This window comes from Microbacterium istanbulense, from assembly GCF_037204145.1.
Lineage (GTDB): Bacteria > Actinomycetota > Actinomycetes > Actinomycetales > Microbacteriaceae > Microbacterium > Microbacterium istanbulense.
Map to the genome: position 1 here is coordinate 56585 of NZ_JBBDGN010000008.1, position 53857 is coordinate 110441.

The following is a 53857-nucleotide window of genomic DNA, read 5'->3' on the forward strand; positions in this document are numbered from 1 at the left end:
CGCGCGGGGTAGCTCGCCGTGAATCCGGCCCGGTGCACCTCCATCCGCCCGGACTCGAGCGGCTGACGGAGGGCATCCAGGGCGACGCGGGCGAATTCTGGTGCCTCATCGAGAAAGAGCACGCCGCGGTGCGCGCGCACGATCGCGCCAGGCCGGGCGGCCCGCGAACCACCCCCGACCATGGCGACGGCGGAGGCGCTGTGGTGCGGCGCCTCGAACGGAGGCAGCGAGTCGAGGGCGAGCACCGGCTCGCCGGTGAGCGAACGAATGGCCGCGACTTCCAGGGCCGCTTCCTCATCGAGTTGCGGCAGGATGCCAGGGAGCCGGCGTGCCAGCATCGTCTTCCCCGCACCCGGCGGACCACTCAGCAGCAGATGGTGCCCGCCCGCCGCGGCGACCGTCAGGGCAGTCACGGCGTCGTCCTGCCCGACGACGTCAGCGAGATCGAGTTCTTCCGCATCCGGTCGCTCCGGCAGCGGAAGCAGCACGGCCTCGAGCTCACGCTCCTCGACGTCCGCCCCATGCCGCGCGGCGACCTCACCGAGCGAGACCGCACCGTGCACGTCGATGCCCGGCACCAGGCGCGCCTCGGCTAGGTTCGCGATCGGCACGACCACGCGGTCGAACCCGGCTCGTGCCGCGGCGAACACGGCCGGCAATACGCCGGCGACCGGCCGCAGCCTGCCATCCAGTCCGAGCTCGCCGATGTGCACGGTCGATCCGACCGTGCGATGAGGCAGCACACCGCCGGCCGCAAGGGCGGCCACGGCGATGCCCACGTCGAATCCCGAGCCGTGCTTGGGCAGGCTCGCCGGCGACAGGTTGACGGTTAGCCGCCTGCGCGGCAGGTCCAGGCCGGTGTTCGTGCAGGCATTCCACACACGCTGGACGGCCTCGCCCAGCGACTTGTCCGGCAGGCCGATGATCCGGAAGTCAGGGGTCTGCGGCGAGACATCGGCCTCGATCTCGACGAGATGTCCGTCCACGCCGGTCAACGCGACCGCCCAGGTGCGCGCCGTCCTCACCGCAGGTCCTCGAGGTGTTCGAGTGTTGCGGTGGCGGGGTCGTCGCCGATCAGCCCGATCGCCTGAAGCCGCAGTGATCCCTGCTGCGCAGCGTCCCGATGCGCGTGCGCCCACGCGTAGGCCAAGCACCACAGCCGATGCCTTTTGCGGTCGTCGATGGCCTCGAACGGATGCCCAAAGCGCACACTGCGCCTCGTCTTCACCTCGACCACCGCGATCACCCGTCCTCGACGGGCGACGATGTCGATCTCGCCCTGCGGGCATCGCCAATTGCGGTCGAGAATCTCGTAGCCGAGCGCGCTCAGGTGCGCCGCGGCGCGCTCTTCACCGGCTCGGCCCAGGTCGTCTTTCGCTGCCATGCCTCACAGCGTGGCGCGGCACGATAGCGGCTGCGGTGCCGAGGTCGGCGATATCTACGGTCTCCGTGGAGAGTCGCCCCACACCGTCAGGCTGTGGAGAGCGGACGGATCACTTGCCGTCGAGCGACAGCTCGTCGGGGATCTCGAACTCGCGGCGCTGGAGCTCCTCGACGTTGACGTCCTTGAAGGTCAATACCCGAACGGCCTTGACGAATCGGTCGGCGCGATAGATGTCCCACACCCAGACATCCTTCATCGAGATCTCGAAGTAGAAGTCGTGTTCGGTGTCCTGTCGCACGACGTTGACATCGTTGGCCAGGTAGAACCGACGCTCCGTCTCGACGACGTACTGGAACTGCGACACCACGTCGCGGTACTCGCGGAAGAGCGCGAGCTCGAGTTCGCGGTCGTAGTCGTCGAAGGCGTCGTCATCCATGATGACTCCATCTTATGAGCAGTCGCGGCCGCCCGTGGTCGCCTGGGCGGCTCAGAACAACGTCGGGGCGTCTGCGATCGCCCACGAGGCGCGATGGAACGGTGAGAGCCCGTGCGTGCGGATGGCCTCACGGTGCTCGGCGCTCGCGTAGCCCTTGTTCCGATCCCAGCGGTAGGCGGGATGGCTCTCATGGAACTGCGCCATCTGCGCATCGCGGGCGACTTTCGCGATCACCGAGGCCGCCGACACCGATGCACAGTCGCGGTCGCCCTTGATGACGGTGCGCACGGTCAGTCGGCTGCGATGGACGAGCGAGAGGTAGTCATGGTTGCCGTCGAGGATGACCAGAGTGCGCGCGGCATCCACCGCTCCCCCGCTGACGGCGTCGACGGCACGGGATGCCGCACGACCGAGCGCCATGATGATGCCGACGTCGTCGATCTCCGCGGCCGTCGCCCATCCGACAGCCGATGCCTGCACCCACCCGGCAGCGTGGGCGGCCATGTCAGCCCTGCGCCTTTCCGGGATGAGTTTCGAGTCACGCAGCCCAGCGGGCACGCGACGCCGCGACCCGGCGGCATCCATCACCGCCGCGCCGACGGCCACCGGGCCCGCGAGAGCGCCACGGCCCACTTCATCAAGGGCGATGATCAGATCGAACTCGTCCTTCAGCAGCGACCGTTCCAGCCGCAGCGTGGGCTCGACGACGGTCATTCCGGCTCCGGCACCGCACGGTAGACATCGTCGTGGGTGTCGATCAGTCCGAGCCGGTCGAACGGCCATGTCGTCAGGAACGCACGCCCGACGACGTTCTCCAGCGGCACGAATCCGCCGCTCGGCAGATCTTGATGCGCACGCGAGTCCTGCGAACGGTCACGGTTGTCACCCATGACCCAGATCGACCCCTCCGGCACGGTGACATCGAAGTCGCTGTTGGATGCCGCGGTGTCACCCTTGGGCAGGTTGAGGTAGGACAACTCGTCGATCGGCGCACCGTTGATGGTGATCTGGCCGAGAGCGTTGCAGCACACCACGTGGTCACCTGGCATGCCGATCACCCGCTTGACGAGATGATCCTGTGCGTCGGAGGTCGAGATGCCGACGAACGTCAGCACCCAATCGACCGCCTCGACCAGCGCCGGGCGTGCCGGACTCTGCGGCTGCGGCGGCAGCCATCCGCCGGGGTCCTGGAAGACGACGACATCACCCCGGTCGTAGCCGGCCCAGCGCGGGGTGAGCTCGTCGACGAGGATGCGGTCGTTGACCAGCAGTGTCCGCTCCATCGACCCGGAGGGGATGTAGAACGAGCGGACGATGAAGGTCTTCACCACGAATGAGACCAGCGCCGCGATGAGGATGATGACGAGCACATCCCGGAAGAAGACGAGGATGCTGCGCCGACGCTTCAGCGGCCGTGGCGCGGGTGTTGCTTCGCTCGTCATGACCGTCCTCTGCATCGGGTGAGCCGTTTGATGACGGCAGTATCAAGGGTCGCACATCCGTGCGGAAACGAACGCACCCCGAGACGCTGCGTCCCGGGGTGCGTTGAGGTGAATACGCGTCAGTTGTCGCGCTTCTCCTTGGAGCGCGGGACTCCGCATGAGGGCAAGGACGAAGGACTGTCGGTCAGGTCGCATGCCAACTTGTGCCAACAACTTCTGCACTTTCCCGCTCCTGATGCGTATAAGCACATGAAGGAGCACAACATGAGAGACACCAAGCCAAGGACGCGAGTCCTCCCCTCTGGACGCAGGCAGGTTCGCGTTTGGGATGCGGAGCAGAGCAAGTACGTATCCCTGGGTACCTACGCCACCGAGGACGAAGCCACGATGGCGGCACTCAAGTTCCAAGCAGGAGTGTTCGAGGAGCCGCAGAAGAGCGCGCCCAAGCCACCGCCTCAGGGACGCGAGAAGTTCGGCCGGTTCGCCTTGGAGGTCATCGAGTCCAAGAAGCACGTTTGGGCACCGAGCACCTATCACGCGCATGTGCGGAACCTGGACAAGCATCTGAAGACCTTCCGCGGCACTCCCCTGGGTGACATCACTTACTCATCGGTAGTGAAGTGGTGGAAGAAGATGGACGGCCAGCCCATCGCGCGCAAGCAGAGCTACGCCACTATGCGGATGGTCATGAGTCGTGCCGTCCGCTTGGGAAGGATCAGCACATCGCCGTGCATGATCGAGGGCGCAACCAAGGATTTCAGCACGAAGCGTCCTACCTTCCACGCGGAGGATGTCCGGATGATGATCCTGATGACTGGTGATCTTCAGATGGAGGTTGCTCTCCTCACGATGCTGGGAACCGGAATCCGCATCGGGGAACTCCTCGCGCTGGACTGGCAAGACATCGATCTGAGCAAGGGCAAGATCACCGTGCGCCGTCACCTGACGCCGTACGGGCTTGAGGAAGGCACCAAGCACCATGCAGACGGGAAGCGCGTCCTGATGATGCCTCAGGAGGTCACAGACGCCCTTCTACGGCTCGCAAAGAGTACTGTCCCGATTCCCGATCACCCGGTGTTCGTCAACGCTTGGGGAAGGCGGATGACGTACAAGGCGTTCAGCTACACCTTCAAGCCGCTTCGGGCTTCGTGCGCGCTCGATGCACTGAGACCTCACGACATCCGGCACATCCATCTGAGCGAGTATGCCCGCCACTCAACACTGCGCGAGGTCATGGACCGGGCAGGACACACGGACGTGTCTTCCAGTCTTCGTTATCAGCACGCCGACGAAGAGCGGGAACGGCAGATCGTGGACAGCCTGAAGCTGTAGCAGCCCTCCCTCGGACTAGGCCCTCTATTGCCGAAGCACCAATCCCTGACATAGGATCACCACGAACCGGATGCCAGGGGGGTACCGCTAATGACCAAGAACAAAAGCAAGCTGACTCGTTCACTGATCATCGTGTCGATGGCTGCTACGCTATGGGGTGGAGTGGCGTCGGCTCCCGCCTTCGCAGCTACTGGACCGTGGGCTGGTGCGACAGATGCCGCGACTTCAGGGCCATTGATCGATCAGCAATGCGTGGAAGCAATAGAGAAGGCCGCAGTTCAGCTCTCTGATGACGTCTGCGTCTACAAGGAAACTCTCGAAACATCAGCACCTGAGGTCGTTTCAGTAGCTAGCCTTCAGTCGGCCCGCGGATCGATGAGCACAGCCGACTTCAATTCCTTGGTTGCTGCAGCGGCAGCAGGAACTGTGCAAACAAAGACGTTCACGCGTACCTACGACAACGTCGTTGTCGCGTGGAGGCAGACTGGACGCTTCTACTATGACGGTACACGCGCCTGGGTTACGGCCTCGTACCGGGGCTACCAGGGTTACCAGACATGCAAGGTTGATCGCACTATTGGATATGCCATCTCCATCAAGAAGTGCGATGAAAGTGGCTCCACGTCAACGCGCAACCTTCGCGCCATTTTCACATCGAATCTCATCGCGGACAAGGTTCCGATCGGTTGGGACACTGAATGGCACACGTACGTAAACTCGACCGGAAAAGTTTGGTGGTAACCCGAGTTGGAACAAGCATTTAGCGGGCCGCATCTCTGGGTGCTGCTTGTCGCCGTTCTTTATCTGATACTCGTAATCGCCTCAGTCGTCAGAGCGATTCGCCTAGATCGCCTCTCGGTGCTCGCAAAGGTAATCTGGAGCGTCCTTCTAGTAGTGTTTCCGATCGGCGGCCTCGTTGTATTCTGGGCTGCTAACCCGCCAAAGCTGAAGAAGCATCACAAGGCCCCACGGTCGGCCGACTCGTAGCAGGGTCAGCGCTCTTCTCAGTGAGTGGGCCTCCCGATTAAGACAGATCCTGGGGCCCACTCACGGAGGCTGCAAGACTAGCTGATATTCCGTCCGAGGCCGTAGCTCATCCCGGTCTTCAGGCGCTCGCCGTCGCCTTGGTGATCCGGTAAACCGTGGCGACGGATATACCCAGCGTACGGGCGATCTCGGGCACGCTCTCGCCGCTGTCCCGGAGGGTCTGCGCCTTCCGAGCCTTTGCACTGTCGGTCACCTTCGGGCGTCCACCCTTGCGCCCCTGAGCCTTCGCGGCGGCGAGTCCTGCCGTCGTCCGCTCTGCGATGATGTTGCGCTCCATCTCAGCGAAGATCGATGCCATCTGGAGCATCGCCCTACCCATCGGCGTCGATGAGTTCAGGCCGTCCGCGATGGACTCGATGTAGATGCCGCGCTCTGTGAGGTCTGCGAGCAACTGAGCGATGTGCAGAGCAGAGCGCCCAAGGCGGTCGAGCCGGTAGACCACGATGGAATCCCCCGGCTGAAGGTCTGCGAGGAGGGCGTCAAGTGCAGGGCGTGAGGTCTTGGCACCGGAGACGCCGTGATCGACGTACCGATTCCGCTTGAGCACTCCAGCCGTGTCCAGTGCCTCATGCTGGAGGGCTTCATCCTGCTTGCCCGTCGAGACGCGGAGATAGCCAAGCTTGGTGCCGGTCGTCTTGTTCATAGCTACAGGTTCTCATAAACCCGTACGTTTTCGCAACTCAATATCGTGTGAGTTCTGAGGTTGGATTTTGGAGCGAGCTTGCTTGGATTCTCGGCACCCGCTCGCGCTCGCCGCATCTCTCATCTGAGCATCGTTTTAGAGAGACAGCGATGCCCTCCCTAGACGTGAGAAGAAGGGAGGGCATCGTGTGCCGCGCGTAGGCACCATACGCGGCGGAGGTTCCCCTAGGTGGAGTCCAATCGACCTAGAGGAGGTCTAGGGGTCAGCGGTGCCTCTGTGCTTCGTTGTGCTCTGCTATCAGACGGTCGATGCGGGCGCGCTCGTCGCCGTGCACACGTTCGACAAGCTCGCGTTCCATCTCAGGAGTCCACTCAGTAGGCCGGTAGCGCTCAGCCTCTAGTGCCGGATTGGTGCGGCGGTTGTGCTCGGATTCCGCGATCAAGGCGCGCATCTCGCGCTCGGTGCCATTCAGGCGGATGTCGTCAGTCGTCATTTTCATGTTCCCAATCCGCCCAACGCGTGAGATGGGTCAGTACGGTTTCAAAGCTCGTGTTGATGTCGCGCGTCGTCCAAAATCGCCCTGGGAGGTCGTCAAACGCGATCTGTAGTTCGACGGCAAGCATCGTGATTCTGTCCCTCTGTGCGCGGGTAGTGCGTGCTGTTCTCGTCGCCATGGTCAGTACTCCGTACTCGTCTGAGAGCTTCGGTTCTGCTCGGGATACTTGGCCTTAATCTCCCTCAGAGCGGCTGAGCGTTCGGCAGGATCAGAAATCTTCCGTGCTTCCTCTGTTGCCTTCAGCCACTGGTAGTAACGCGCCCCGTACTCGTCATCGTCGCCAAGCTCGATGCCCTCCGAGTGGTCACCGAGTACGAACATCTGCTTGCCCCATCGGGCTTCCTGCTGTTCCTCGGTGAGGTCTAGCCACGAATCACCGTTGCGATTGACCGTCTCGGAGCGCTCAACCTCTACAACCTCACCGCGTAGGGCTGTCCTGCCAGACGTGGCGAAGTAGGCGTTCGGATTCGATGGGCCGGGAAGGGTAAGGCCAGTAGCTAGTACGGTGATCGTCACTCGCTCGGGGGTCTTTGTAGTCATGGGTTAGTTCCTCTTCTGCGCCTTCAGCGCGTCTCGTAGCTCTCCCAGCTCGGGATAGTCGGCCAACACGTCGAGCACTTCGGTGGGGAAGCTCTCGCACAGCTTCTGAATGCTTCTGACAAGCGGGGTGACAGCCTGAGCTAGTCGGGCTGTCGTGGTGTCATCGATGGCTAGCCGGGTGAGCCGGTCGAGCACGGCTAGCTCGGCGGTGATAGCTCGTGCCCTGACTGCCGGGGAGCTAGTAGCGTCTGCCAGCTTGCGAGTTGTACGGGCTGAATCCGACAGGTCGGCTAGTCGCCCGATTACCTCTGAGGGATCGGTGCCGTCATCCTCTGCAATCTGCGCTAGGAGATTCTGGCGGGAGATTCTGTAACGAGAAATTGCACTCTCGCTCACTCCATATCGTCGTGCGATATCGGCACCGCTGACACCCTGACTGATTAGCTCGATAATGCGCGCGCTGTGCTCGTGGCGCTCGATGCTTGATGGTGTTGCCATGGTCGTACTTCCTAATGTTTAAGCGGGAACCTGAGCTTCTGCATGAGGGAAGGAGTATGCCCTCCTCAGGTTCCCCTCCTAATCAGACGCAACTAAGGATGTCCGAAAAACTTTGCGTCCTTATTGGTTACTATCGCGCGGAGAGCCGACTGATGCGCCAGTATGCGGGACATTCTGCTGGGAATGTGCTGTGAGCGCTAAACCATTTTCAAGAATCAGGCTCGGCCAATTCGAGCAGCGCTCGGAGCATTGGCGAAGGTGTCCAAGCTCGTTGCTCGGCCAGCTCGGTCAACATTTCATCAACTGTCAAAGATCGATCACCAAGCCTTCCAAGAAGGCATCCACGTCGAATTCTTCTTCTTGATCCATGGTTGCCGCGCCGTCGCGTGCCGAAGGCTGAGCGACGACAGGCGCGGGCGAGGATCTATCCGAGCCTTGTTCGATCTTTGGATCTTGTGTTCTTATCATTGCCTGGTGAGGCACAGTCTGTACCTGGTGAGGCACAGTCTGTACCTGGTGAGGCACAGTCTGTACCTGGTGAGGCACAGTCTCGCTCCTCAGCCTCTCGGGCAAATAGTCTTGGTCTGCAAGTTCGAGCACCCTGACCACGGTTGCCGACTTCCGAAAGTTGTAGTTTTCGGATGGCTTCCCGTTCCGACGCTGAAGATCGCGTACTTCGATGGCTCCCACCATTTTCAAGAATTCGAGGACGCGGCGCACTGTGTCTGTTCCCGTACGCGAAATCCTTGCAATGGCGCGCTGGCTAAGGCGTGAGCCGGTTCCCGTCTCATAGTCGATGTGCTGGGCGAGCGCCATGCCAACGCCCCAGAAGGCATATCCGGGGATTTTGTACTCTTTCAGCACGGCATCCGGGAAGTATTCGAGGAACTTCCGGAACTCAGGTGCCGTCAGTGCGCTGGGGTCTACCGGCGTCTTTGGGGTTGGCTTGTATCCCATTTTCTTCGGTGCGGAGAATGATGGAAAACGCAACCCGACCCGGCTCACACTGTGAACGGTTTCCGACATCCGCTACAAGGCTTATACGCCTCTGAGCTACTATCGTCCAAAGTCGAGACCACTTATTTTTCGGCTTGGGCTTCGCGTGCTTTGCGCTCCCGGTACGCCCTCGCATGGTCTGTAGCGGCTTTGCGGCACGCATCGCACCGACACTTGTAATTCGTGTAAGTCGAGAGGGTGCCATGCGTCAGCGGCTTGGGTTCCGGTTCGTCCCTGAGGAAGACCACAAGGCGCTCCCGGCTGATGCGCAACGTTCGCTCGATCTCGGCGTAGGTGGCACCCTGAGCGCGTAGCCGTCGAGCATCATCGCGGACAGCTTCAGGATCGTCCTTCGCGCGGTGGTGGTCCTTGATGGCTCGGGCGTCCTCTGCGATCTGAATCGCTATGCCGGTATCGGTCAAGAATCCGACCTTCGCGGCGGCGAGGAGGTCAGCGTACTTCTCCCTAAGCTGTGCGTTCTCTACCTCTCGCCGGTCGGCGGCTTCTTGCAGGATCGACGGGAGGTCATTGACCTTGGCGCGGTGGATTCGTGTTCGGAGGTCGCGAGAGGCCGCAGGGCTGAGATAGAGCGCATCTAGGGATGCTCGGGCTTCGGTGCGTGCGGCGCGTGGGTCTGTGTCGGTAGGAGTCACCTATCTACCTATCGCGCGAAACCGAAACCACTTCATCCGGGTTCAGACAACCAAGGCCGGACATGCAAGAAGACCCACCCCCCATTGCTGGGAAGTGGGTCTTCTGTGCGAAGGCGTCAGGTTGGCTTCGTGCCAACTTGTGCCAACTAAGCTAGCCTGAGTTCATCAGGCGGGAGCCCTATTTTCTTGAAAATAGAGCCCTTCTGCTCAGTTGTCGCGCTTCTCCTTGATCTTCGCCTTCTTGCCGCGGAGGTTGCGGAGGTAGTACAGCTTCGCGCGGCGCACGTCACCACGGGTGACGACCTCGATGTGGTCGATCACCGGGGAGTGCACGGGGAAGGTGCGCTCCACGCCCACCTGGAAGCTGATCTTGCGGACCGTGAAGGTCTCGCGCACGCCATCGCCCTGACGGCCGATAACGACACCCTTGAACACCTGCACGCGCGAGCGCGTGCCTTCGGTGATGTTCACGTGCACGTTGACCGTGTCACCCGGGTGGAACTCAGGAATGTCGGAACGGAGCGATGCCGCGTCAACGGCGTCGAGGATCTGCATGATCGTCTCTCTCTGCACTCGCCACAGGTCGGATGCATGATTCAAAGGAACAAGTAATGGGTGTGTGCCGAACGGATCAGAATCCGTGGGTTCCCCTGAGGCAGAACCGGGTCACGGCACAAGCATCCATTCTGCCATGGACGCGGGGCGCGGCCAAATGCGCTCAGTCGCGGTTGTCGCTCTCCTGGATGACGATGACCTCGGGCGTGCTCCGGGTCTGCTCGGCGCGGGGTCGCAGCGGCTCGGTCGTCGTCCAGGTGATCGTCTCGCGAATCCGGGCACCGCTGCCCTTGGCCTCATTCCACAGCTGCCACAACTGCAGCCAGAACAGCGCGATCCCCGCGGCGATCGCGAGCGCGAGCAGCCAGCCGAACGCGCCCTCGATGAAGCAGCCGACAGCGATCGTCAGTCCGTGCCACACCGTGAAGCCCAACACATCCCACCACGACACGGCCCGCTCGGCGCGGACGGAGGGCCGGGAACGCGTCAACAGCGTCAGCAGGAGTTGCCCGATGAACACGGAGGGGACGGCGATGAACAGCACCCAGAGGAACGCCCAGCCACCGGCCTGGAAGATGCCCCAGCCCAGCAGAATCCACAGCGGCAGCACGAAGGCCGCCGGCAACAGCCAGAGGAAGAAGGCGCGTCGCAACCACACACCCCGATGGTACGACTCGGCACCTGATCACGGTGCCCTGGTTCGCTCTGAGCATGTGTGCCGGAACCGCTCTCGGTCACCGTACGCCCGCAGATCGGGAAGAATGGAGGCGGACGAGAGGAATCCGATGATCGAACTGCGCACCCCTGCCGAGATCGACGAGATGCGCGCTGCCGGCCGCTTCGTGGCCGAGACCCTGGCGACGCTGCGCGCCGACACCAAGGTCGGCACGAACCTCCTTGACATCGACCGCCGCGCACACGAGATGATCCGCTCCGCCGGTGCCGAGTCGTGCTACATCGACTACCACCCCTCGTTCGGCGCCAGCCCGTTCGGCAAGGTCATCTGCACCTCCATCAACGACGCCGTGCTGCACGGTCTCCCCCACGACTACACGCTGCGCGACGGCGACCTCGTCTCGCTCGACTTCGCGGTCTCCGTCGACGGCTGGGTGGCCGACTCCGCAATCTCCTTCGTCGTCGGTACGCCGCGCGACGAGGATCTGCGCCTGATCGACACCACCAACCGCGCACTGGAGGCGGCAATCGCCGCCGCGACCGTCGGCAACCGGATCGGTGACATCTCCGCGTCCATCGCCGCCGTCGCGCACGGTGAGGGCTACACCATCAACACCGATTTCGGCGGCCACGGCGTCGGCCGCATCATGCACGGTGACCCGCATGTGCCCAACGACGGTCGCGCCGGCCGCGGCTTCCCGCTGCGCGCAGGGCTCGTCTTCGCCCTGGAGCCCTGGTTCCTGCAGACCACCGACAAGCTCATCACCGACCCCGATGGCTGGACCCTGCGTAGCGCTGACGGCTCCCGCGGCGCGCATGCCGAGCACACCGTGGCGGTCACCGAAGACGGCCCGATCATCCTCACCGACCGCTCGTTCCTCGGCGTCGACTGACCGTCCTCTCGCGCATCACGCCGCCCCGCGGCTGTGGCATTCTGTCACCATGATTCCTGGGGGACGTCGGATGCCGGAGCGCGCATTCCTCGTCCGACACGGCCAGACGGTCTGGAACGCCGAACATCGGCTGCACGGCCGACAGGATTCGCCTCTGACCGCCGACGGCATCCGTCAGGCGTGCGAGATGGCGAAGAGACTGCGTGATCGAGGCATCAGCACCGTCTGCTCGAGTCCGCTCGGTCGCGCGCTGCGCACCGCGGTCATCATCGCCGACGAGATCGGCGCACAGCTCGTGCAGGTGCCGGAGCTGACGGAGATCGACCATGGCGCAATGACTGGGATGACCTGGACCGAGATCGACGAGGTGTTCCCTGGCGCGCGCGCCGCACGGGCCGAGAACCGCTACGGCTGGGCGTTTCCCGGGGGCGAAAGCTACGCGCAGGCCCGTGCACGGGCGCGGGAGGCGCTGACGGCGTGCGGCTGGGCCGCCGACGGCGTGCCGGTTCTGGTCTCACACGAGCAGATCGGACGGATGCTGCGCGCCGAGCTCCGCGCCCTCAGCCATCCGGACGCTCTCGCGCTGCGGCATCCGCACGGCGTGGTTTTCGAGATCGATCGCTCCGGGGAGCGGATCCTTTAGTCCTCGAGCAGATCGGGGCGCCGGCGGCGCGTGCGCTCCAGTTGCTGCTCCCGGCGCCAGTGGGCGATTGCACCATGGTTGCCGCTGAGCAGCACGGGCGGGACCTCCCGGTCACGCCACACGGACGGTTTGGTGTACGAGGGGTACTCCAGCAGCCCGTCCTCGTGCGACTCCTCGACCAGACTCTCGGGATTGCCGACGACGCCGGGAATGAGGCGACCGATCGCCTCGACCATCGCCATCACCGCGACCTCTCCCCCATTGAGCACGTAGTCGCCGAGGCTGATCAGCCGCACCTCGCCGAGATCAGCGGCGTACTCGAACACCCGCTCGTCGATGCCCTCGTAGCGGCCACAGCCGAAGATGAGGTGTTCTCGGGTCGCGAGGTCGCGCGCAGTCGCCTGAGTGAACACTTCGCCTGCCGGCGAGGGGAAGATGATCGTCGGACGCTCCGAGGCTCGCGAGTCGGATGCGGCGAGCTCGTCCAGGGCCAGACCCCAGGGCTCGGGCTTCATGACCATGCCTGCGCCCCCGCCGTAGGGGGTGTCATCGACCGTGCGATGCCGGTCGTGCGTCCAGTCACGCAGGTCGCGGACATCCAGATTGAGGATGCCGGAGTCGCGCGCCTTGCCGAGCAGCGACAGCGTCAGGCCGTCGAAGTACGACGGGAAGATCGAGACGACGTCGATGCGCATGTCGCGGCGGCTCTCGTCGCTCAGGCGGATGCCGCGGGCTCGTCGCCGTCGATGGCGTCGGACTCGGCAGCATCGGCGTCCGACTGCTCCGGCTCGGCGGGGAGTTCTTCGAACAGGCCGGCCGGCGGGGTGACGGTGATGCGGCCGGCGGCCACGTCGACAGCAGGCACGATCGCCTCGACGAACGGGACCATGACCTCGCCGGCATCCGTCTTGACGATCAGCAGATCCTGGGCGGGCAGGTGCTCGACCCGCAGCACGGTGCCGACGACGGCGCCATCACGCGCGACCTCGAGCCCGACGAGCTGGTGGTCGTACCAGGCGTTCTCTTCGACATCTGCCTCGGCCTCGTCCTGGTCGATCCACAGGATCGCGCGCACGAGCGTCTCGGCCGCATTGCGATCGTCAACGCCCTCGAGGAAGACGACAGAGTTGCCGTTCATCACCCGGTACTCCCGGATGGTCACGCTCTTGCCGTGCCACTCCGACGACTCGGGCACCTGCAGGGTGAACTCCGCGCCAGGCACGAAACGGCGGGCGGGGTCATCGGTGTACAGCTCGAGCTTCAGCGCGCCCTTCAGACCGTGTGCCTTGAGCAGACGGCCGACGCGCAGCTGGTTCTTCTGGGCCGCCACGTCAGTCGTCCGCAACATCGACGCGGACACGACGTCCGTCGGCGAGGGCGGAGATGAGCGTGCGCAAGGCCTTGGCGGTGCGGCCGCCGCGCCCGATCACGCGACCACGGTCATCCGGGTGCACGTGCACCTCGAGAACGTCGCCGCGGGGCGACGTGGATGCGGTGATGCGGACATCATCGGGATTGTCGACAATCCCCTTGACGATGTGTTCGAGCGCGGCGGCGAGCACGACGGATTACTCTGCGTCGGTCGCAGCGTCCGCTGCGTCCTCGGCGGGAGCCTCGGCGGCGGGAGCCTCCTCAGCGGAGGCTTCCTCCTTCTTCGCCTTCGGCTTGACGACCGACTTCTTGGCCGTGTCGGCCTCGAAGGCAGCCTTGGGCTCAGCGGTCTTCAGGGTGGACTTCGCGTCCTTGTCACCCTTGAAGGTGCCCCAGTCGCCGGTGATCTTGAGGATGGCGGTGACCTGCTCGGTCGGCTGCGCGCCGACAGAGAGCCAGTACTGTGCCCGCTCGGAGTCGACCTCGATGAACGAGGGCTCCTCGGTGGGGTGGTACTTGCCGATCTCCTCGATCACACGACCGTCGCGCTTGGTGCGCGAGTCGGCGACGACGATGCGGTAGTACGGCGCGCGGATCTTGCCCATGCGCTTGAGACGAATCTTGACAGCCACGATTCTCCTGAATGGTGTGGTGAGGAAGACGAACTGGTCGCCTGGAGCGTGGGGTGCACACCCGGCGGAAGCTCTACGGGTGGATGACGTGCTGGATAGAGGGTCGAGCACATCGTCCGACCCTCTATTCTGCCAGATCCCGACGCCGCACGCGAAACAGCGACACACACCGGCTCTCAGCGGGTCGCGCATGCCAGACTGAGCGCGTGCCGCTCGAATTCGCACCCTCCGCCCGCTCGACTGTGGGCGTCGAATGGGAGATCATGCTCGCCGATCCCATCACGGGCGACTTGGTCGGGCGCGCGCCCGACCTGCTGCACGCGCTGGAAGAACAGAGCGCGCAGGAGAGACACACGGTCACCGGTGAGCTGCTGACCAACACCATCGAGGTGACCAGCGGCGTTGGCTCGACGGTGGCACAGGCCATAGGAGACGTGTCTGCAGCGATCGCCGCCGTGCGCGCCGCGACCGATCCGGCCGGAGTCGAACTGTTGTCGGCGGGCAGCCACCCCTTCGCACAGTGGTTCGACCAGCGCGTCACCGACAAGACCCGGTACCACCGTCTGATCGAACGTACGCAGTGGTGGGGCCGCAACATGATGATCTGGGGCATCCACGTGCATGTCGGCGTCGACGATCGCGACAAGGTGCTGCCGATCATCGGGGCGCTCACCGGCTTCCTCCCCCACCTGCAGGCGCTGGCCGCGTCCAGCCCCTTCTGGGCCGGTGACCGCACCGGCTACGCATCCAACCGCGCCCTGGTCTTCCAGCAGCTCCCGACCGCTGGCCTCCCCTGGCCGATGCGCACCTGGTCGGAATTCGAGGCGTACCTCGACGACATGATCCGCACCGGGGTGATGGACGACGTCTCCGAGGTGAGGTGGGACATCCGTCCGGCACCCAAGTGGGGCACCATCGAGGTGCGCGCCTGCGACGGGATGTCCACGCTCAGCGAGTTGGCGTCGATCGCTGCCCTCGTGCAGTCGCTCGTCGAGTTCTTCTCGCGCGAGCTCGATGAGGGGCGCGAGCTGCCGATGATGCCGCCGTGGTACCACCGCGAGAACAAGTGGCGCGCCGCGCGCTACGGCCTCGACGCCCGGGTGATCGTGGATGCTGCGGGATCGCAGGTGCCCGTGCGCGACCACCTCTCGGCGGTGCTGGCCGACCTGCGTCCGGTCGCCGTGGACCTCGGCTGTGCCACCGAACTCGATGCCGTACACGGCACCCTGCGCGAGGGCGCCAGCTACGCCAGGCAGCTCGCGGTCGCCGACGAGAATGACGGCGACCTGCGCGCGGTCGTGCAGCATCTCATCGGCGAGTTCCGCAACGGCCCCTCAGCACACTGACGACGGCTCAAGCCTGTTCGGCGAGCTCTCGTGCGAGCGTCTCGTCGAGCACGACATCGGTGATCGTGCCCGCCGCGATGGCCGCCTGCAGACTGCCGAGCTTGGTGACGCCGGAGACGACACAGACGCGGCGAGGCACGCGGCGCAGTCGATCGAGCCCCGGCCCCGTGGCCCTGGCATTGAGGCGGATGTCACGCCACGAGCCATCAGCACGGTAGAACACGGTCGCGACATCGCCGATCGCGCCGTCCTCACGCAGGCTCCGATAGTCCTCACGGCTGAGGTAGCCGCCGACGTACACGCGGCTCGGTACCTCAGCGGCGGGCGAGCCCAGGCTGAACACCGCGATGTCCATCTTCGCCTGATAGCCGAGCACCCGTCGGGTGCTGCGCTCCTGCCACATCGCCTCCCTGGTGTCGGGGTTGTCGAAGAAGGCGGGGACGGGGAACTGCTCTACCTGTGCTCCGAAGGCCTGGCCGAACCGTTGCAGGATGTCGCTGGAGTACTCCAGGCCGCTGGTCTGGGTGTTGCCGGCGCCGTTGAGTTGCACGAATGTCGTGTTGTGGGTGTCTTTCTGCACGAGTGACCGGCTGACCATGCTGATCGTCGACCCCCAGGCGACGCCGACGACCATGTTCGATTCGACGAACTGCGAGAGCAGGCGGCCCGCGGTCAGCGCGACGCGTTCCATCCGTTCAACCTCGTTGATCACACCCGGCATGGGCACGACGTGGGCGGCGATGCGGAACTGTTCGCGGATGCGCTGTTCCAGCAGCCCTGCCCTCTCGAAGGGCGAATTGATGCGGATGTCCACGAGGCCGGAGCTACGCGCGTAGGCGAGAAGCCTCGACACCGAGGAGCGCGAGGTGTCCAACTCCTTGGCGATGGCCTCCATCGTCATGTCCTGCAGGTAGTACAGCTTGGATGCCATGAGCGCGGCGCTCACTTTCGCATCTCGCCCCTTGGTGACGTTTCCTGTCATCTCCTGACCTCCACCGACAGGATTGCACATATGTGCAAACGACTTGCGCACGCCGGTGCGGAGTTCGATGCTGATGCCAGGCAGGAACGGAGATCGATGATGACCATCACCACGCGCAAAGCACACCGCGACGCAGAGCTCGCGACCGTCAGGAACGCCGGGCACACCACCGTCCTCGTGATCGGTGGTGGCATCAACGGGATCTCGCTGTTCCGCGACCTCGCCCTGCAGGGCGTCGACGTGACGCTCGTCGAGCGATCGGACTTCGCCTCGGGCGCATCGGCGGCGTCGAGCCACATGATCCACGGTGGTATCCGCTACCTCGAAAACGGTGAGTTCCGCCTGGTCAACGAGTCGGTGCACGAGCGCAACGGACTGCTGCGCATTGCGCCGCAGTACGTCAAGCCGCTGCAGACGACCATCCCCATCTACTCCACGTTCTCGGGCATCCTGTCCGCTCCCCTGCGCTTCCTCACCCACCGCAGCGGCAAGCCTCAGGAGCGCGGCGCGTTCCTCATCAAGATCGGGCTGATGATCTACGACACCTTCTCGCGCGACGGGGGCGCCGTGCCGCGGCACCGCTTCCTCGGGCGGAAGAAGTCGCTGCAGGAGCTGCCGAACCTCGATCCGAACATCAAGTACACGGCCACCTACTACGACGCGTCTATGCACGACCCGGAGCGTCTCGCCCTGGATGTGCTGCAGGACGGCCGCTCCGCCCACGAGAAGGCCTACGCCCTCAACTACGTCGAGGCGATCGGCCGCACCGAGGACGGCGTGCTGCTGCGCGACACCGAGACCGGCGACGAGTTCACCCTCACCGCCGACGTCGTGGTCAACACCTCGGGGCCCTGGACAGACCTCACCAACGAGGCCCTCGGCACTCAGACGCACTTCATGGGCGGCACCAAGGGCTCGCACATCGTGCTCGACCACCCCGAGCTGCTCGCCGCGACCGGGGGGCGGGAGATCTTCTTCGAGCACTCCGACGGCCGCATCGTGCTCATCTACCCGCTCAAGGGCAGGGTGCTCGTCGGTACGACCGACATCGACGCCGACCCGCGGGTTCCGGCGCGCGCCACGGAAGAGGAGATCGACTACTTCTTCGACCTCATCCACCACGTCTACCCGCAGATCAAGGTCGACCGCGACCAGATCGTCTACCGCTTCTCCGGCATCCGCCCCCTGCCTCGTCACGAGGACACGGCCCCCGGCTTCGTCTCGCGCGACTATCGCATCGAGGTCGACGACTCGCGCACGGTGCCGCTGGTCAGCCTGGTCGGCGGCAAGTGGACGACTTTCCGTGCGCTGGGCGAGGCCCTCTCGGACCGCGTGCTCGACCTGCTGGGCAAGCCGCGCAAGGTATCGACGGCCGGCATGCCCATCGGCGGGGGCCGTGGCTTCCCCGTGACCGTGCGCGCCCGCCAGATGTGGCAGGAGGCCAACCTGCCCGGCGCCGACGCACAACGAGCCGACCAGCTGCTCACTCGCTACGGCACGCGTGCCGCCGAAGTGTGGAAGCGTGTCCAGGCCGACGCAGATGACCGCCCCCTCGCTGACGGCGCCCTCTCGACGGGTGAGCTGGCGTGGATGGTCGAGAACGAGCTGGTCGCGCACCTCGCCGACGTCGTGCTGCGTCGCACCAGCATCGCCTTCGTCGGTGACGCCGACGCCGCCGTGCTCATCGAGCTCGCCGACGCGCTCGCCCCGCTTCTGGGTTGGGACGAGGCGCGCCGCGACGCAGAACTCGTCGCCGCCACTGAGATCCTGAACGACGCCCACGGGCTGTCGATCACCCTGCCTGCCCGCCACTGAGCGGCGCAGACCGCCCGCAAGGGCGATCCACAACACAACACAACACACACCCGCTCACCCGTGAACGGGCGCAAGAAAGGTCAATGAAGACATGACAGAGGTCAACCTCGGGCTGTACTTCCTCTCCGAGCTCGTCGGAACCGCCATGCTGATCCTGCTCGGTTGTGGCGTCGTCGCGAACGTCGTCCTGGCCAAGACCAAGGGCTTCGGCGGCGGCTTCCTGATGGTGAACTGGGGCTGGGGTCTCGCCGTCTTCGCCGGTGTGCTCGTCTCGGCATACTCCGGCGCCATCCTCAACCCCGCCGTCGGTATCGGCCTGCTCATCGCTGGCAAGATCACCTTCACGATGTTCCTCGTCGCCACCGCGGCCGAGCTCATCGGCGCCATCGTCGGCGCCGTGCTCTGCTGGGCCGCATACCGCCAGCACTTCGACGCTGAAGAGGACCCGGCGTCGAAGCTCGGCGTCTTCTCCACCGGCCCGGCGATCCGCTCGTACGGCCACAACCTCATCACCGAGATCATCGGTACCTTCGTGCTCGTCTTCGCCATCTTCGCGTTCGCGGACTACGGCGACATCGAGGTGGGCGTTCCCGGTGGCCTCGGCCCGCTGACCGCGCTTCCCGTCGCCCTGATCGTCGTCGGCATCGGCGCCTCGCTCGGTGGCCCGACCGGCTACGCGATCAACCCGGCACGTGACCTCGGCCCGCGCATCGCGCACGCCATCCTGCCCATCAAGGGCAAGGGCTCCAGCGACTGGGCCTACTCGTGGGTGCCCGTCGTCGGCCCGCTGATCGGTGGCGCCATCGCCGCCCTCGCCGCACCGGTTCTGCTCGGCCTCGCCGCCTGAGCTGATCACATCCGCCATTTCGAAGGAGAAAAACTATGGCTGACTACATCCTCGCCATCGACCAGGGAACGACCTCGAGCCGTGCGATCATCTTCGATCGCAAGGGCAACATCATCTCCACCGGCCAGAAGGAGCACGAGCAGATCCTGCCCAAGGCCGGCTGGGTCGAGCACGATGCCGCCGAGATCTGGCGCAACGTGCAGGAGGTCATCGGGCTCGCGCTGAGCCGCGCGCACCTCACCCGTCACGACATCGCCGCGGTCGGCATCACCAACCAGCGTGAGACGGCCGTCGTCTGGGACAAGAACACCGGTGTCCCCGTGTACAACGCGATCGTCTGGCAGGACACCCGCACGCAGCCGATCGTCGACCGCCTCGCGGCCGATGGCGGTGTGGAACGCTTCAAGGACATCGTCGGCCTGCCCCTGGCGACCTACTTCTCGGGCACGAAGATCGCCTGGATCCTCGAGAACGTCGAGGGCGCGCGCGAGAAGGCCGAGGCCGGCGACCTGCTGTTCGGCACCACCGACAGCTGGGTGCTGTGGAACCTCACTGGCGGTATCGACGGTGGCGTGCACGCGACCGACGTGACCAACGCCTCACGGACCATGTTCATGGACCTGGAGACGCTCGAGTGGCGCGACGACATCCTCGAGGCCTTCGGCGTGCCGCGCTCGATGATGCCGGAGATCCGCTCCTCGTCCGAGGTGTACGGCGCCGCCGAGGGTTCCTCGCTGCTGCGTGAGACGCCGATCGCGGGCATCCTGGGCGACCAGCAGGCGGCGACGTTCGGACAGGCTGCCTTCAAGACCGGTGAGAGCAAGAACACCTACGGCACCGGCTGCTTCCTCATCTTCAACACGGGCGAGGACATCGTCCACTCGAAGAACGGTCTGCTCACCACCGTCGGCTACAAGCTCGGCGATGGCCCGACGCACTACGCGCTCGAGGGCTCGATCGCGGTGACCGGTTCACTCATCCAGTGGCTGCGTGACCAGCTCGGCATCATCTCTTCGGCCCCCGAGGTCGAAGAGCTCGCCGATCAGGTCGAGGACAACGGCGGCGTGTACATCGTTCCCGCCTTCTCGGGTCTGTTCGCTCCCTACTGGCGACCGGATGCCCGTGGCGCGATCGTGGGCCTCACCCGCTACGCGAACAAGAACCACATCGCGCGCGCCGCCCTGGAGGCCGTCGCCTTCCAGACTCGCGACGTGCTTGACGCGGTCAACGCTGATGCCGGAGTGGATCTCACCGAGCTCAAGGTCGACGGCGGCATGGTCGCCAACGACGCGCTCATGCAGTTCCAGGCGGATGTCCTGGGCGTGCCGGTGGTGCGCCCCGTCGTGGCCGAGACGACCGCGCTGGGCGCCGCCTACGCGGCCGGCCTCGCGGTCGGCTTCTGGAGCGGCCTGGACGACCTCTCCGCCAACTGGCAGGAGGACCGTCGCTGGGAGCCGACGCTCGACGAGGCCGAGCGCGACCGCCAGCTGCGCCTGTGGCGCAAGGCTGTCACCAAGTCGATGGATTGGGTCGACGACGACGTGAAGTGATCACGCGTCACTGATCAGGCGGGTCCGGAGTTCGCTCCGGGCCCGCCTTTCGCATGCCCGCGTCGGTACCGGGGCGCGAGGGGTCGTGTGGGGCGGATGCCGTCGGCGTCAGCGCTTGCCGAAGAGCTTCTGGATTTCGGCGAGATCCGCCTCGCTGGGCTGCTGGCTGGCCGCGGCGCCGCCCAGGCCGAACCCGGAGCCGGTGGGCTGGGCCGGACCGGTGGGAAGCCCGGCGTTCTCGGCGGCGCGCTTGGCGGGGTTGCCCGAACGCGAACCGCCCTTCGCCTTGCCGCCCTTCTTTCCCCGCTTGCTGGATGCGCCAGGGCGCCCCATGGCACCCATCGGGCCCATGCCTGGGATATTCGGGGTGCCGCCGCGTGCCACGGTCTTCATCATCTTCGCCGCCTGCTCGAAGCGCTGCACGAGCTGATTCACGTCGGTGACGGTCATGCCAGAACCGCGGGCGATGCGCAGGCGGCGCGAACCGTTGAGCACCTTGGGATTGCGGCGCTCCCCCGGGGTCATCGAGCGGATGATCGCCTCGGTGCGGTCGATCTCGCGCTCGTCGAAGTCCTCGAGCTGCTGCTTCATCTGGCCCATGCCGGGCAGCATGCCCAGCATCTTCTTCATGGAGCCCATCTTCTTCATCTGCTGAAGCTGGTCGAGGAAGTCCTCGAGCGTAAAGGCCTCGTTGGCGAGCTTCTCGGCGACCTTCATCGCCTCTTCCTCATCGAAGGCCTGCTGGGCCTGCTCGATGAGGGTGAGGATGTCACCGAGGTCGAGGATGCGGCTCGCCATGCGGTCGGGGTGGAACGGCTCGAGGTCGTCGAGCCCCTCTCCCGTCGAGGCGAAGATGATGGGGCGGCCGGTCACGGAGGCCACGGACAGCGCAGCTCCACCGCGAGCATCACCGTCAAGCTTCGAGAGCACGACGCCGGTGAAGTCGACGCCGTCCTGGAAGGCCTTGGCCGTGTTGACAGCATCCTGACCGATCATCGCGTCGATGACGAACAGCACCTCATCGGGCGAGGTGGCCTTGCGGATGTCGGAGGCCTGCTTCATCAGCTCGGCATCGACGCCCAAGCGTCCGGCCGTATCGATGATGACGACATCGTGCTGCTGACGCCGGGCGTACTCCACGCCGTCCTTGGAGACCTTGACCGGGTCGCCGACCCCATTGCCCGGCTCGGGCGCATAGATCGCCGCACCGGCGCGCTCAGCCATCACCTGCAGCTGGGTAACTGCGTTCGGACGCTGCAGGTCGGCGGCCACGAGCAGCGGGGTGTGACCCTCGCCCTCGAGTTGCTTAGCGAGCTTGCCGGCGAAGGTCGTCTTACCCGACCCCTGAAGACCGGCGAGCATGATCACCGTCGGCGGGTTCTTCGCGAACTCCAGCCGGCGCTGTTCCCCGCCGAGGATGCCGACGAGCTCCTCGTTGACGATCTGCACGACCTGCTGAGCAGGATTCAGCGCCTTGTTGACCTCGTCGCCGAGGGCGCGCTCGCGCACCTTCGCGGTGAAGTCCTTGACGACGACGAGCGCGACGTCGGCGTCCAGCAGCGCGCGACGGATCTCGCGGACGGTGCCGTCGACGTCAGCGGCGGTGAGCTTTCCCTTCGTGCGCAGGTTGCGGAAGGTCTCGGTGAGCCGATCAGAGAGCGTGCCAAACGTAGCCATGGTGCTACCGATTCTACGCGAGCGGGGACGGGGCTCTCAGCGCGGCGCGTAGTTCTTCTTTGGCACGCTGGTAGCGCCCGCGGGCGGTGGATGCCGGGATGCCCAGCAACTCCGCCGCCTCCACAAGGGACAGGCGCTCCCAGTGCACGAGACGCACGAGCTCGGCGAGGTCAGGATCGAGCCGCGCGATGGCATCCCGCACCTCGGCACCCTCATCGGCCGGCGGCGCCACCGAGGTGTCCCGCTCGTGGAGCCGGATGCGATCCGCCAACGCCCAGCGACGCCGCTCCCCGCGCGCGTGGTTGAGCAATGCGCCGCGTGCGATCCCGAACAGCCACATCCGCGCCCGTTCCGGCTCGGACGGCAGCTCGCGCACGCGGCGCCAGGCGACGACCATCGCCTCGCCGAGCAGGTCCGGTGCATCGTCTTTGCCAGCGCGTCGCTCGAGGTAGGCGAGCACATCGGACGCCGACGCCTCGAACGCAGCGAGCAGCCGGGCGTCCTCGCGTGGGCTCATCCGGCATCCTCCGGCCCGCCCCAGTCCTCACGGTCGCAATGCACTTGACTGGTCGACCCCGACACGCCCTGCTGTTCTGCGGGTGAGTAGCCGTTGTCGAGCAGGGCTTCGTGGATGAGGTCCATCACCGCCGCATCGTTCGCGAACCATGCGATCAGGTCCTCCTTGCGGGGGTCTTCCCCCAACGCGGGATCCTTGAGCGCCTGCTGCTGCCACCATTCTTCGTACTCGGCGACAAGCGGGGCCGCCGTGGCGGCCAAGTCGGGGTCGGCGAAGAGTTCATCCATGATGCGTTCGACTTCGGCGCGCTCCCAGAAGTTGTATGTGTCGAGATTTCCGTAGCGCAACTCGCACTGCCCCCACGTGGGCGCCGTGTAGGTGTAGCTCCACTCCGGATTGTGCCCATCCGCCCAGATCCACGACGAGTTCGCCGCCGCCGTGCCAGCCGCGCCCGCGAGCACCGTCGCGCCGATCGCCGAGAACGCGAGGATCCGGCGCCGGCGACGTGGCGGTGCGCTCGCTATGCGCGACTCGCGGAGCATCGTGCGCACGTCCGCGGTCGTGAGTTCGCGGGATGGCGGCGCCGAATCACTGAGCAGGGCGTCAAGCGGGTCGGTGTTCATGAGCGGTCCCCTTCCAGAGGTGTGTTCACTCATGACCTGTCCGGCAGGACCGGAATCGTCCACTCACCCCCACGGAAGGTCGTACACGCTGCGCAGCGCCTCGTCGAAGCACTCTTCCAGCGACGCCTGGCCCGCGCCCTGTTCCGCCCAGACTCGCAGCGATGACATGACAGCGGCAGCCCATGCCGCTCCCAGCACCTCGGCACGCACCGCAGAGACGCCCGTGGCGCACGCAGCGGATGCCACGCCGCCGGCGATCCGCGCATGGCGCAGCCCGGTGTCGCGCAGCAACTCTTCTTCGAGCCCCATCGCCTGCGCGTTGCGCAGCGCGAGCGCGAGCGGATCGGGAGCGAAGTCCTGGATGATGCCGATCAGCGCGCGTCGGGCGACCGGGCCGTCGGCATCCGTGCCGAGATCGCTCAGGGCGACCAGTGCCGCGTCGATGCGGGCATCCAATCCCGACCACAGCACGTCGCTCTTGGACGAGAAGTAGTTGAAGAAGCTGGAGCGGCTGACCCCTGCGCGGCGGGTGATGTCGGCGATCGAGGTCGCCTCGTATCCCTGCTCGAGGAAGAGCTCGCTGGCAGCCTCGGCGAGCGTCTCTCGCGACGAGGCGCGTGGGCGACCGGCACGGGGAGCTGTACTCATGTCGACAGCGTAATGGCGTGCCGGTTGGCTTTCCCGCGCTGTCGGGCGTATCGTTTCCCCGACCCCTTACTTGTACTGAGTCCAACAACATGGAGGATCTCATGCTCGATGTCCGCGTCGAGGGCATTGCCCCGCACTTCGTCCCCTATCTCGATGGGTGGGAGTTGCAGCGCCGCATCCACGCCGACGTCGTCTCCGGCGCCCGCCCTGACACCCTTCTTCTGCTCGAGCACGAAGCCGTCTACACGGCTGGCAAGCGCACCGAAGCGCACGAGCGCCCCCAGGATGGCACTCCGGTCGTCGATGTCGACCGCGGCGGAAAGATCACCTGGCATGGCCCGGGTCAGCTCGTCGGCTACCCGATCGTTCGCCTCATCGAACCGATCGACGTCGTCGCGCATGTACGCCGCATCGAGCGCGTGCTGATCGACGTGCTCGCACCGTTCGGCGTCGACGGCTACCAGGTCGAGGGACGCAGTGGCGTGTGGGTACGCCGTCCCCTCAGCGAGGACAAGGTCGCCGCGATCGGCGTGCGCGTGCAGCAGGGAGTGACGATGCACGGCTTCGCAATCAACTGCGACAACACGCTCGCGGGCTTCCGTGGCATCATTCCCTGCGGCATCACGGATGCCGGAGTGACGACCGTCAGCGAGGTCGCGGGTGCAGAGGTCTCCCCCGCCGATCTGGTGCAGGCCGTGTCGGATGCCTTCGCGGCCGAGTACGCCACGGAGGTCGTCGCGTGAGCGCCGCCCCCGACGGCCGCAAGCTGCTCCGGCTCGAGATCCGCAACGCCGAGACCCCGATCGAGCGCAAGCCGGAGTGGATCCGCACCAAGGCGAAGATGGGCCCCGAGTACACCGCCCTGCACTCCCTCGTGAAGGATGAGGGCCTGCACACGGTGTGCCAGGAGGCCGGCTGCCCCAACATCTACGAGTGCTGGGAAGACCGTGAGGCGACCTTCCTCATCGGTGGCTCGCAGTGCACCCGCCGCTGCGACTTCTGCCAGATCGACACCGGCAAGCCCGCCGACTACGACACCGACGAGCCGCGTCGCGTCGCCGAGAGCGTGACCCGCATGGGGCTGCGCTACGCCACGGTCACGAGCGTGGCGCGCGATGATCTGCCCGACACGGGTGCCTGGCTGAACGCCGAGACCGTGCGGCAGATTCACGCGCAGAATCCGAACACCGGTGTGGAGCTGCTGGCGAACGACCACGGCGGCAACCCGGACTACCTCGGGCAGATCTTCGAGGCACGACCCGAGGTCTTCGCGCACAACGTCGAGACGGTGCCCCGCATCTTCAAACGCATCCGTCCGGCCTTCCGCTACGAGCGCTCCCTGGGCGTCTTGACGCAGGCGCGTGACGCCGGGCTGATCACGAAGTCGAATCTCATCCTGGGTATGGGTGAAGAGCCGGAAGAGGTCATCCAAGCGCTGCACGACCTGCACGACGCCGGATGCGACATCATCACGATCACGCAGTATCTGCGCCCCTCACCGCGCCATCTCCCGGTAGCGCGCTGGGTGAAGCCGGCGGAGTTCGTCGAGTTCAAGCAGGAAGCCGAGCAGATCGGCTTCCTCGGTGTGCTCGCTGGGCCGCTCGTCCGCTCGTCGTACCGAGCCGGGCGCCTGTGGGCGCAGTCGATGCTCTCAAAGGGTCGTGAGATCCCCGCTCATCTCACGCACATCGCCGACGGCGTCGAGCAGGGTTTCGCCCAGGCCGTGTGAGGCCGTTCGGTGATGAGTGTCAGTCGGCGCTCATCACCGAGAGCACTGCGCCGTCGGATCCGAGATTGACCAGCAGCACATCGTCTTCGGTGTCGCCGTCGAGCGCGTACTCGAGAACCGCGAACGGCTCGGCCCCGCCGTGCTCGTCGGCGAGGATCGTCATGCTCATCAGCCGGAGCGATCGGATGATGTCGACAGCGGCGTCACCGCTGACATCCACGAGCACGTCGGCGAGGTCTTCACCGTAGTGCTCCTGCTGCTGCAGGATGTACTCGGTCACCTCACTGGTGCGGTCATCGACCTCGGCGAGCATGCCCCGTCGGGCAGTCGCATCCACGTTCTCCAGGCCCGCGATGAGTCCGGCAGCTACATCCAGAGCCGTCGGAGAGACGTCCTCCTGGTCAGGGGCGGTCAGGTCGACGGTGACGGACTGGTCGCCGAATTCGACGCGCTCCGTCCAGAAGATCGATCCGTCCGGGCCGGAGGAGAGCAGTCCGAAGTAGTCGTGTTCGATCGCCATATCGCTATGAAACCAGCCTGCCGCGTCGGGCGGTAGCCCTACGCGCCGACCAACGACGAGACGAACACGTGCGGGGTGAAACCGGTGAGGTCGTCGATGCCCTCGCCCTGTCCGAGAAGCTTGACGGGGATGCCCGTGCGCTCCTGCACGTTGAGTACGAAACCGCCCTTGGCGGATCCGTCGAGCTTCGTGATCACGAGCCCCGTGACGCCGGCGTGCTGCAGGAATGCCTCCGCCTGTGCGACGCCGTTCTGCCCGGTGGTGGCATCGAGCACGAGCAGCACCTCGCTGATCGGGGCGAGCTTCTCGATCACCCGGCGCACCTTGGACAGCTCGTCCATGAGTCCGCCCTTGGTCTGTAGCCGCCCAGCGGTGTCGATGATCGCGATCTCCGTGCCGTTGCGCTGTGCGTACTCCACAGTCTGGAAGGCGACGGATGCCGGGTCCTGCCCCTCGTGCTGCGGACGCACCATCGCCGCTCCCCCGCGCTGCGCCCACGTCGCCAGTTGGTCGACGGCTGCCGCACGGAACGTGTCGGCTCCGCCGACGACCACACTGCGCTGGTAGCCGCGCAGGAACTTGGTGAACTTGCCGATCGTCGTGGTCTTGCCCACTCCGTTGACGCCGACGACCAGCACGACGGCCGGGCGCTCGGTGAGTTTGAGGGTGGTGTCGAACTTGGCGAAGTGCTCCTCGAGCGTCTCGCGCAGCATCCGCTGAAGATCCTTCGGATCGGTCGTGCGGTAACGATCGACTTTCTCGTGCAACTCGTCGATGAGTCGCTCGGTGATGTCAGGGCCGAAGTCGGCACCGAGCAGCGCCGTCTCCAAGTCTTCCCACGTCGTCTCGTCGATCGTGGGCTTGACGAACATGCCACGCAGCGCGCGACTCAGGGACCAGGACTTCTCCGCCATGTCACCAGCCTACGATGGCTGCAATGAGCACACGTCGCGCGTTCGCCCACAGCGCCAGCCGCCCCGCGCAGCGGGCCTGGCCCTCCGCGCGGGTCGATGCGGATGAGTTCGTGCCACTGCCGACAGATCAGGCTCCGCCTGCACAGGCGACGCTGATCGCCGCGCAGGTCTCTGGAAGTCCCATCCTGTTCGCGCATTCGATCCTCGGGGTAAGCGCGGCGCTCGCGACGCCGACCCTTCATCCGGCGGCTCTCGTGCTGGTAGAGCCAGCGCTCTACGATCTCGTGCGTGGGAACGAGGCGATCGAGCGACACATCAGCGCCGTCAGCGAGGCGCGTAGCCTTGCGGCAACAGGCGACCTGCTTGGCTTCTGGGGCATCATCCGTCCGCTCATGTTCGGCGGATCCTTCAACGCTGCGCACTGGGAGACGGAGCGGCCCGTCGCGGAGCATTGGGCACGAACGCCTCTGCCCTGGGGCAACGGTCTTCGCGAGCAGATGTTGCAGGACACGCCGATTCTCGTCGTCACTGGCGGCTGGAACGACGAGTACGAGTACATCGCAGAGCGCCTTGTCCACCTCGGCGCCGAGCATGTCGTGCTCGAAGGTGCGCAGCACCGGCCGCAGGACCTGCCCCATTTCAGCGCGGTCGTCGACGCCTTCACGGCCAGTCTGGGCTGACCACTCGCGTCAGCCTGCCCGCGCGATCAGCGAGCGTGCGTGGCGCAGCACCGGCTCATCGATCATCCGCCCCTCGAAGCGGAACACGCCGCGTTCGCCCGCGGCGGCAGCCAGCACAGCGCGGGCCCACGCCACGGCGTCGGCACCCGGTCGGTAGGCGTCGCGGATCGTCGCGACCTGTGACGGGTGGATGCACGCTGTGGCGCGGAAACCGGATGCGGCGGCATCGATGGCCTCGTCCTGCAGACCCTCCAGGTCGGCGATGTCGAGATGCACGGCGTCGATCGCTCCCTTGCCGTGCGCGCCAGCGGCGAGCAGCACCTGAGCGCGCGCGACGCGGGCGACGTCGCGGTACCGACCGTCGGCGAACCTGCTCGACGTGCCGCCCAACGATGCCACGAGATCCTCCGCGCCCCACATGAGACCGGTGACGTGGGGATGCGCGGCCATGCGACCGGCGGCGTGAATGCCGCGCGCCGTCTCACACAATGCCAGCAGGTCGTACCCGGCCCCGAAGACGTCGAGGGCATCCGCGTCTTCGGTCTTCGCCACCATCACGGTGCGGAACGGCGTGCGGGCGAGGGCATCCAGGTCGGCGCCGAACTCGGTCGTGTCGGGCGCGTTCACACGGACGATGACGCGCGCCGGATCAAGCTCGGCAGCAACGATGTTCGAGCGCGCCTGGGCCTTTGCCTCCGGCAGCACCGCATCTTCGAGGTCGAGGATCACCGCATCCGCCTTGGCCAGGGCGCCGGCGAAGCGCTCCGGACGGTCAGCGGGGCAGAAGAGGAGCGCGGGGCCGAGGTCGAACATGATCATTCCCTGTTCGGCATACAGTGCACGAGCACGGTGCGGGTGGCGGTCGCGACGACCGTGCCGTCTTGATTGCGCCCGGTGTGCGCGATCGTCACGACGCCCTGTCCCGGACGCGACGAGGAGAGCCGCTTCGCGGTGATGACGCTCTCGGTGTACAACGTGTCACCGGCGAACAGCGGATGCGGGAAGGCGATCTCACCCAGGCCGAGCTGCGCCACCAGAGTGCCCTGGGTGAGCTGGGCGACCGAGGCGCCCACCATCGTCGACAGAGTCCACATCGAGTTCATCAGGCGCTGCCCGAACGGCTGCTGAGCGGCGGCGAACGCCGCGTCCAGGTGCAACGCCTGCGTGTTCATGGTGAGCGTCGTGAACAGCACGTTGTCGGCCTCGGTCGCCGTGCGGCCCGGCCGATGCAGGTACCGCGCACCGGCCTCGAACTCTTCGTAGTACAACCCTCGCTGGACGATGTCGGTCATGGCGCCACGCTACCCGGCGAGGCCCAGCGCGCGGGCGATGACGAGCAGTTGCACCTCGGTGGTGCCCTCGCCGATCTCGAGGATTTTCGAGTCGCGGTAGTGACGCGCGACCGGGTACTCGTTCATGAACCCGTTGCCACCGAAGATCTGCGTCGCATCGCGCGCGTTGTCCATCGCGGCATCGCCAGCGACGAGCTTGGCGATGGCGGCCTCTTCCGCGAACGGCTTGCCCGCATCCCGCAGGCGAGCGGCGTGGTGCCAGGCCAGACGCGCCGTGTGCACACGGGCGCGCATGCGCGCGAGCGTGAACTGGGCGTTCTGGCGGGTGCTGAGCGCGGCGCCGAACACGGTGCGCTGTCGGGCGTAGTCGACCGCGGCCTCGAGGCATCCCTCCGCCGCGCCCGTGGCGAGGGCCGCGATGGCGATGCGTCCCTCGTCGAGGATGCTGAGGAAGTTGCGGAAGCCGTGCCCGCGCACACCCAGCAGGTTGCCCTCAGGCACCCGCACACCCTGCAGTGTGAGCGGATGCGTGTCGGAGGCGTTCCAGCCGACCTTGTCGTACGCGGGCTCGACGGTGAATCCGGGGGTCCCGTTGGGGACGATGATCGTCGAGATCTCCTTGCGTCCCTCGCTCTCCCCGGTGACGGCGGTCACCGTCACGAAACGGGTGATCGGGGTACCGGAGTTGGTGATGAACTGCTTGGTCCCGTCGATCACCCATTCGCCGCCGTCCAGGCGCGCTGTCGTGCGGGTAGCGCCGGCGTCGCTCCCGGCCTCAGGCTCGGTGAGGCCGAATCCCGCCAGGGCCTCGCCCGCGAGCAGAGAGGGCAGGTACTCGGCCTTCTGCTCCTCGGTGCCGAACCGGTGAATCGGCATGGCGCCAAGGCTGACACCGGCCTCCAGCGTGATCGCGATCGACTGGTCGACCCGCGCGAGCGCCTCGATCGCGATGCCGAGCGCGAGGTAGTCGCCGCCCTGTCCGCCGTGCTCCTCGGGGAACGGCAGACCGAACAGGCCGAGGTCGCCCATCTGGCGCACGACGTCGATGTTGAGCGTGTGCGTGCGGTCGGCCTCATAGGCCTGCGGCGCCACCACCTGCTCGGCGAACTCGCGCACCATTCCGGCGAGCTCGCGCTCATCCTCGTTCAGGTCGGCCAGGGACTGGTTCTCGCTCATGCGTTCTCCTCTTCGCTGACGCGGGCGACGGGTTGGTCGCGCCGCACCTGATCGCCCACGGCGACCAGCAGATGCACCGTGCCGTTGTGCGGCGCGAGCACCGGATGCTCCATCTTCATCGCCTCGATCGAGACGAGCGGGTCGCCGGCGCTGACCGTGTCGCCGTCGGCGACGTGCACCGCGACGACGCTGCCCGGCATGGGGGCGCGCCCCTCCGGTTCCCGGGGGCCGGCGGCGACGCTGCGCTCCGCCAACCGTCGCCGCAGACGCTCCCGCCGGGACAGCGGACGCAGCCGCTGGGTGACGCCCTCGGCCGACACCCAGATCGCGCCGTCGTCATCAATGCGCACGGGGATGCGATGGGTGTAGGCCGCGGGGGCCTCCACGACCGCATCGTCGTCCGTGAGGAAGAAGGTCCGTGGCAGCGATGCCTGCGCTCCGAGCCGCCATCCCGGCAGCTTCTGCCACAACTCGTCAGCGCCCGCGCGGCGTGTGTGCGTCACCGCATGCGCTGCGGCGGCCAACATCAGCTCCGTCGGTTCGGAGGTGGGCAGCGGGAGCAAGGTCTCGATGAGGCCCGTGTCGAGATCGCCGGTGACGACACGATCGTTCTGGCACAGGGCGCGCAGGAAGGCGATGTTCGTGTCCACCCCCAGCACGACGGTGCGCGCGAGAGCGAGGTCCAGGCGCCGCAGCGCGGTCTCCCGATCCGGACCGACCGCGATCACCTTCGCGATCATCGGGTCGTAGAACCCGGTGACCTCCGAACCCGTCTCGATGGCAGCATCCACGCGCACGCCCGGGGGCGCGTCGAAGAGCAGAACGCGGCCCGTCGACGGCAGGAAGCCGCGTTCGGGCGACTCGGCGTACACCCGCGCCTCCACAGCGTGCCCGCGCACGTCGGGCGGCTCCGGCAGCGCGCCGCCGGCGGCGACCTGCAGCTGCAGTGCGACGAGGTCGAGGCCGGTGACCTCCTCGGTGACCGGATGCTCCACCTGCAGGCGGGTGTTCATCTCGATGAAGAAGACCTCATCGACAGTGTCAGCCTCGACCAGGAACTCCACGGTCCCTGCGCCGACATACTGCACGCTCCGCGCGGCGGCGACGGCGGCCTCGAGCAGACGCGTCCGCACCGCCTCGGGCAGGTGCGCTGCCGGCGCCTCCTCGATGACCTTCTGGTGACGTCGCTGCAGGGTGCACTCGCGCTCACCGAACGCGACGACGGTGCCGTGCGTGTCGCCGAAGACCTGAACCTCGATGTGCCGCGGCCGTGTGACCAGGCGCTCGAGCACCAGGACATCATCGCCGAAGGCGGCCGTCGCGACCCGGCGTGCGGTGGCCAGAGCGGGCGCGAGTGCGTCGCCCGCGGTGACGATCTCCATGCCCTTTCCGCCGCCACCGGCGGTCGGCTTGATCAGCAGCGGATAGCCCACCTCGTCGGCGCGCGCACGGATCTGGGTATCGTCCATTCCCTGAGCGTGGAATCCAGGAACGACGGGGACGCCATGCTGTGACACGTGGTCACGGGCGCGGGCTTTGTCCCCCATGATCTCCAGCGCCTGCGCCGACGGGCCGATGAACACGATCCCCGCGTCCGCACACGCCTGCGCGAGCGCGACACTCTCGGAGAGGAAGCCGTAGCCCGGGTGGATCGCCTGGGCCCCCGTGGCACGGGCGGCTGCGATGACGGCGTCGACGCGCAGATAGGAGTCTGCGGCGGCCGATCCCCCGATGTGCACGGCTTCGTCAGCCTCGCGCACGTGCGGCGCGTCGGCATCGGCGTCGCTGTAGACCGCGACACTGCGGATGCCGAGGGCTCGCAGCGTGCGGATCACTCGGCGGGCGATCTCGCCACGATTGGCGATCAGAACGGTGTCAAAGATGATGCTCATGGGTCACATCCGGAAGACGCCGAAGCGCGGTTCGGGCAGGGGGCTGCGGGAGACGACGTCGAGGGCGAGACCGAGGAGGTCACGCGTGCGGTCGGGGTCGATGATGCCGTCGTCCCACAATCGAGCGGTCGCGTAGTACGGGTCGCCCTGGTGTTCGTACTGTTCGCGGATCGGCGCCTCGAAGGCGGTGCGCTCGTCGGCACCCCATCCCTCGCCTCGCGCCACGAGTTGGTCTTCTTTGACGGTGGCGAGAACGGATGCGGCCTGCGGCCCACCCATCACAGAGATGCGGCTGCCCGGCCAGCTCCACAGGAACCGCGGCGAGTACGCGCGGCCGCACATGGAGTAGTTGCCGGCTCCGAAGGAGCCGCCGATGATGACGGTCAGTTTGGGCACGCGCGTGGTCGCGACAGCAGTGACCATCTTGGCGCCGTCCTTGGCGATGCCGCCCGCCTCGGCATCGGTGCCGACCATGAATCCGGTGATGTTCTGCAGGAACAGCAGCGGGATGCCCCGCTGATCGCACAGCTCGATGAAGTGCGCCCCCTTGACCGCGGACTCGCCGAAGAGCACGCCGTTGTTGGCGAGGATGCCCACCGGATGGCCGTGCAGACGTGCGAAGGCGGTGACGAGGGTGGTGCCGTATTCGGCCTTGAACTCCCGCACGCTCTCGGCATCGACGAGGCGGTCGATGACCTCGTGTACGTCATACGCCGCGTTCACATCGACGGGCACGACGTCGTACAGGCTGCCGGTCACCGCCGGTGCGCGCGAGGGCTCGACGACCCACGCCGGTGCCTGCGCTGCGGGCAGCGTTGCGACGATGTCGCGGAGGATCTCGAGAGCGTGCTCGTCGTCCTCGGCGAGGTGGTCGACGACACCGGAGCGCCGGGCGTGCAGTTCTCCTCCGCCCAGTTCCTCGGCGGTGACCACCTCGCCGATTGCGGCCTTCACCAGCGGCGGCCCGCCGAGGAAGATCGTCCCCTGGTTGCGGACGATTACCGTTTCATCGCTCATCGCGGGCACATACGCGCCGCCGGCTGTAGAGGAGCCGAGCACGGCTGCCAACTGGGGAATGCCTGCTGCTGACATGCGCGCCTGGTTGTAGAAGATGCGACCGAAGTGATCGCGGTCAGGGAACACCTCATCCTGCTTGGGCAGGAACGCCCCGCCGGAGTCGACGAGGTAGAGACACGGCAGCCGGTTCTCCAGCGCGATCTCCTGCGCACGAAGGTGCTTCTTGACCGTCAGCGGGTAGTAGGTTCCGCCCTTCACTGTCGGGTCATTGCACACCACCATCACGTGCCGCCCGTGTACGAGGCCGATGCCGGCGATGACGCCGGCGGCGGGGGCCTGGTCGTCGTAGAGACCGTTCGCGGCGAGCGGGGCGATCTCGATGAACGGGCTCCCCTCGTCGAGCACGCGGGCGACGCGGTCGCGGGGCAGCATCTTGCCGCGTGCGACGTGGCGTTCCCGCGACGCTTCTGGCCCGCCGAGAGCGGTCTGCGCGAGGCGGGCATCGAGCTCTTCGGCGAGTTCCCTCTGCGTGGCCGGCATCGTGCGTCCTCCTCGACTCACGTTGACTCTGGCGGTCAGCCCGCCAAGTCGGTTAGTGTTCACTAACCCGATGATTCAGGTTAGCGAGGATTAACCGAGATGACAAGCACCGAGACGGCCCGAGACCGGGCCAAGGCAGAGCGCACCGACGCGATTCTGGCTGCGGCGGCTCGCCTGTTCGCCGAGCGCGGATACCCCGGTGTGAGCCTCGAAGACATCGGTGCGGCCGTCGGCGTCTCCGGTCCGGCTGTGTACCGTCACTTCTCCGGCAAGCAGGCGCTGCTCGGCGCGGTGCTGGTGGGCGTGAGCGAACGTCTGGTCATCGGGGGCAGCGCGGTGTTCGCCGCGGCAGAGGACGAGCAGCGACGGATGCACGAACTGATCGCATTCCACGTGCACTTCGCCCTGCACAACGCAGATGTCATCCGCGTGCAAGACCACAATCTCGCCCACCTCTCCCCCGCCGACCGCGCGGAGGTGCGCCGTCTGCAGCGCATCTACATCGCCCTCTGGATCGATGCGCTGGGTGCGCTGCGCGACGACTCGCCGGATGCGCTGCGTCTGCGCGTGCAGGCCTGCTTCGGCCTGATCAACTCCACACCGCACAGCACCCGTGCCGCGTCGCGCGCCACCGCACACACGGCCGCGGTGTTGGCGGCCATGGCCGAAGCGGCCGTGCGGGCGGATGCCTGAGGCGCCCACCCGCACGGTTCAGCTCGTCTGCACGTTCAGAACAGCAGGGCTCGACCCGGCTGCTCGAGGATGTCGGCGACGTCCTTGAGGAACTTCGCCCCCTCAGCGCCATCGACCAGGCGGTGGTCGAACGACAGGCTCAGGGTCATCATCTGACGGAGCGCGATCTCGCCGCCGTACTCCCACGGCTGACGGCGCACGGCACCGACGGCGAGGATGCCGGACTGCCCCGGCGGCAGGATCGGGGTGCCGGCGTCGATGCCGAACACACCGATGTTGGTGATCGAGAAGGTGCCGCCTGCGAGCTCTGCGGGACTCGTCTTTCCCGACCGCGCGGTTTCGGTGAGCGCCTGCAGCGCGTCGGCGAGTTCGGTCAGTGACATCCGGTCGGCATCGCGGATGTTGGGCACGATGAGACCGCGGTCAGTGGAGGCCGCAATGCCGAGATCCACGAAGTGATGCTCCACGATCTCGCCCGCCTGCTCGTCCCAGCGGGCGTTGAGCGAGGGGTTGCGCCCCAGGGCAAGGACAGCGGCCTTGGCGATCACGACCAGCGGCCCGATCCGGTGACCCGACAGCCGCTTGTCCGCGCGCAGTTGCTCGATCAGCTCCATCGTCGCCGTCACGTCAACGGTGTGGAAGGTGGTGACGTGAGGCGCGGTGAAGGCGCTCTGCACCATGGCTGCTGCGGTGTGCTTGCGCACCCCGCGGATCGGGATCCGGGTCTCCCGCTGCTCGGGCGACAGCGCGGCGGCGTTCGCGGGGACGGCCGGCACGGGCGCCGGCGTCGTCACCGATGTGGCAGCGCCGACCCGCTCTGCGTAGGCGTCGACGTCGGCGCGGGTGATCACCCGGTCACCGACCTCAGCCGCGACGAGCACGAGGTCGATGCCCAGCCGCTTCGCGTGCGCCCGCACCGGCGGCGTCGAGCGCGGGCGCTCCCCTGTGGTGGGCTCGGCTTCGGTCTCCGGGAGCACGTCGTGCGGCGCATCGGCGAGCACGGCCGTCTCGTGCTGGTCGGTGGCCGCCGTGCCCGCGCGACGCGCCCTGCGTGCAGGTCGACCGCTTGAGGCCGGTGCCGCGCCGTAGCCGACGAGATTGGGCTGGGCCTTCTCGGCATCCTCGGCCGCCGGGCCCGAGTCGCCCTCCGGCTCAGTGCCGGCGACGTCGAACGCGATCAGCGGAGCGCCGACGGCGACGGTGTCTCCGGCCTGCGCGTGCAGATCGGTGACCGTCCCCTCATACGGTGAAGGCAGCTCGACCACGGCCTTGGCCGTCTCGACCTCGGCAAGGGTCTGGTTCAGCGCGACAGCGTCGCCCGGCGCGACCAGCCACTGGACGACCTCGGCCTCGGTGAGTCCCTCACCCAGATCGGGAAGATGGAACTCGGCGATCATCGCTGTGCACCTTTCGTGCTGTCGGTCAGGCTGTTGGGGCGGTCCAAGAGCCGGTCGACCGCGTCGAGGAGACGATCGAGATCCGGCAGGTGGTACTTCTCGAGCTTCGCCGGCGGGTAGGGCACGTCATGGCCGGTGACCCGCAGCGGCGGCGCCTCGAGGTACTCGAAGCAGTTCTCCGTGATGCTCGCGATCACCTCGGCAGCGACCCCGGCCTCACGCGAGGCCTCGTGCGCGACGACGACGCGTCCGGTGCGCCGCACCGCGGCGTTCACGGTGTCATAGTCGACCGGTGAGATCGAGCGCAGGTCGATGACCTCCAGCGACACGCCCTCGTCCTCCGCCGCGGCGGCCGCATCCATCGCGGTACCGACCATCGCGCCGTACGTGATGAGCGTGGCATCCGTTCCCGCTCGCACGACTCGGGCCAGGCCCATAGGCGCGGCGTCGGCGAGCGGCGCCTCGAGGTCGACCTCGCCCTTGTGGTGGTAGAGCCGTTTGGGCTCGAAGAAGATCACCGGGTCATCCGAGGCGATCGCCTGCCGCAGACAGCGGTACGCGTCCTCGGGGTTCGACACCGCGATCACGCGCAAGCCGGCGGTGTGCACGAAGTACGCCTCCGGCGACTCGGAGTGGTGCTCGGCCGCGCCGATACCCCCTGCCCACGGAATACGGATCGTGATCGGCATCTTCACACTGCCCTGGGTGCGGTAGTGCAACTTGGCGACCTGGGAGACGATCTGGTCGAAAGCCGGGTACACGAATCCGTCGAACTGAATCTCGACGACCGGCCGGTACCCGCGGAACGCCAGCCCGACGGCCGTGCCGACGATGCCCGACTCCGCCAGCGGCGTGTCGATCACGCGCTTCGCGCCGAACTCGTCGAGCAGGCCATCGGTGATGCGGAACACGCCGCCGAGCTTTCCGATGTCCTCCCCGAGCAGCACGACCTTGTCGTCGTCGCGCATCGCCTGGCGCAGGCCAGCGGTGAGGGCCTTGCCCAATGTCATCTGGGTCATCTCAGGCCTCCTCGAACGCGGCGAGGTACGCGGCGTACTGGTCGCGCTGACGCTCGAGACCCGAGTGCGGCTCGGCGTATACCCCGTCGAAGACCGCGAGCGGCGGCCGGGTGGTCATCCCGAGGCAGGCGGCGCGCATCTCCTTGGCGACGCGGTCCGCTTCTGCCTGGACGGCGTCGTGATGTGCCTGATCCAGCAACCCCTTGGCGTGCAGGTACGCCTCCAGGCGGGCGATCGGGTCGCGCCGACGCCACTGCTCGAGCTCGGCCTCGTCGCGGTACCGCTTCGGGTCGTCGGCCGTGGTGTGCGGCCCCATGCGGTAGGTGACGGCCTCGATGTACGCGGGTCCCTTGCCCGAGCGCGCGTGGCCGAGTGCCCAGCGCATGGCGGCGAGGCAGGCGAGAACATCATTGCCGTCGACGCGCACACTGGGGATGCCGAAGGCCGGCGCCCGGCCCGCGAGCGGATACTGCGACTGCAGACCGACCGGTTCGGAGATCGCCCAGTGGTTGTTCTGGCACACGAACACCACCGGAGCGCGGAACGAGGCGGCAAAGACCATCGCCTCGTTCACATCGCCCTGACTGGTGGCGCCGTCGCCGAAGTAGCTGACCGCGACCTCGTCCGTACCGTCGTGCTGGATGCCGATGCCGTAGCCGACGGCGTGCAGCGTCTGCGCACCGATGATGATCTGCAGGGGCGCCATACCGATCCGGGCCGGGTCGTACGCCGCACCCTCTTCCCCACGCCACATGCGCACGTAGTCGCCTGGTTCGGCACCACGGGTGTACATCACGCCGTGCTCGCGGTAACTGGGAAACACGAAGTCCTGCGCGGCGAGGGCTCGGCCGGTGCCGATCTGCGCGGCCTCCTGGCCGTTGCAGGGCGCCCACAGGCCCAACTGACCCTGGCGCTGCAGCGCAACGCCCTCGCTGTCGATACGACGCAGCACGAGCATGTCGCGGTGCAGGTCGAGCAGGGCCTGGTCGTCGATGTCGGAGAGGAACGGGTCGAGGTCGGGATTCGGCACGCGTGTGCCGTCCGGACCGAGGACGCGTTCGACCATTTCGAGATCGTGTTCGGTGTCGACGATGGGGGTGGTGTTCGGTGACATCGGTGTCCTCCTGACGCGTCGCCCTTGTGGGGCTGGCACGGGGCGCGACAGCGATGTCGGCCTTGTGTCGAGCGTACGTCGACCTAACACCTCGCTCAAGCATGTTCGGCGACGCTGAGCATGTTGCTCAGCAAGGGCACAATGTCACCTGCTAACGTGTGGCACTATGCCCGTGCTTGACCGTGTCGATCTCGAACTGCTCACCGCTCTCTCCGAAGACCCGCGCATCACCGTGGTCGCGCTCGCCGAGAGGCTGCGTCTGTCACGCAATACGATCCAGGCGCGCATGGCCAGGCTCGAGCAGACCGGCGTGTTCCAGGCTTACGAGCGGGCCTTCTCGACCGAGGTGCTCGGCTTCCCGCTGCAGGCGTTCGTGAGCATCGGGGTCCGCCAGACGGAGATGGCACGGATCATCGCCGAGCTCTCCCGCGTGCCGGAGGTCGTGCAGGCCCACGGGCTCAGCGGTTCGATCGACATCCTCGCCCGCGTGGCCTGTCGCGACGCTCGTCACCTCTTCGACACGGATGCCCGCATCCTGTCGATCGAAGGTGTGGAGCGCACCGAGACATCGCTGGCCATGGGCGAGGTCATCCCGTTCCGCGTGGCGGGCCTTATCGGCCTGGCGCGACGGGAGTCCTGAGGAAGCGGCGAATCGCGCCGGCGGCCTCGGCCGGCGCCTCGTAGTGGATGAGGTGCCCCACGTCGGCGATCTCGACGAGTGCGGCATCCGAGAACATCCCCGCCAGCTCCCGCTCGGCTTCGATCGGGGTGATGTCGTCGCGCTGCGCCGCGATCAGGAGCGTCGGTACGGAGATGCGTGGCGCCGCAGCGCGGACGTCGTGCGACACGCTGGTGACGAAGGCGTCGTGCAGCGTGTCCCGATCCGAAAAACGCGAGAAGTAGGTGTCGTGCTGGTCGTGGATGAACCGACGCAGGGCAGGATCAGAAGTCTTCGCCATGGCGACGCTCATGGTGCGCACGATGATCGGATGCCGCAGCAGCGCCGTCCCCCAGCGCTCGGGCAGCCGCGCCCCGAGCGCGTAGTACAGCACGGCGAGACGCGTGAGCACGCCCTTGGGCCCTTCCAGCGCCGGCGCGCCGATCGGGTTGATCAGGATGAGCCGCGGCGTCTGCAGGCCGTCCGCCACCGCGGCTGAGGTCACGATCGAGCCGAAGGAGTGACCGAGAATGATGGCACCGGGCGCCACAGCGCTGGCGAACTCCCGCAGCCAGTCCGTGTACGTCGCCAGATCATGCGCACGTCCAGGAAGCGGCGCGGTCTCACCGAAGCCGGGGAGATCGGGAGAGATGACACGCACGTCGGGCAGGTACGCGACGACCGGCTCGAGACCGTGGTGCTCACCACGGAAACCGTGCACGGCGATGACCGTCGTGGTGGCATCTGCTGCGGACGGCCCGTATGCCCAGTAGACGGTGGTTCCGCCGCCGACCTCGACCTCGTGGCGCTGTACCGGGATGGCGCTCAGGCGCTCTGCGTAGGGCGAAGGAGCGGACATGCGACGAGTCTACGGGCAACGTCTGTGGCCACCCCTACAGTGAGGGCCATGACCCGCGAAGCCCCGCTCCCCGACTGGCTGACCCGCGTCGGCGTGTTCGATCTCGAGACCACCGGCGTCGATGTGCAGGCCGATCGCATCGTGACGGCGCACGTGGGCGTACTCGACCCGAGGGGGCGTGAGATCGCGGCGCGCGATTGGCTGGCCGACCCCGGCATCCCGATCCCTGACGGCGCCACCGCGGTGCATGGGATCACAACCGAACGGGCCCGCGCCGAAGGACGACCGGCGGCAGAAGTGGTCTCGGAGGTCGCGCGCGCCCTGCGGGCGCTGTTCCGCCAGGGCGTGCCGGTGGTGGCCTACAACGCCTCCTACGATTTCTCTCTGCTGGCGGCGGAGTGTCGCCGCCACGGCATCGATCCGATCGACGTGCCGTCCCCCGTGATCGACCCCCTGGTGATCGACAAGGCCTACGACCGGTATCGGCCAGGCGAACGCACACTCGAGATCGTCGCCGCGCACTATGCGGTCCCGCTCGACGGTGCGCACGATGCCTCCGCCGATGCCGTGGCTGCGGGGCGGGTGGCTCAGGCGCTCGCACGCGAGTTCGCGCTGCCGGCGACGGCCGACGAGCTGCACACGCGTCAGATCGCGTGGGCGCGAGCCCAGGCCGCCAGCCTGACCGAGTACTTCGTCAAAATCGGGCGCATCGAGCCGGAGGAGCACCTCGACGGAACCTGGCCGGTGCGGGCGGCGTCCGTGGCATCCGAGTGATCCGTCGGGTGACACCCGCACGGCGTCACCCGACATCGTGCCGGCCCTCGTCACCGACGTTGTGTGATGAGCACCGTGGCCCACCCCGAAGGGCGGGCCACGGCTGTCGTCAACGCACCGAAGGTGCGGGCTGCGCGTAGATCTGCGCGTCGTTGCCGCCGAGATACATCTGGCCGCCTGCGACGTCAATGGCCGTGTAGGCGCCCGGAATCGGAATCATCTCGCCCCCGCCATGATCCCAGTAGGTGGTCGCGGGCAGCACAGCGGGCTGATCAACAAGTTGCCACGTAGCACCGTCACGCGTCGCGTAGACGGACGCATTGGCGGATCCCAGATCAGGCCCGGCGATGCGCGATCCGACCGCGTACATCACGCCACGGTCGACGGCGAGATCCGCAAGGCCGATATCAGCAGGCCAGTTCGCAGACGTGATCCCCGCATCCTTGCCCTTCGCCGCGAGGTCGAGATAAACGACGCGGTTGTTGCGCGCGATCACGATGCGACTGCCGATGACCTCGATCTCGCTCGGGTCATGCACCATGGCCTCGGCGGAGCGGGCGCCGAGGTCGATCGTGTGCCACCGCCCGGCTCGGTAGACATCCAGCGTGCGGTTCGGAGCACCCTTGGCGTCGCGCACCTCGGCGATGCCAGCCACCTGATCACCGACGACAGCCAGCCAGTAGTAGCGATCGCCATCGTTGCTGCCGGATGCCGATGAGCGGGCGCGCTCGATCGTCCAGGTACGCCCGTTGTCGGTGCTCTTCTTGATCACCGCGAGATACGGTGCGCGACCGAATCGCGCCGGGTCGGGGTTGAGGATGCTGCCGGCGAGGAAGATCTCCCCGCCGAGCTCGGCCACATCGAACACGTGGATGAACGGCGTCGCCGAGTCATAGTTCCACGCACCCGACCTGTTCGAGGCGAATCCGGCGTTCGCGGACCACGCCGTGCGCGGGTCGACGTCCGCCGCGAACACCCGGCCGTCGAACTCACGGAGCGCTTTGAGCTCCTCTCCGTTTACAGTGAGATGACGAGTCTCCGCGCCCGTAGCTGTGTTCAGCGAGGCCAACTCGACAGGACCGACATTGCGGTCGTAGTCGCCATAACTGGAATAGACCTCACCGCCGGAGACGACCAGATCATTCAGCGGCAGACCCGCCGCGGCGGCGGCAGTGTTCGCGCCGAGAAGGTGGGGACCCTCCTCGAGTGCGGACGCCGGTGCGGCACAGAGGGACAACAAGAGAACACCCGCGACGGCAGCCGTCACGGGTCGTGCGATTGTTCGCATGACTTCCTTCAGGGGAAAGCAGACGGGCGCGCCTCACCCCCGCGTGCGCGCTCGTCCAACGGCCCTGCCGCGGCCCCTTCTGCCGCGCGGGTCCGAGCACGCCCGACAGCTGGGGAAACGTACCTGTCCGCGTGATGGAATCAGCGCCGATGCTGGGGCGCACGACGCTGTGCCGGACGAACCTGGGGAGAATCGTTCGACGTGAGTCACGCTAACGGAGAAGTGCCCGGGAATGCAGAAGGACCCCTGCTCGCGTGGCGAGCAGGGGTCCTTCTGGAAGACGGCTTACTTGGAGGAGCCGCCGAAGCCCTTGAAGCGCTGGTTGAACTTCTCGACGCGACCGGCCGAGTCCATGATGCGCTGCTTGCCCGTGTAGAACGGGTGCGAGGCCGAGGAGATCTCGACGTCGACGACGGGGTACTCCACACCGTCCAGCTCGATCGTCTTGTCGCTGGTGACGGTGGAGCGGGTGAGGAAGGTCTCGCCCGAACCGAGGTCACGGAAAACGACGGCCTGGTAGTCGGGGTGAATGTCAGTCTTCATTGCTGATTCCTTGAATGGCGGGGTGAACTACGGAAAAGTCGATGGGTGACGGTGCACCAAGGATCAATCTTAGCAGATCAATCCGTGTTCACTCGGCGCGAGCCGCGTACCGTCCGCCGTCGGCGGTGAGCTGGATCGGCATGCCGAAAGCCTCACTCAAGGCTGCAGCGGTGAGCGTCTCAGCGATCGGGCCGGCAGCAACCGTGCGCCCTTCGCGCAGCAACAGCACATGCGTGAACCCGACCGGGATCTCCTCCACGTGATGAGTGACCATCACCATCGCAGGCGTCGTCGGCGAGGCCGCGTAGCCACTGAGAAGGTGCAGCAGCTCCTCGCGCGCACCCAGGTCGAGGCTGGCGGTGGGCTCGTCCAGCAGCAGCAGCTCGGGATCGGTCATGACCGCCCTGGCGATCTGCACGCGCTTCTGCTCGCCGTCGCTGAGCGTCCCGAAGAGTCGGTCAGCGAGGTGCTCGAGGTGCCACTCGGCGAGCACCCGCTGGGCACGACGCTCGTCGATGCCCTCGTAGCTCTCGTTCCAGCGACCGGTCACCGAATACGCCGCAGTGAGCACCGTGTTGAGCACCGTCTCATCGCGCGGGATGCGACGGGCCATGGCCGAGGACGCGAACCCGATCCGAGGGCGGATCTCGAACACGTCTGAGCGCCCGAGGGTCTCCCCCAGCACCTGCACCGTTCCCGAAGTCGGGTGCATGAGGGTGTCGGCGAGCTGCAGCAGCGTGGTCTTGCCCGCACCATTGGGTCCGAGGATGACCCAGCGCTGGTCATCCGAGACGTTCCAGGTCACATGATCGACGATGTCGCGCCCATCGCGGCGCACGACGACATCGGTGAATTCAAGAGCGTTCGGCATGCCGCCAGCCTATCCGCTCAGTCGGTCAGCTCCGCGTAGAGCGACCGCGTGGTGTCGGCGATCGCGCCCCAGCTGAACTCCTGCCGCGCACGCTCGCGACCGGCCGCACCGTACTCCATGGCGCGCGCCGGGTCCATCGCGACCTCGGTGAGCCCCGCGGCGAGATCCGCCACGAACTGGTCGGGGTGCACGGGCGTTCCGGTGCCGTCCTGCACCTGCTCGATCGGCACCAGGCGACCGGTGACACCGTCATCGACGACCTCGGGGATGCCGCCGGTGGCGGTGCCGACGACGGCAGCGCCGCACGCCATGGCCTCAAGGTTGACGATGCCCAGCGGCTCGTACACCGAGGGGCAGACGAAGGTCGTGGCCGCGGTGAGGATGGCGGAGAGCTCTTCGCGCGGGAGCATCCGTTCGATCCAGATGACGCCGTCCCTGGTCTGCTGCAGCAGCCGCACCAGCTCCTGCACCTCCGCCATGATCTCGGGGGTGTCCGGGGCGCCGGCGCACAGCACGAGCTGCACCTCCGGCGGCAGCTGCTGCGCCGCCCGCAGCAGATACGGCAGACCCTTCTGGCGGGTGATGCGCCCGACGAAGACCACCGAAGGGCGATCGGGATCCATGCCGATGCTCTGCAAGAACGCGGCATTCTCGACGGGATGCCAGCGCTCGACGTCGATGCCGTTGTGAATCACCCGCACGCGCGCGGGGTCGACCTGCGGGTAGCTGCGCAGAATGTCGTCGCGCATGCCGGCGCTCACCGCGATGATCGCGGCGGCATTCTCGTAAGCGAGCTTCTCGATGCCGCTGGAGACGGCGTAGCCGCCGCCGAGCTGTTCGGCCTTCCACGGACGCAGCGGCTCCAGGCTGTGCGCGGTGAGCACATGCGGGATGCCGTGCAGCTGCGAGGCGAGGTGACCGGCGAAGTTCGCGTACCAGGTGTGACTGTGCACCAGGTCTGCTCCGGCGACGTCACCGACCATGAGCAAGTCGGTTCCGAGGGTCTGCAGAGCGGCGTTGGCGCCGTCGAGCTCCGTCGGCGCGCGATACGACCAGGTCTCCGGTTCGGCCCGCTCTGCACCGAAGGCGCGCACGCGCACATCGATGCTCTCGCGCAGAGCAGCGACCAGCTCTGCGACGTGCACTCCTGCCCCTCCGTAGATCTCCGGCGGGTACTCCTTTGTAATCATGTCGACGCGCATGACTGAACGGTAGTGCATCCGCGCGTTCGCCCCCTAGGGTGGAGCCATGTCGGCACGTAAGAAGATTTTCGGGATCATTCTCGCCGGAGGCGAGGGCAAGCGGCTCATGCCCCTGACGGCGGATCGGGCGAAACCCGCCGTGCCCTTCGGCGGGCAGTATCGACTGATTGATTTCGCGATCTCGAACCTCATCAATTCCGGTCTGCGCCAGATCGTCGTCCTCACCCAGTACAAGTCACACAGCCTGGACAGGCACGTCACCCAGAACTGGCGCATGTCTGCCCTGCTCGACTCGTACGTCACCTCCGTGCCAGCCCAGCAACGTCTCGGCAAGCGCTGGTTCTCGGGCTCGGCCGACGCCATCTTGCAGTCGATGAACCTCATCGTCGACGAGAAGCCGGACATCGTCGTCGTCATCGGTGCCGACCACGTGTACCGGATGGACTTCCAGCAGATGGTCGACGCGCACATCGCGTCGGGTGCCGCAGCCACCGTCGCCGGCATCCGCCAGCCCCTCGCGCTGGCCTCGCAGTTCGGCGTCATCGATGCCGAGCCCGATGGTTCCGGACGCATTCGCGCCTTCCTGGAGAAGCCGGCCGACCCCGAGGGACTGCCGGACTCTCCGCACGAGGTGCTGGTCTCGATGGGTAACTACGTCTTCAACACCGACGCGCTCGTCGCGGCGGTCGCGGCCGACGGGGAGCTCACCGACTCGAACCACGACATGGGCGGCGACATCATCCCCTACTTCGTCTCACGCGGTGAGGCGGCGTACTACGACATGAAGCTCAACGACGTGCCGGGCTCGTCGCCGCGCGACCGCTCGTACTGGCGCGACGTGGGCACCATCGACTCGTTCTTCGACGCGAACATGGATCTCATCTCCACGCTGCCGATCTTCAACCTGTACAACACGGCATGGCCGATCCGTACCCAGACGGTGAATGCCCCTCCGGCGAAGTTCGTGCGCGACGCGGTCGGGCGTATCGGCAATGCGATCGATTCGATCGTCTCGCCCGGTTCGGTGCTCTCCGGCACGCATCTGGAGCGCAGCGTGATCGGCCCGGGGACGCTTGCGGCAGGCGGCGCGACGATCACCGATTCCGTGCTGTTCGACGGGGTGCTCGTCGGGCAGGGAGCCCGGGTGCATCGGGCGGTGCTCGACAAGAGCGTGATCCTCGAAGACGGTGCCACTGTCGGTGTCGACCGCGAACGCGACCTCGAACGCGGATTCACCGTCACCGACTCGGGTATCACCGTCGTCGGCAAGGGATTCCGGGTGGGTCGCTGACCGCTACGCTCGACGGGTGACTGCTGCGCGCTTCCTCGTCGTCCTCGATGCCGATTCCACGCTGATCCGCAACGAGGTGATCGAGTTGCTCGCCGACGAGGCGGGACGACGCGCCGAGGTGCAAGCGGCGACCGAAGCGGCGATGCGGGGCGAGGTCGACTTCGCCACGAGCCTGCGCTCGCGCGTGTCGGCGCTCAGCGGCGTGCCCGTCGAGGCCTTCGAGCGTGTGCGGGCTCGCGTCGAACCGACGCCGGGCGTGCACGAGCTCACGGCCGCGGTGCACGAGCGGGGCGGCGTCGTCGGCGTCGTCTCGGGCGGGTTCCACGAGATCCTCGACCACGTCGCGCCGCCCATCGGCGTCGACCGGTGGCGCGCCAACCGCCTCGCCGTCGCCGACGGCGTGCTGACCGGTGCGGTCGAGGGCGAGATCGTGGATGCCGAGGCGAAGGCGCACTGGCTGCGCACCTGGGCCGCGGAGCTGGGGGTCGCCCCTGGTGCCACGCTGGCCATCGGTGACGGCGCGAACGACCTGAGGATGATGGAGGCCGCGGGCCTCGGACTCGCCTTCAACGCGAAGCCGGCCGTGCGTGCTGCCGCGAGCCTGGTGATCGGGCCAGTCGATCTGCGCGAGGTCATCCCGCTCCTGCCGTGACCCGTCCTGCCATGGCGCAGGGTCGATGTCCGACGCCACGAGTAACGTCGCGGCATGGACATCATTCTCATTCCCGGGCTGTGGTTGGACGCGTCGTCATGGGGCCCGGTGACGACAGCGCTGCGCGATGCCGGCCATCACGCGCAGGCGGTCACGCTGCCCGGCGTGGGCGAGCCCGCCGCGGTCAGCGGTGACCTCGGCATGGCCGACTGGGTCGACGCGATCACGGCGCTCATCGATGCAGCCGACGCCCCCGTCGTGCTCGTCGGCCATTCTGGCGGCGGCAACGTGGCCTGGGGCGCAGCCGATGCGCGCCCCGACCGCGTCGCGAGGGTGATCTTCGTCGACACGATCCCGCCCGCTCCCGGCAGTGGCATCAGCGAGTTCGAGGTGGTCGACGGGGTGATCCCGTTCCCAGGGTGGGACTTCTTCCCCGAAGAAGACGTGCATGACCTCGACGCGCAGCTGCGCGAGAAAACGGCGCCGCTCACCCTGTCCGTGCCCGCGCGCGTACCGACCGACCCGATCCGGCTCACCGACCCCCGCCGACACGCCGTCCCGGTGACCATGCTGATGGGCGCGCTCGATCAGCCGACCCTGGAGAGCATGATCGACGAGTGGGGCCCGTACGGCGAGGAATACCGTGCCCTCCGTGACGTGAAGGTGGTGCGCATCGGATCGGCCCACTGGCCGCAGTTCTCCGTGCCAGAGACCCTCAACCGGCTGCTGCTCGAGGCGATCGATCGCCCGAACAGCGGCGTCTGATCCGCGCGATCAGTGGCCCATGCCGAGGCCGCCGTCGACGGGGATGACGGCACCCGAGATGTACCCTGCGTCGTCGCCCGCCAGCCAGGTCACGACACCGGCGACCTCGTCGGCTGTCGCAAAACGCCCGGCGGGGATGTTCGCCTTGTACTGCTTCTGCGTCTCTTCGGGCAGCTCCGCGGTCATGTCGGTCTCGATGAACCCAGGCGCCACGACGTTCGCCGTGATTCCGCGGCCGCCGAGTTCCCGCGTCAGTGATCGAGCGAAGCCGACGAGCGCGCTCTTCGATGCGGCGTAGTTGACCTGGCCGGCCGAGCCATACAGCCCGACCACGCTGGAGATGAGGATGACGCGGCCGAAACGGGCGCGCAGCATCCCCTTCGATGCCCGCTTGACGACGCGGAACGAGCCGCCGAGGTTGGTGGAGACGACGCTGTCGAAGTCGTCCTCGCTCATGCGCATCAGCAGGGTGTCCTTGGTGATGCCGGCGTTCGCGACGAGAATCTCAACCGGTCCGAGCTCTCGCTCGACCTCGCTGAACGCCGCATCCACGGCTGCCGCATCCGTCACGTCCGCACGCACCGTGAGAGTGCCCTCGGGACCGGCACCGCTGCGCGCGGTCACGGCGACCTTGTACCCCTCCTTGACGAAACGCTCCGCGATGGCGCGGCCGATGCCGCGGTTTCCGCCAGTGACGAGGACGACGCGTTCAGCGTTCATGGGGGCTCCAGTCAGTCGAAGAGGGCTGCGGTCATCCTATCGGCGCGGCGCTGGCATCCGTTTGACAGCGCACCCGCGCACTGACACGCTGACGGGGACGGCTGTGGGAGGCCGCGCCGGATCGGGGGCAGCATGAGCAATGACAATCCGTCCTGGGCAGACGCCCAACCGACGGTTCCGATCGTTCCCGCGGCACCGCCGGAGACGACGCATCCGACGCTGCCGTATCCGATTCCGCCGCTGCCGGCGGCGGCCCAGCCTCGGTACGTGCCGCCCGCGTCCGGCGCACCGTACGGGCAGCAGCCGTACGCACCGTACGCACCTCAGCCGTACGGGCAGCATCCCGGTAGCGCCGTACAGCCGACCGCCTACGCTCCTCAGCACCCCGCCGCCTATGCGGCTCAGCCGTACGCGGCGCAGCCCTATCCGGTGCAGCCGTACCCGGGCCAGCCCTTCGTCGCGCCGCGCCCGTCGAGTGGCCTGGCCCTGGCCGCGCTGATCTGTGGCATCGCCGGCATCCTGGTCGTGCCCTTCGGCTTCTGGATCATCGTTCCGATGCTCGTGCCGATCGCCGCCGTCGTGCTCGGGCACATGGCACTGTCGCAGCTGAAGAAGCGGCCCGATCTCGGCGGCAAGGGCATGGCCATCGCGGGTTTGATCATGGGATACGTGCCGGTGGTATTGGGCGTCGCGTTTGCGGCGATCATGCTCGTTTCGGTGCTGATGTTCGGGCTCGTCGCGCTCCCGTTCAGCTTCTCCTGAAACGCGGTCGTCGTTCGAGATCGGGCATCCGACGTCGCTATCGCGGCGTAGGCTGGAACTACCGTGAAACGCACCCGTTCAGCCCCCTCCCTGACCTCCCTGCCGCAGGCGCCGCAGGATGAGGCGGGACATCGTGTGCGCCGGTATGCCCTCACCATGGGCATCCGCATGGCGTGCTTCCTGGCGATGGCGTTGATCCAGCCCTACGGCTGGTACACCTGGGTGCTCGCGATTGCTGCCGCCGTGCTGCCCTACATCGCCGTCGTCTTCGCGAACGCGGGCAGCGACAGCATCGAGACGCAGGCGGAGTCACCGCAGCTCGAAATCACGTCCTCCGTCCCATCCGCTTCCCCTCCCGCGTCGCCCGATGTCTGGACGGTTCAGGAGAAGCGGAACGACACGTGACGGCGAGCGACACCCTCGAGTGCTCCCGCGCGTCGTGCCGCGCGCGCGCCACGTACCAGGTCATCTGGCGCAATCCGCGGATCCACTCTGCGGATCGCCGCAAGGTCTGGTTGGCGTGCGATGAGCACGTCGAGTTCCTCAGTGAGTACCTGCGCGCGCGGGACTTCCCCGTCGAGGTGAAAGCAGGGCTGCCCGAGTGAGTCAACGGATGCTGCGGTGGGGCGTGTACGTGCTCGTCGCGATCGCCTTCGCGATCGGCTGCGCCTTCCTGTCGCACTGGCAGTTCGATCGCAACGAGGAGCGCGCGCGCCAGATCGCCCTGGTCGAGCAGAACTACGATGCCGCACCCGTGCCCGTCGCGTCCCTGCTCGGTGATGGCGACACGCTGAACCCCGGTGACGAGTGGCATCCGGTCGAGCTCCGCGGTGAGTATCTCGCCGACGAGCAGGTGCTCGTACGCAACCGTCCGCACGGCGGCACGAGCGCGTTCGAGGTGCTGGTGCCGTTCCGCGACGAGAGCGGACTAGTCGTGCTGGTCGACCGCGGCTGGGTGCCACCCGGCGACGGCGACGCCCCGAATGCCGTGCCCGCTCCCCCGACCGGCGACGCCACGGTGATCGTCCGCCTGCGCCCGACCGAACAGCTTCCGGCATCCGGGCGCGGGGCTCCCGAAGGACAGGTCCCGACGATCCACCTGCCCACGGTGGCCGCACTCGTGGACGATGACCTCGCGACCGGCGCCTATGGTCAGCTGATCTCCGAGGATCCCGCGACCTCTGAACCGCTCGGCGGCTTCAGCTCCCCCACCGACGACCCGGGACCGCATCTGTCGTACGCGATCCAATGGATCCTGTTCGCGATCATGGGGTTCGCGTTCATCGGCTACGTCATCCGCACCGAGATCACCAAGGCCAAGGAAGACGCCGGTGAGCGCCCGGTGCGTGCCAAGAGGCGCCGCGACCGGGATGCCGACGATGAGGATGCTCTCCTCGATGCCCAGCGCTGACCCGCGGCGGATGCTGGCGGATGCCGTCGGCGGAGGATCCGCTCAGGAGGAGTTCGCAGCGTAGGGAGGAGGATTCTCGGGCACGGGCCCTCCCCACACGGAGTTCTCCTCCCCACAGGTGCCCGGCCACAGGCCGCCCGAGGTCAGAACCTCAGGCGAGCTCGATGAGGTCCTGGTATTCCTTGCTCCAGATGTCCTCGACGCCGTCGGGCAGGATGAGCACTCGCTCGGGGTTCAGGGACTCCACCGCACCGGGGTCGTGAGAGACGAGCACCACAGCGCCCTCATAGTGCGCGAGGGCACCGAGGATCTCCTCACGCGAGGCGGGGTCGAGGTTGTTGGTCGGCTCGTCAAGCAGCAGCATGTTCGCCGAGGAGACGACGAGCGTCGCCAATGACAGGCGCGTCTTCTCGCCACCGGAGAGCACGCCTGCGGGCTTGAGCACGTCATCACCGGTGAACAGGAACGATCCGAGTACCTTCCTCGCCTCGGTCTCGGTGATGTGTGGCGCGGCCGAGACCATGTTCTCCAGCACCGAACGGTCGACGTCGAGGTTCTCGTGCTCCTGCGCGTAGTAGCCGACCTTGAGGCCGTGTCCCGGCTCGAGCTGCCCGGTGTCGGGCTTGTCGACGCCCGCGAGGATCCGCAGCAGCGTCGTCTTTCCTGCACCGTTCAGCCCCAGTACGACGACCTTGGAGCCTCGGTCGATGGCGAGATCCACATCGGTGAAGATCTCCAGCGACCCGTACGACTTCGACAGACCGGATGCCATGAGCGGCGTCTTTCCGCACGGTGCAGGCTTCGGGAAGCGCAGCTTGGCGACCCGCTCTTCCTGCCGCACGTCATCGAGGCCGGCGAGCAGCTTCTCGGCGCGGGCGACCATCTGGTGCGCGGCCGCGGCCTTCGACGCCTTCGCCCCGAAGCGGGCCGCCTGCAGCTGCAACTGCGTGGCCTTCTTCTCGGCGTTGGCGCGCTCCTTCTTACGACGCTCCTCATCAGCCACCCGCTGCTTGAGGTAGTTCTTCCAGTTCATGTTGTAGATGTCGATGACCTGGCGGTTCGCGTCCAGGTAGAACACCCGGTTCACGGTCTCGCCGACCAGCTCGACATCGTGGCTGATCACGATCAGCCCGCCCTTGTATCCCTTGAGGAATTCGCGCAGCCACACGACACTGTCGGCGTCGAGGTGGTTGGTCGGCTCGTCGAGGATCATCGTGCCCGCGTCCGAGAAGAGGATGCGCGCCAACTCGATGCGGCGACGCTGACCACCCGAGAGGGTCTTCAGCGGCTGGTCGAGGATGCGGTCGGGCAGTGAGAGGTTGTTGGCGATGGACGCCGCCTCGGCCTCGGCCGCGTAGCCACCCAGTGCCTCGAAGCGCTCGGTGAGGTTGGCGAACTTCTTCATCGCCTTCGCCGCGACGGTTTCATCGCTGGATCCCATGTCGACGGATGCCTGCGCGATGCCCAGCTGCAGCGATCCGAGGCCTCGCGCGTCGAGAATGCGCGTGCGAGCGAGCATCTCGGGATCACCGGATCGGGGGTCCTGTGGCAGATAGCCGAGCTCACCCGAACGGGTGACCTTGCCCTCGGAGGGAAGCACATCACCGGCCAGCACCTTGGTGAGCGTGGTCTTGCCGGCGCCGTTCCGCCCGACGAGGCCGATCTTGTCGCCGTCAGCGACGCGGAACGACACGTCCGACATCAGGACGCGTGCTCCCACGCGGATCTCTAGTTCGTGCACGGCGAGCACAGCAGGTGTCCGTTTCGTCAGGGGGGGTGGTGTGGCCGAGGGGCCAGCCTCTCAGTATAGATCGCAGCGGATCAGCAGCCTGCGAAGCCCCCCTGCGGTATGACGCAGTCGGTACGTCAGAGGGATGTGTGTCCCGAGCGAGACGGTGCTCGTCGCGCCCCCTGTGCAACACGCCGCACCGCCCGAGGTAACCCGTGAGGGAATGAGCGGCATGGCCCGGGCTCTGACGCTGGCAGCCATGCCTGCATCCGTTCACCGCGCGATGCCCCGCGCGATGAGTGCGTCTCCGACCTCATCGGCATGACGCAGCGTCATCACCAACAGGGGTAAAGCCGCTCGCAGGCCCAGCCGGACGCCTCGCGCGCGATGCGCGTCACGCACCTGCGTGGCGAAGGACTCGATCACCGGGACCATGGCGATCGTGAGCGAGAGCCCCAGCGCGACCGTCTCGGGATCGGCACCGACACGACGCAGCGGTCGCAGGATGCGCCGGAGTACCTCAAGGAGGTCTTCCATCCTCGTCGTACGCGTGACGGCCTCGGCCAGCACCAGCAACGCCACCACGCGCGCGGTGTTCACCACCGCGGTCTCAGCCCCGACGAAAAGCCATAACGCACCGCCCAAGACGAGAATCAGCCAGCGCAGCCGCCACCAGACCCGCGCCGCGTCCACCACACCGACGGCGAGACACAGCACGGCCGTGGCCGCCAGCGACGCGAGAGTCATACCCATCGCACCCGGATGCCAGAGCGACAGCGCGCACGCGCTGATCGCCAGTGCCGAGAGCTTGGCCCCGGCGGGCAGACGGTGCAGCGGCCCTCTGCCGGCCCGGTAGGCGGAGATCATGCGTGCATCCGCCGATAGTGAGCCACGACGTCAGCTGCCTGCCCCCGGTGGGCGAGGCGCCCCGCCTCGAACAGCACGGCCTCATCGCAGCGTTCGGCGAGCTCGAGATCGTGTGTGACGATGACGACGCGGGCCTCGAGGCCGAGCAGCAGTTCGGCAATGCGGCGCGCGTTACGCAGGTCGAGCAGGGTGGTCGGCTCGTCGGCGATGACGAGTTCGGGCGACGTCGCGAGTACCGAGGCGATCGCGAGGAGTTGCCGCTGCCCGCCAGAGAGCGTCGTCACGGGAGCGTCGGCATGTGCCTCAAGCCCGTGCTGGGCCAGCACCTCTGCGGATCGAGCCGTCCGTTCGGCGCGGGGCAGATGTCGCAACGACAGGGCGACATCCTCGATCGGTGTGGGCATAAGCAGTTGCGCGGCAGGGTCAGTGAACACGAACCCGACGCGACCGCGGAGAGCGCGAGCGTCACGCGTGGCATCGAGGCCCAGTACTCGCACGCTCCCGGCACTGGGCCGCCGGGTGCCGTTGAGCAGCCGTGCGAACGTCGACTTGCCCGAGCCGTTCGCACCGATCACCGCGATCCGCTGACTGTGCAGGTCGAGCGACACATCGCTCAGCAACGTGCGGCCGTCGGCGACGACCTCGACGCCACGAAGCGAGATCGCCGCGTCACCGGGCCCGGGCGGCACCGGTGACGCGGCCGCGGGCTCAGGACGCACGCGCCGCTTCGGCAGTGACGATGGGTGCGAGCCGACCCGAAGCTCGGTCCGCAAGGGCGCGCGGGTAGGCGCGAGCCAGCGCTACGACCAGCACGACTGCCGCGGCGGCCTTGAGCAGGTCACCGGGTAGGAAGACCACGTTCGACAGGGCGGCGGCGCCGAGCGGCATCCCGGTGACGGCGGCGAGCACGGGGATGCCGAACAGGTACACCACGCCGATGCCGCCGACGACGGCGGCGATCGCCGCGCGCCACCACGTGAACCGGCCGCTGTAGGCGATGAGTCCGATCACGATCGTGCCGGCGACCCAGCCGAGGAGGTAGCCGGCGGTCGGACCGACGAACACGCCGAGCCCGCCTCGCCCGCCCGCGAGCACCGGCAGGCCGACGGCCGCCAGGGCGAGCACGAGCAGCACGGCAAGAGGAGCGCGCCGGGCACCGAGCACGAGACCGGCTAGCATCA

Annotated in this window: 63 protein-coding genes (2 of these 63 cut by a window edge); 21 read left to right on the forward strand and 42 right to left on the reverse strand. The window is 67.0% G+C overall.

Annotated features, from left to right (window positions below):
- From WDU93_RS09600 to lepB, 5 genes are all read right to left on the reverse strand, one after another.
- A protein-coding gene (locus tag WDU93_RS09600; protein WP_337319956.1) for a YifB family Mg chelatase-like AAA ATPase crosses the window boundary here: on the reverse strand, positions 1–1025 show its 5' portion. 505 nt of this gene lie to the left of the window's left edge; 1025 of the gene's 1530 nt are visible here — the first part of the coding sequence; it begins with the start codon at positions 1023–1025; its stop codon lies off the left edge, out of view.
- Positions 1022–1384 carry a YraN family protein gene (locus tag WDU93_RS09605; protein ID WP_337319959.1) on the reverse strand — a complete coding sequence of 121 codons (363 nt, stop codon included), beginning with the start codon at positions 1382–1384 and terminating at the stop codon, positions 1022–1024. Before WDU93_RS09605 ends, WDU93_RS09600 begins: the two co-directional genes overlap by 4 nt.
- A gap of 109 nt (positions 1385–1493) precedes the next feature.
- Positions 1494–1820, reverse strand: a complete 327-nt coding sequence (locus tag WDU93_RS09610) for a DUF2469 family protein (protein WP_337319962.1) — start codon at positions 1818–1820, stop codon at positions 1494–1496.
- A 51-nt stretch (positions 1821–1871) separates the two neighbouring features.
- On the reverse strand, positions 1872–2534 hold the full coding sequence (locus WDU93_RS09615) for a ribonuclease HII (protein ID WP_337319965.1): 663 nt from the start codon (positions 2532–2534) through the stop codon (positions 1872–1874).
- Entirely contained in the window at positions 2531–3262 is a 732-nt protein-coding gene (gene lepB / locus WDU93_RS09620; protein WP_337319968.1) for a signal peptidase I, read from the reverse strand. The genes WDU93_RS09615 and lepB overlap by 4 nt, the downstream gene beginning before the upstream one ends.
- A 264-nt stretch (positions 3263–3526) precedes the next feature.
- Here lepB and WDU93_RS09625 point away from each other — a divergent pair, with 264 nt between their 5' ends.
- Positions 3527–4594, forward strand: a complete 1068-nt coding sequence (locus WDU93_RS09625; protein ID WP_337319970.1) for a tyrosine-type recombinase/integrase — start codon at positions 3527–3529, stop codon at positions 4592–4594.
- A 90-nt stretch (positions 4595–4684) separates the two neighbouring features.
- Entirely contained in the window at positions 4685–5335 is a 651-nt protein-coding gene (locus WDU93_RS09630) for a hypothetical protein (RefSeq protein WP_337319972.1), read from the forward strand.
- Between the two features lie 364 nt (positions 5336–5699).
- Here WDU93_RS09630 and WDU93_RS09635 read toward each other — a convergent pair whose 3' ends face one another.
- The 8 genes from WDU93_RS09635 to WDU93_RS09670 form a co-directional block, all read right to left on the reverse strand.
- Positions 5700–6284 carry a recombinase family protein gene (locus WDU93_RS09635; protein ID WP_337319974.1) on the reverse strand — a complete coding sequence of 195 codons (585 nt, stop codon included), beginning with the start codon at positions 6282–6284 and terminating at the stop codon, positions 5700–5702.
- Between the two features lie 262 nt (positions 6285–6546).
- Positions 6547–6777: a hypothetical protein gene (locus tag WDU93_RS09640; RefSeq protein WP_337319977.1), complete on the reverse strand. Its 231-nt coding sequence runs from the start codon at positions 6775–6777 to the stop codon at positions 6547–6549.
- 183 nt (positions 6778–6960) lie between these two features.
- Positions 6961–7380 carry a hypothetical protein gene (locus tag WDU93_RS09645; RefSeq protein WP_337319979.1) on the reverse strand — a complete coding sequence of 140 codons (420 nt, stop codon included), beginning with the start codon at positions 7378–7380 and terminating at the stop codon, positions 6961–6963.
- A gap of 3 nt (positions 7381–7383) precedes the next feature.
- Positions 7384–7878 (reverse strand): hypothetical protein, encoded by a 495-nt coding sequence (locus WDU93_RS09650; protein ID WP_337319981.1) that lies wholly within the window; start codon positions 7876–7878, stop codon positions 7384–7386.
- 306 nt (positions 7879–8184) lie between these two features.
- A complete protein-coding gene (locus WDU93_RS09655) occupies positions 8185–8904 on the reverse strand; it encodes a hypothetical protein (RefSeq protein ID WP_337319984.1) in 720 nt (239 codons plus the stop codon).
- A gap of 53 nt (positions 8905–8957) precedes the next feature.
- On the reverse strand, positions 8958–9527 hold the full coding sequence (locus WDU93_RS09660; protein WP_337319987.1) for a hypothetical protein: 570 nt from the start codon (positions 9525–9527) through the stop codon (positions 8958–8960).
- Positions 9528–9734: 207 nt separating this feature from the next.
- Positions 9735–10082 carry a 50S ribosomal protein L19 gene (gene rplS, locus WDU93_RS09665; RefSeq protein ID WP_337319990.1) on the reverse strand — a complete coding sequence of 116 codons (348 nt, stop codon included), beginning with the start codon at positions 10080–10082 and terminating at the stop codon, positions 9735–9737.
- Positions 10083–10245: 163 nt separating this feature from the next.
- Positions 10246–10740: an MFS transporter permease gene (locus WDU93_RS09670; protein WP_337319993.1), complete on the reverse strand. Its 495-nt coding sequence runs from the start codon at positions 10738–10740 to the stop codon at positions 10246–10248.
- Between the two features lie 127 nt (positions 10741–10867).
- On the opposite strand from WDU93_RS09670, the gene map reads away from it, so the two are divergent.
- Together map and WDU93_RS09680 are read left to right on the forward strand one after the other, a co-directional pair.
- A complete protein-coding gene (gene map / locus WDU93_RS09675; RefSeq protein ID WP_337319995.1) occupies positions 10868–11650 on the forward strand; it encodes a type I methionyl aminopeptidase in 783 nt (260 codons plus the stop codon).
- A gap of 49 nt (positions 11651–11699) precedes the next feature.
- Positions 11700–12293, forward strand: a complete 594-nt coding sequence (locus tag WDU93_RS09680) for a histidine phosphatase family protein (RefSeq protein ID WP_337319997.1) — start codon at positions 11700–11702, stop codon at positions 12291–12293.
- On the opposite strand, the gene trmD is transcribed toward WDU93_RS09680, so the two are convergent.
- Genes trmD through rpsP form a run of 4 tightly spaced genes read right to left on the reverse strand, consistent with a single transcriptional unit; the run spans position 12290 to position 14296 of the window.
- On the reverse strand, positions 12290–12988 hold the full coding sequence (gene trmD / locus WDU93_RS09685) for a tRNA (guanosine(37)-N1)-methyltransferase TrmD (protein WP_337320000.1): 699 nt from the start codon (positions 12986–12988) through the stop codon (positions 12290–12292). The two genes, WDU93_RS09680 and trmD, sit on opposite strands and share 4 nt — an antisense overlap.
- A gap of 20 nt (positions 12989–13008) precedes the next feature.
- Entirely contained in the window at positions 13009–13641 is a 633-nt protein-coding gene (gene rimM, locus WDU93_RS09690) for a ribosome maturation factor RimM (RefSeq protein WP_337320002.1), read from the reverse strand.
- Entirely contained in the window at positions 13625–13855 is a 231-nt protein-coding gene (locus WDU93_RS09695; protein WP_337320004.1) for an RNA-binding protein, read from the reverse strand. Before WDU93_RS09695 ends, rimM begins: the two co-directional genes overlap by 17 nt.
- 6 nt (positions 13856–13861) lie before the next feature.
- On the reverse strand, positions 13862–14296 hold the full coding sequence (gene rpsP / locus WDU93_RS09700; protein WP_337320006.1) for a 30S ribosomal protein S16: 435 nt from the start codon (positions 14294–14296) through the stop codon (positions 13862–13864).
- A 206-nt stretch (positions 14297–14502) separates the two neighbouring features.
- On the opposite strand from rpsP, the gene WDU93_RS09705 reads away from it, so the two are divergent.
- Positions 14503–15642: a glutamate--cysteine ligase gene (locus WDU93_RS09705; protein WP_337320008.1), complete on the forward strand. Its 1140-nt coding sequence runs from the start codon at positions 14503–14505 to the stop codon at positions 15640–15642.
- 7 nt (positions 15643–15649) lie between these two features.
- Here WDU93_RS09705 and WDU93_RS09710 read toward each other — a convergent pair whose 3' ends face one another.
- Positions 15650–16624: a sugar-binding transcriptional regulator gene (locus tag WDU93_RS09710; protein WP_337320010.1), complete on the reverse strand. Its 975-nt coding sequence runs from the start codon at positions 16622–16624 to the stop codon at positions 15650–15652.
- Between the two features lie 99 nt (positions 16625–16723).
- Here WDU93_RS09710 and WDU93_RS09715 point away from each other — a divergent pair, with 99 nt between their 5' ends.
- The 3 genes from WDU93_RS09715 to glpK all read left to right on the forward strand — a co-directional run bounded on the left by WDU93_RS09715 (position 16724) and on the right by glpK (position 20836).
- Positions 16724–18439, forward strand: coding sequence for a glycerol-3-phosphate dehydrogenase/oxidase (locus WDU93_RS09715; protein ID WP_337320012.1), 1716 nt, complete (start codon positions 16724–16726; stop codon positions 18437–18439).
- Between the two features lie 91 nt (positions 18440–18530).
- The gene (locus WDU93_RS09720; protein WP_337320014.1) at positions 18531–19286 is read left to right on the forward strand and encodes an MIP/aquaporin family protein; all 756 of its coding nucleotides are present in this window, start codon (positions 18531–18533) and stop codon (positions 19284–19286) included.
- 35 nt (positions 19287–19321) lie between these two features.
- Positions 19322–20836: a glycerol kinase GlpK gene (glpK, locus tag WDU93_RS09725; RefSeq protein ID WP_337320017.1), complete on the forward strand. Its 1515-nt coding sequence runs from the start codon at positions 19322–19324 to the stop codon at positions 20834–20836.
- A 108-nt stretch (positions 20837–20944) separates the two neighbouring features.
- Here glpK and ffh read toward each other — a convergent pair whose 3' ends face one another.
- From ffh to WDU93_RS09745, 4 genes are all read right to left on the reverse strand, one after another.
- Positions 20945–22513, reverse strand: a complete 1569-nt coding sequence (ffh, locus tag WDU93_RS09730) for a signal recognition particle protein (RefSeq protein WP_337320020.1) — start codon at positions 22511–22513, stop codon at positions 20945–20947.
- A gap of 13 nt (positions 22514–22526) precedes the next feature.
- On the reverse strand, positions 22527–23030 hold the full coding sequence (locus tag WDU93_RS09735; RefSeq protein WP_337320022.1) for an RNA polymerase sigma factor: 504 nt from the start codon (positions 23028–23030) through the stop codon (positions 22527–22529).
- A complete protein-coding gene (locus tag WDU93_RS09740) occupies positions 23027–23653 on the reverse strand; it encodes a hypothetical protein (protein ID WP_337320025.1) in 627 nt (208 codons plus the stop codon). The genes WDU93_RS09735 and WDU93_RS09740 overlap by 4 nt, the downstream gene beginning before the upstream one ends.
- 63 nt (positions 23654–23716) lie before the next feature.
- Positions 23717–24301: a TetR/AcrR family transcriptional regulator gene (locus tag WDU93_RS09745; protein WP_337320027.1), complete on the reverse strand. Its 585-nt coding sequence runs from the start codon at positions 24299–24301 to the stop codon at positions 23717–23719.
- 101 nt (positions 24302–24402) lie between these two features.
- Here WDU93_RS09745 and lipB point away from each other — a divergent pair, with 101 nt between their 5' ends.
- Both lipB and lipA read left to right on the forward strand, forming a co-directional pair.
- Positions 24403–25044, forward strand: coding sequence for a lipoyl(octanoyl) transferase LipB (gene lipB / locus WDU93_RS09750; RefSeq protein WP_420064061.1), 642 nt, complete (start codon positions 24403–24405; stop codon positions 25042–25044).
- Entirely contained in the window at positions 25041–26030 is a 990-nt protein-coding gene (lipA, locus tag WDU93_RS09755) for a lipoyl synthase (protein WP_337320031.1), read from the forward strand. The genes lipB and lipA overlap by 4 nt, the downstream gene beginning before the upstream one ends.
- 19 nt (positions 26031–26049) lie before the next feature.
- On the opposite strand, the gene WDU93_RS09760 is transcribed toward lipA, so the two are convergent.
- Together WDU93_RS09760 and ftsY are read right to left on the reverse strand one after the other, a co-directional pair.
- Positions 26050–26550: a DUF2004 domain-containing protein gene (locus WDU93_RS09760; RefSeq protein WP_337320034.1), complete on the reverse strand. Its 501-nt coding sequence runs from the start codon at positions 26548–26550 to the stop codon at positions 26050–26052.
- Between the two features lie 38 nt (positions 26551–26588).
- A complete protein-coding gene (ftsY, locus tag WDU93_RS09765; RefSeq protein ID WP_337320037.1) occupies positions 26589–27464 on the reverse strand; it encodes a signal recognition particle-docking protein FtsY in 876 nt (291 codons plus the stop codon).
- 23 nt (positions 27465–27487) lie between these two features.
- Here ftsY and WDU93_RS09770 point away from each other — a divergent pair, with 23 nt between their 5' ends.
- Entirely contained in the window at positions 27488–28144 is a 657-nt protein-coding gene (locus tag WDU93_RS09770) for a hypothetical protein (RefSeq protein ID WP_337320040.1), read from the forward strand.
- Positions 28145–28153: 9 nt separating this feature from the next.
- Here the strand turns inward: WDU93_RS09770 and WDU93_RS09775 are convergent, their stop codons facing one another.
- From WDU93_RS09775 to WDU93_RS09795, 5 genes are read right to left on the reverse strand one after another with little or no spacing between them, the layout of a single operon-like run.
- The gene (locus WDU93_RS09775) at positions 28154–28963 is read right to left on the reverse strand and encodes an HpcH/HpaI aldolase/citrate lyase family protein (protein ID WP_337320043.1); all 810 of its coding nucleotides are present in this window, start codon (positions 28961–28963) and stop codon (positions 28154–28156) included.
- Positions 28960–29436, reverse strand: coding sequence for a MaoC family dehydratase (locus WDU93_RS09780; protein ID WP_337320046.1), 477 nt, complete (start codon positions 29434–29436; stop codon positions 28960–28962). The genes WDU93_RS09775 and WDU93_RS09780 overlap by 4 nt, the downstream gene beginning before the upstream one ends.
- Before the next feature lie 9 nt (positions 29437–29445).
- The gene (locus WDU93_RS09785; protein WP_337320048.1) at positions 29446–30612 is read right to left on the reverse strand and encodes an acyl-CoA dehydrogenase family protein; all 1167 of its coding nucleotides are present in this window, start codon (positions 30610–30612) and stop codon (positions 29446–29448) included.
- Complete coding sequence (locus WDU93_RS09790) at positions 30609–32504, reverse strand: acetyl/propionyl/methylcrotonyl-CoA carboxylase subunit alpha (RefSeq protein WP_337320051.1); 1896 nt, start codon at positions 32502–32504, stop codon at positions 30609–30611. Before WDU93_RS09790 ends, WDU93_RS09785 begins: the two co-directional genes overlap by 4 nt.
- 3 nt (positions 32505–32507) lie before the next feature.
- Complete coding sequence (locus WDU93_RS09795; protein WP_337320054.1) at positions 32508–34061, reverse strand: carboxyl transferase domain-containing protein; 1554 nt, start codon at positions 34059–34061, stop codon at positions 32508–32510.
- 99 nt (positions 34062–34160) lie between these two features.
- Between WDU93_RS09795 and WDU93_RS09800 the strand changes: the two genes are divergently transcribed.
- Entirely contained in the window at positions 34161–34754 is a 594-nt protein-coding gene (locus WDU93_RS09800; RefSeq protein ID WP_337320057.1) for a TetR/AcrR family transcriptional regulator, read from the forward strand.
- A 35-nt stretch (positions 34755–34789) separates the two neighbouring features.
- Here the strand turns inward: WDU93_RS09800 and WDU93_RS09805 are convergent, their stop codons facing one another.
- Genes WDU93_RS09805 through pdhA form a run of 3 tightly spaced genes read right to left on the reverse strand, consistent with a single transcriptional unit; the run spans position 34790 to position 38284 of the window.
- On the reverse strand, positions 34790–36151 hold the full coding sequence (locus tag WDU93_RS09805) for a dihydrolipoamide acetyltransferase family protein (RefSeq protein ID WP_337320059.1): 1362 nt from the start codon (positions 36149–36151) through the stop codon (positions 34790–34792).
- Positions 36148–37170: an alpha-ketoacid dehydrogenase subunit beta gene (locus WDU93_RS09810; RefSeq protein WP_337320062.1), complete on the reverse strand. Its 1023-nt coding sequence runs from the start codon at positions 37168–37170 to the stop codon at positions 36148–36150. Before WDU93_RS09810 ends, WDU93_RS09805 begins: the two co-directional genes overlap by 4 nt.
- Position 37171: 1 nt before the next feature.
- The gene (gene pdhA, locus WDU93_RS09815; RefSeq protein WP_337320065.1) at positions 37172–38284 is read right to left on the reverse strand and encodes a pyruvate dehydrogenase (acetyl-transferring) E1 component subunit alpha; all 1113 of its coding nucleotides are present in this window, start codon (positions 38282–38284) and stop codon (positions 37172–37174) included.
- Positions 38285–38450: 166 nt separating this feature from the next.
- On the opposite strand from pdhA, the gene WDU93_RS09820 reads away from it, so the two are divergent.
- A complete protein-coding gene (locus tag WDU93_RS09820) occupies positions 38451–38924 on the forward strand; it encodes an Lrp/AsnC family transcriptional regulator (RefSeq protein ID WP_337320068.1) in 474 nt (157 codons plus the stop codon).
- Here the strand turns inward: WDU93_RS09820 and WDU93_RS09825 are convergent.
- The gene (locus WDU93_RS09825) at positions 38896–39801 is read right to left on the reverse strand and encodes an alpha/beta fold hydrolase (protein WP_337320071.1); all 906 of its coding nucleotides are present in this window, start codon (positions 39799–39801) and stop codon (positions 38896–38898) included. The genes WDU93_RS09820 and WDU93_RS09825 overlap by 29 nt on opposite strands.
- A 48-nt stretch (positions 39802–39849) precedes the next feature.
- Here WDU93_RS09825 and WDU93_RS09830 point away from each other — a divergent pair, with 48 nt between their 5' ends.
- Positions 39850–40575, forward strand: a complete 726-nt coding sequence (locus tag WDU93_RS09830; protein ID WP_337320074.1) for a 3'-5' exonuclease — start codon at positions 39850–39852, stop codon at positions 40573–40575.
- 109 nt (positions 40576–40684) lie between these two features.
- Here the strand turns inward: WDU93_RS09830 and WDU93_RS09835 are convergent, their stop codons facing one another.
- The 4 genes from WDU93_RS09835 to glgA form a co-directional block, all read right to left on the reverse strand.
- Entirely contained in the window at positions 40685–41842 is a 1158-nt protein-coding gene (locus WDU93_RS09835) for a hypothetical protein (RefSeq protein WP_337320077.1), read from the reverse strand.
- A gap of 306 nt (positions 41843–42148) precedes the next feature.
- Positions 42149–42406, reverse strand: coding sequence for a type B 50S ribosomal protein L31 (locus WDU93_RS09840; protein WP_337320080.1), 258 nt, complete (start codon positions 42404–42406; stop codon positions 42149–42151).
- An 88-nt stretch (positions 42407–42494) separates the two neighbouring features.
- The gene (locus tag WDU93_RS09845) at positions 42495–43277 is read right to left on the reverse strand and encodes an ABC transporter ATP-binding protein (RefSeq protein WP_337320083.1); all 783 of its coding nucleotides are present in this window, start codon (positions 43275–43277) and stop codon (positions 42495–42497) included.
- 17 nt (positions 43278–43294) lie between these two features.
- Positions 43295–44479: a glycogen synthase gene (gene glgA / locus WDU93_RS09850; RefSeq protein WP_337320086.1), complete on the reverse strand. Its 1185-nt coding sequence runs from the start codon at positions 44477–44479 to the stop codon at positions 43295–43297.
- A 46-nt stretch (positions 44480–44525) separates the two neighbouring features.
- On the opposite strand from glgA, the gene WDU93_RS09855 reads away from it, so the two are divergent.
- The 3 genes from WDU93_RS09855 to WDU93_RS09865 are packed head-to-tail and all read left to right on the forward strand — an operon-like array spanning position 44526 to position 47187.
- Complete coding sequence (locus WDU93_RS09855; RefSeq protein WP_337320089.1) at positions 44526–45770, forward strand: glucose-1-phosphate adenylyltransferase; 1245 nt, start codon at positions 44526–44528, stop codon at positions 45768–45770.
- A 16-nt stretch (positions 45771–45786) separates the two neighbouring features.
- Complete coding sequence (serB, locus tag WDU93_RS09860) at positions 45787–46422, forward strand: phosphoserine phosphatase SerB (RefSeq protein ID WP_337320091.1); 636 nt, start codon at positions 45787–45789, stop codon at positions 46420–46422.
- A 54-nt stretch (positions 46423–46476) separates the two neighbouring features.
- Complete coding sequence (locus tag WDU93_RS09865; protein ID WP_337320094.1) at positions 46477–47187, forward strand: alpha/beta fold hydrolase; 711 nt, start codon at positions 46477–46479, stop codon at positions 47185–47187.
- A gap of 9 nt (positions 47188–47196) precedes the next feature.
- Here WDU93_RS09865 and fabG read toward each other — a convergent pair whose 3' ends face one another.
- Complete coding sequence (gene fabG / locus WDU93_RS09870) at positions 47197–47907, reverse strand: 3-oxoacyl-ACP reductase FabG (RefSeq protein ID WP_337320096.1); 711 nt, start codon at positions 47905–47907, stop codon at positions 47197–47199.
- Between the two features lie 132 nt (positions 47908–48039).
- Here fabG and WDU93_RS09875 point away from each other — a divergent pair, with 132 nt between their 5' ends.
- The 4 genes from WDU93_RS09875 (at position 48040) to WDU93_RS09890 (ending at position 50080) form a co-directional block, all read left to right on the forward strand.
- Positions 48040–48669 carry a DUF4190 domain-containing protein gene (locus WDU93_RS09875; protein WP_337320098.1) on the forward strand — a complete coding sequence of 210 codons (630 nt, stop codon included), beginning with the start codon at positions 48040–48042 and terminating at the stop codon, positions 48667–48669.
- Between the two features lie 63 nt (positions 48670–48732).
- Entirely contained in the window at positions 48733–49074 is a 342-nt protein-coding gene (locus WDU93_RS09880; protein WP_337320101.1) for a DUF3099 domain-containing protein, read from the forward strand.
- A complete protein-coding gene (locus tag WDU93_RS09885) occupies positions 49071–49274 on the forward strand; it encodes a hypothetical protein (protein WP_337320104.1) in 204 nt (67 codons plus the stop codon). Before WDU93_RS09880 ends, WDU93_RS09885 begins: the two co-directional genes overlap by 4 nt.
- Positions 49271–50080: an SURF1 family cytochrome oxidase biogenesis protein gene (locus WDU93_RS09890; protein ID WP_337320107.1), complete on the forward strand. Its 810-nt coding sequence runs from the start codon at positions 49271–49273 to the stop codon at positions 50078–50080. The genes WDU93_RS09885 and WDU93_RS09890 overlap by 4 nt, the downstream gene beginning before the upstream one ends.
- A 151-nt stretch (positions 50081–50231) precedes the next feature.
- Here the strand turns inward: WDU93_RS09890 and WDU93_RS09895 are convergent, their stop codons facing one another.
- From WDU93_RS09895 to WDU93_RS09910, 4 genes are all read right to left on the reverse strand, one after another.
- On the reverse strand, positions 50232–51830 hold the full coding sequence (locus tag WDU93_RS09895; RefSeq protein WP_337320108.1) for an ABC-F family ATP-binding cassette domain-containing protein: 1599 nt from the start codon (positions 51828–51830) through the stop codon (positions 50232–50234).
- A gap of 252 nt (positions 51831–52082) precedes the next feature.
- The gene (locus WDU93_RS09900) at positions 52083–52676 is read right to left on the reverse strand and encodes an energy-coupling factor transporter transmembrane component T family protein (protein WP_337320110.1); all 594 of its coding nucleotides are present in this window, start codon (positions 52674–52676) and stop codon (positions 52083–52085) included.
- Positions 52673–53395 carry an energy-coupling factor ABC transporter ATP-binding protein gene (locus tag WDU93_RS09905; RefSeq protein WP_337320111.1) on the reverse strand — a complete coding sequence of 241 codons (723 nt, stop codon included), beginning with the start codon at positions 53393–53395 and terminating at the stop codon, positions 52673–52675. The genes WDU93_RS09900 and WDU93_RS09905 overlap by 4 nt, the downstream gene beginning before the upstream one ends.
- Positions 53385–53857: the 3' portion of a biotin transporter BioY gene (locus WDU93_RS09910; RefSeq protein ID WP_337320114.1), read on the reverse strand. Its footprint extends 133 nt past the window's final position; 473 of the gene's 606 nt are visible here — the last part of the coding sequence; its start codon lies beyond the right edge, outside the window; its stop codon occupies positions 53385–53387. Before WDU93_RS09910 ends, WDU93_RS09905 begins: the two co-directional genes overlap by 11 nt.

Bases quoted from the DNA above. Each gene is read 5' to 3' on its own strand.
- WDU93_RS09715 (WP_337320012.1), top strand. From the start codon at position 16,724: ATGACCATCACCACGCGCAAAGCACACCGCGACGCAGAGCTCGCGACC.
- WDU93_RS09625 (WP_337319970.1), top strand. From the start codon at position 3,527: ATGAGAGACACCAAGCCAAGGACGCGAGTCCTCCCCTCTGGACGCAGG.
- WDU93_RS09655 (WP_337319984.1), bottom strand. From the start codon at position 8,904: ATGTCGGAAACCGTTCACAGTGTGAGCCGGGTCGGGTTGCGTTTTCCA.
- WDU93_RS09825 (WP_337320071.1), bottom strand. From the start codon at position 39,801: ATGTCCGCTCCTTCGCCCTACGCAGAGCGCCTGAGCGCCATCCCGGTA.
- fabG (WP_337320096.1), bottom strand. From the start codon at position 47,907: ATGAACGCTGAACGCGTCGTCCTCGTCACTGGCGGAAACCGCGGCATC.
- WDU93_RS09735 (WP_337320022.1), bottom strand. From the start codon at position 23,030: ATGAGCCCACGCGAGGACGCCCGGCTGCTCGCTGCGTTCGAGGCGTCG.
- WDU93_RS09615 (WP_337319965.1), bottom strand. From the start codon at position 2,534: ATGACCGTCGTCGAGCCCACGCTGCGGCTGGAACGGTCGCTGCTGAAG.
- rplS (WP_337319990.1), bottom strand. From the start codon at position 10,082: ATGCAGATCCTCGACGCCGTTGACGCGGCATCGCTCCGTTCCGACATT.
- WDU93_RS09790 (WP_337320051.1), bottom strand. From the start codon at position 32,504: ATGAGCATCATCTTTGACACCGTTCTGATCGCCAATCGTGGCGAGATC.
- pdhA (WP_337320065.1), bottom strand. From the start codon at position 38,284: ATGTCACCGAACACCACCCCCATCGTCGACACCGAACACGATCTCGAA.
- ffh (WP_337320020.1), bottom strand. From the start codon at position 22,513: ATGGCTACGTTTGGCACGCTCTCTGATCGGCTCACCGAGACCTTCCGC.
- WDU93_RS09680 (WP_337319997.1), top strand. From the start codon at position 11,700: ATGATTCCTGGGGGACGTCGGATGCCGGAGCGCGCATTCCTCGTCCGA.
- WDU93_RS09745 (WP_337320027.1), bottom strand. From the start codon at position 24,301: ATGAGTACAGCTCCCCGTGCCGGTCGCCCACGCGCCTCGTCGCGAGAG.
- WDU93_RS09865 (WP_337320094.1), top strand. From the start codon at position 46,477: ATGGACATCATTCTCATTCCCGGGCTGTGGTTGGACGCGTCGTCATGG.
- WDU93_RS09635 (WP_337319974.1), bottom strand. From the start codon at position 6,284: ATGAACAAGACGACCGGCACCAAGCTTGGCTATCTCCGCGTCTCGACG.
- glgA (WP_337320086.1), bottom strand. From the start codon at position 44,479: ATGCGCGTCGACATGATTACAAAGGAGTACCCGCCGGAGATCTACGGA.
- lepB (WP_337319968.1), bottom strand. From the start codon at position 3,262: ATGACGAGCGAAGCAACACCCGCGCCACGGCCGCTGAAGCGTCGGCGC.
- WDU93_RS09795 (WP_337320054.1), bottom strand. From the start codon at position 34,061: ATGCCGGCCACGCAGAGGGAACTCGCCGAAGAGCTCGATGCCCGCCTC.
- WDU93_RS09830 (WP_337320074.1), top strand. From the start codon at position 39,850: ATGACCCGCGAAGCCCCGCTCCCCGACTGGCTGACCCGCGTCGGCGTG.
- WDU93_RS09780 (WP_337320046.1), bottom strand. From the start codon at position 29,436: ATGACCGACATCGTCCAGCGAGGGTTGTACTACGAAGAGTTCGAGGCC.
- WDU93_RS09650 (WP_337319981.1), bottom strand. From the start codon at position 7,878: ATGGCAACACCATCAAGCATCGAGCGCCACGAGCACAGCGCGCGCATT.
- map (WP_337319995.1), top strand. From the start codon at position 10,868: ATGATCGAACTGCGCACCCCTGCCGAGATCGACGAGATGCGCGCTGCC.
- WDU93_RS09810 (WP_337320062.1), bottom strand. From the start codon at position 37,170: ATGACCCAGATGACATTGGGCAAGGCCCTCACCGCTGGCCTGCGCCAG.
- WDU93_RS09845 (WP_337320083.1), bottom strand. From the start codon at position 43,277: ATGCCGAACGCTCTTGAATTCACCGATGTCGTCGTGCGCCGCGATGGG.
- WDU93_RS09605 (WP_337319959.1), bottom strand. From the start codon at position 1,384: ATGGCAGCGAAAGACGACCTGGGCCGAGCCGGTGAAGAGCGCGCCGCG.
- WDU93_RS09720 (WP_337320014.1), top strand. From the start codon at position 18,531: ATGACAGAGGTCAACCTCGGGCTGTACTTCCTCTCCGAGCTCGTCGGA.
- WDU93_RS09900 (WP_337320110.1), bottom strand. From the start codon at position 52,676: ATGATCTCCGCCTACCGGGCCGGCAGAGGGCCGCTGCACCGTCTGCCC.
- lipB (WP_420064061.1), top strand. From the start codon at position 24,403: ATGCTCGATGTCCGCGTCGAGGGCATTGCCCCGCACTTCGTCCCCTAT.
- WDU93_RS09875 (WP_337320098.1), top strand. From the start codon at position 48,040: ATGAGCAATGACAATCCGTCCTGGGCAGACGCCCAACCGACGGTTCCG.
- WDU93_RS09610 (WP_337319962.1), bottom strand. From the start codon at position 1,820: ATGGATGACGACGCCTTCGACGACTACGACCGCGAACTCGAGCTCGCG.
- WDU93_RS09785 (WP_337320048.1), bottom strand. From the start codon at position 30,612: ATGAGCGAGAACCAGTCCCTGGCCGACCTGAACGAGGATGAGCGCGAG.
- ftsY (WP_337320037.1), bottom strand. From the start codon at position 27,464: ATGGCGGAGAAGTCCTGGTCCCTGAGTCGCGCGCTGCGTGGCATGTTC.
- WDU93_RS09800 (WP_337320057.1), top strand. From the start codon at position 34,161: ATGACAAGCACCGAGACGGCCCGAGACCGGGCCAAGGCAGAGCGCACC.
- WDU93_RS09630 (WP_337319972.1), top strand. From the start codon at position 4,685: ATGACCAAGAACAAAAGCAAGCTGACTCGTTCACTGATCATCGTGTCG.
- rimM (WP_337320002.1), bottom strand. From the start codon at position 13,641: ATGTTGCGGACGACTGACGTGGCGGCCCAGAAGAACCAGCTGCGCGTC.
- WDU93_RS09710 (WP_337320010.1), bottom strand. From the start codon at position 16,624: ATGACAGGAAACGTCACCAAGGGGCGAGATGCGAAAGTGAGCGCCGCG.
- WDU93_RS09645 (WP_337319979.1), bottom strand. From the start codon at position 7,380: ATGACTACAAAGACCCCCGAGCGAGTGACGATCACCGTACTAGCTACT.
- WDU93_RS09760 (WP_337320034.1), bottom strand. From the start codon at position 26,550: ATGGCGATCGAACACGACTACTTCGGACTGCTCTCCTCCGGCCCGGAC.
- WDU93_RS09820 (WP_337320068.1), top strand. From the start codon at position 38,451: ATGCCCGTGCTTGACCGTGTCGATCTCGAACTGCTCACCGCTCTCTCC.
- WDU93_RS09805 (WP_337320059.1), bottom strand. From the start codon at position 36,151: ATGATCGCCGAGTTCCATCTTCCCGATCTGGGTGAGGGACTCACCGAG.
- trmD (WP_337320000.1), bottom strand. From the start codon at position 12,988: ATGCGCATCGACGTCGTCTCGATCTTCCCGTCGTACTTCGACGGCCTG.
- WDU93_RS09770 (WP_337320040.1), top strand. From the start codon at position 27,488: ATGAGCACACGTCGCGCGTTCGCCCACAGCGCCAGCCGCCCCGCGCAG.
- WDU93_RS09775 (WP_337320043.1), bottom strand. From the start codon at position 28,963: ATGATCATGTTCGACCTCGGCCCCGCGCTCCTCTTCTGCCCCGCTGAC.
- glpK (WP_337320017.1), top strand. From the start codon at position 19,322: ATGGCTGACTACATCCTCGCCATCGACCAGGGAACGACCTCGAGCCGT.
- WDU93_RS09740 (WP_337320025.1), bottom strand. From the start codon at position 23,653: ATGAACACCGACCCGCTTGACGCCCTGCTCAGTGATTCGGCGCCGCCA.
- WDU93_RS09640 (WP_337319977.1), bottom strand. From the start codon at position 6,777: ATGACGACTGACGACATCCGCCTGAATGGCACCGAGCGCGAGATGCGC.
- WDU93_RS09840 (WP_337320080.1), bottom strand. From the start codon at position 42,406: ATGAAGACTGACATTCACCCCGACTACCAGGCCGTCGTTTTCCGTGAC.
- WDU93_RS09855 (WP_337320089.1), top strand. From the start codon at position 44,526: ATGTCGGCACGTAAGAAGATTTTCGGGATCATTCTCGCCGGAGGCGAG.